A 56,785-nucleotide genomic window follows, 5' to 3' on the forward strand; every position below is an offset into this window, starting at 1 on the left:
CCGCCACCTCGGCGGCCGTCCTCACGCTGGCCGGCTGCGCGCAGTCCTCCGCCGGCCAGAGCTCGGGCGGGGCCGCCGCCGACGCGCCCGCAGCCTCCGCGGCGCCCGCGCCCGCCCCGTTCGACGGCGACCCCGTCGAGGTCGCCCTCGTCCGGCAGAGCGGCGCCGGCGACTACTTCACCGCCTGGGGCTCGGGCGCGCAGAAGCAGGCCGAGGCCGTGAACATCGAGCTGACCGTCACCGACGCCCGCAACGACAACGCCAAGCACGCGTCCGACCTCGAGCAGGCGATCGCGAGCGCACCGGACGCGATCATCGTGGACCACGGTCAGACCGACACCATCGAGCCGCTCGTGCACCAGGCCGTCGACGCAGGCATCCCGGTGGTCGTCTACGACCTCGCGCTCAACGACCCGACCGGCGTCATCGTGACCTCCCAGTCGGACGAGTCCATGGCCCAGGGGGTGCTGGACCAGCTGATCGAGGACGTCGGCGAGGGCGCCCAGGTCGGCTACGTCAGCGCCACCGGGTTCGCTCCGCTGGACCGCCGGGCCGCCGTCTGGAACCAGGTCGTCGAGGACAACGGGCTGCAGCAGGTCTTCTCGACCGGCAAGGTCACCGAGTCGACCGCGACCGACAACATCCCGCTCGTGGACGCCGCGCTGAAGCAGAACCCCGAGGTGCAGGCGATCTTCGCCCCGTACGACGAGATCACCAAGGGCGCCGTGCAGGCGGTTCTGCAGAACAACCTGCAGGAGCAGGTCAAGGTCTACGGCATCGACATCTCGAACGCGGACATCGAGGTCATGATCACGGAGGGCAGCCCCTGGGTCGCCACCTCGGCGACCGACCCCGCCGCGGTCGGCGCGGCCGTCGTCCGCACCCTCGCGCTCTCCCTCGCCGGGGAGCTCGAGGAGGAGAGCGTCCAGTTCCCCGCCGTGACCATCACCCAGGAGTTCCTCCTCGACGAGGGGATCACGAACGTCACCGAGCTGCGCGAGGCGGAGCCGGACCTGCTCCTCGACGACGTCGTGACGGCCGATTGGCTGCCCGCGGTCTCGTGACCCACGAGCACACCGCACCGCTCGAGGGAGGCGACCGCACGGTCGTCTCCCTCGACGGCGTGTCCGTCAGCTACGGACCGAACCGCGTCCTGACCGGCGTCGACGCGGACATCCGGGCGGGCGAGATCACCGCCCTGCTCGGCACGAACGGCGCCGGCAAGTCGACCCTGATCAAGGCGCTCAGCGGAGCGAACCCTCGGTACGGCGGTACGATCTCGATCGACGGCGAGGTGGTGCGGCTCTCCAGCCCGCAGGCCGCGATCAGGCACGGCGTCGCGACCGTGCACCAGAAGGTCGCGGACGGCATCGTCCCCGGGCTCTCGGTCGCCGACAACCTCCTCCTGACCGACTACGGACGCTCCGGCGGCCGCTTCGTGAGCAGGCGCGAGACGCTGCGCCGGGCACGGGAGGTCCTCGCGGTCCTCGACCTGCCCTGGTCCGACAAGCTGCTGCGCGAGGACGCCGGCCAGCTCGGCATCTCCGACGCCCAGCTCCTGCTGCTCGCCCGGGTCCTCCGCGAGCGCCCCCGCCTCCTGATCCTGGACGAGCCGACGTCCGCGCTCACCGCGCCGGAGGTCGAGCGGCTCTTCCGCGTCCTGGGGCGGCTCCGCGAGGCGGGTCTCGCGATCCTCTACGTGTCGCACCGGTTCGGGGAGATCGAGACGCTCGCCGACCGCGTCCTCGTCCTCCGCGATGGCGTCCTCGAGCTCGACGTCCGCCGCCCCTTCGACTGGCACGTGATCCTCGAGCGCATGCTCGGCAGGGCCACCGAGCTCAGCGTGGCCCTCAGCGACGTGCGCCGTGGCGGGACGACCTCGCTCGCCGTGCGCGGTGCGCGCCTCCAGCCGGACGCCGACCCGGTCGACCTCGACATCCGGGCCGGCGAGGTCCTCGGCGTGCTCGGCCTGATCGGCGCGGGCAAGACCGAGCTCGCGGAGACCCTCGCGGGGGTGCGCCCGGCGGGCGACGCGCGCATGGAGCTCGACGGCAGCCCGTACCGGCCGGCGCACCCGGACGCCGCCATCCGCGCCGGGGTCGTGCTCGTGCCCGAGGACCGGCAGGCCCAGGGCATCGTGCCCGGCTGGAGCGTCGTCCACAACGTGACCCTGCCGTTCCTCCGCGCGGCGTCGAACGGGCTCGGGATGCTGTCCGGCGGACGCGAGCGCGAGCGGGGGCAGTCGGTCGTCGCCGGATTCGGCGTCGTGACGCGAGACCTCTCGACGCCGATCGACGACCTGTCCGGCGGCAACCAGCAGAAGGTCGTCGTCGGCCGCTGGCTCAGCGCCGACCCCCGGGTCGCGCTCCTCGACGAGCCCTTCCGGGGCGTCGACCTCGACGCCCGGCGCGAGATCGGCGCCACCCTCCGCCGCCTCGCCCGTGACTGCAGGGCCGGCGTCCTCCTCTCGTCCGACGTCGACGAGGTCCTCGAGCTCGCGGACCGCATCGTCGTCCTCGTCGAGGGCCGCATAGTCCTCGACGCCTACGCCGACACCGTCGGGCGCGACACCGTCGTGGCGTCGCTGCTCGGCGCCACCAACCGGAACGGGGTACCCGCGTGAGCACATCCAGCATGTCGGCCCGCGTTACGACCGCGGTCTCCGCGGGCGTCGCCCGGTGGGGCTTCATCGCCGTCACCGTCCTCCTCATCGCCTTCTTCGCGACCACGGAGCCCAGCTTCCGCACGCTCGACAACGCCCTCGGGATGCTCAAGTTCATCGCCCCCACGGCGATCGCAGGCCTCGGCGTCGCGCTCGCGATGACCGTGGGCGGGATCGACCTCTCGGTCGGGGCGAGTGCGGGGTTCGCGGTCTCGATCGCCGCCTGGACGATGGTCATCGGCAACCAGGTGGGCGGCGTCGCGATCGCGACGGTGCTCCTGGGCGGGGCGATCATCGGCGCCGTGAACGCCCTGCTCGTCGTCGTCGCGAAGATCCCCGACCTGCTGGCCACGCTCACGACGATGTTCGTCGTCGTCGGCCTGAAGCTCATCCTCGTCAACGGCCAGTCGATCTCGTCCCGGATGACCCTGCCGGACGGGTCCACAGCACCCGGCGTCTTCACCGCCGACTTCCTCTGGCTCGACCGCGGGCGCATCGGGCCCATCCCCGTCCCGGTGATCCTGTTCCTCGTGCTCACCGCGCTGCTCTGGTTCGTGCTCGAGCACACCCGCTGGGGCCGGGCGCTGTACGCGGTCGGAGCGAACCCGGAGGCCGCGCGTCTGGCCGGCATCCGCGTCCGCACCTACCGCGCCGCCGCCTACATCGGGTGCGGGCTCCTCGCCTCGATCGCCGGGCTCTTGCTCGCGGCGCGGATCGGGCAGGGCGACGTCAGCGCGGGCAACTCCCTGCTCCTCGATGCCGTCGCCGTCGCGCTGGTCGGCGTCTCGGTGCTCGGCGCCGGCAAGCCGAACGCGTGGGGCACCGCGCTCGGCGCCGTCCTCGTCGCGGTCATGATCACCGGGTTCACCATGCTCGGACTCCCGTACTATGCACAGGACTTCGGCAAGGGAATCGTCCTGCTCGTCGCGCTCCTCTTCAGTTTCACGTTCAGCCGCCGGCGGGTCGCCGTCACGGCAGGAAGCACCGCCTCGCAATGACCGACTTCACGCTCCTGACCCCCGACACGGTCCCCGGCTACCTCGCCTCGAGCCCCGCCCTGCAGCAGGTCGTCGACCCGGACGCGCTCGACTCGGTCGCCGAGATCGGCGACGGCAACATGAACCTCGTGTTCGTCGTCCGCGACCGGAACGGCCGCGGCGTCGTCCTCAAGCAATCGCTGCCGCACGCGCGCTCCGACCCCGGCTGGCCCATCACGCGGGACCGGTCCCGCCGCGAGGCGGTGCTGCTCTCCGAGCACTTCCGCTTCGACGCCGAGCACGTGCCCGCCGTCTACTCCTACGACGCCGACAACCACGTGCTCGCGATCGAGGACCTCAGCGACCACCAGGTGTGGCGCCGCGAGCTCATCGCCGGCCGCGTCCACGACTACGCCGCCGAGGCCCTGGGGCGGTACGTCGCCCGGGTCGGCTTCGGGACGAGCGTGTTCGGCATGCCGGTCGTCGAGAAGCGGCAGCTCGTCGCGGCCACGGTCAACGCCGAGCTCACCGAGATCACCGAGGACCTCGTCTTCACCGAGCCGTACATCGAGCACGAGCACAACAGCGTGCTGCCCGCCAACGAGCCGGACGTGCTCGCGCTGCGCTCCGACCGCGCCCTGATCCGCGAGATCGGCAAGGCCAAGATCGCGTTCATCGACAACACGCAGGCGCTGCTGCACGGCGACCTGCACACCGGATCGGTGTTCGTGCGCGCGGAGGGCCAGTCGGTCCGCGCGTTCGACCCGGAGTTCGGCGCGTACGGGCCGATCGGCTTCGACCTCGGCGCCGTCTGGGCGAACCTGGTGCTCGCGGCCGCGCGGGCCGAGGCGCTCGGCGAGCCGCGCCGCGCCGACCAGATCCTGCGCCTTCCGGTGGTCCTGCTCGACGCGTTCGAGGAGGAGTACCGGCGCCTGTGGCCGTCCCGCGTGGACCCCCGGGTGTATCCGGACGAGGTGCTCGAGGACGTGCTCGCCGGCATCCGCCTCGACTCCGCGGTCTACGCGGCCGCGAAGGCGATCCGGCGCATCGTCGGCTTCGCCAAGGTCGCGGACATCGAAACCCTGGAGCCCGAGGCGCGCGAGGGCGCGGCGCGCGGCGTGCTGCGCGCCGGCCGGGCCCTCGCGGTGGAGCGCCACGACGACCCGTCGCCGGTCGCCCTCAACCTCCGGGTCGCCGAGATCCTCGCGGAGACGGCGCGCCGCTAGGCGGAAGCGCCGCTGGTCGAGGAGTCGAGCCGGGGCGCGCTCCTCGACCAGCAGCTCGAGTCAGCGGGCGCGCGTGCGCACCGTGAAGCGGAGGAGCCACTCCGTGATCTCGGTGTGGCGGCGGGCCGCCGCCACGTCCTCGCCCCACGCGTACATCCCGTGCGAGGCGACGATGATCGCCGGCACCTCGGCGATGCCGCCGGCGGGTCGCCTGTAGACCGCCTCGAAGCGGTCGCCGAGCTCGACCATGTCCTGGCTGTTCTGCACGACCGGGATGACAACGCGCTCCCCGTGGGCGGAATGCCCGATGCCCTTGAGCATCTCCATGTCCGAGATCGCCACGCCCTCCGGCCAGTGGAAGCCGGCCTCCACCGCCGCCATCGCGTGAACGTGGACGGCGGCTCCGGCGCCCGTCACGGCCGCGATCCGCGCGTGCAGCCCCGCCTCGGCCGACGGGATGAGCCCGCGCGTGTCGCCCGGGAGGAGGTCGCCCTTCCCGTCGACGAGGACGACGTGCTCGGGCGCCAGCTCGCTCTTGTCGAAGCCGGATGCCGTCACGGCCAGGCGGAGCGGGTCGCGGTCGAGGGTAAGGGACAGGTTCCCGGAGGTCCCACGCATCCAGCCCATGCTCGCGAAGCGGGCGGATTCGGCGGCGAGGACCGCTCCCGCCTCGCGCAGTCGGCGCTCGTCGATCACGGGGCCGTCACCTCCACCTCGTCGAAGGACGACACGACGGGGACGTCGCCGTGGTCGGCACCGTGCCAGGGCTCGCCCGGACGGCTGAACGCGACCACCTGCCAGCCCGCGGCGCGGGCAGCAGTGACCTCCTCGGGGTGGTCGGTGAAGAATACGAGCTCCTCCGGCGACCGGCCCAGCTCGGCCGCGATCTTCTCGTAGGACGCCGCCTCCTTCTTCGGCCCGGCGTTGACCGTGTCGAAGTAGGCGATGACGAGCGGGGTGAGGTCCCCGGCGGGGGAGTGCTCGAACCAGGGCCGCTGCGAGGTGACGGAGCCGGACGAGAAGCAGGCGATCTGGGTGCCGGCGGCGTGCCAGGCGCGGAGCTTGGGGATGACGTCGTCGAAGAAGTGCGAGGAGATCTCGCCCCGCCGGAAGCCCTCCGCCCAGATCTGGCCCTGCAGGGTCTTGAGGGGCGTGGACTTCACGTCCTTGTCCATGAAGCCGTGCAGTGCGGCGACGATCGTCTCGTCGTCCGCGTCCTCCGGCAGCCCGGCCTCCTCGATCGTCTGCCGCCGCGCCTGCTGGACGGCGGGGTCGTCGGCGTGCTCGCGCAGCCAGGGCAGCAGCCGGGGACGTGCGTAGTCGTACAGGTCGCCGAGGATGAAGCCGGCCGCGCTGGTGGTGCCTTCGAGGTCCACGACGAGGACTCTGGCGGGAATCGAGAGGGTCATGCTTCCACCCTAGGGAGGGCGGCGACGTCCCCGGCGACGCGGTCGGGCGTCGTGAAGTGGTCCGCCACCCGCTCGGGATCGAACGCGCCGCGCGTCGTGACGACCCGCGTGACGAAACGCGCGGGGGTGAGATCGAAGGCCGGGTACCAGGCGTCGGTCACGAGCGGGCTCGCGGTGCGCCGGCCCAGGGTGGACAGCACCTCGCGCGGATCGCGCTCCTCGATCACGATGTCCGCGCCGGTGGGAGCGGTCGGGTCGGGGGCGTGCACCAGCGCGTAGAACGGGACTTCGAAGGCGGAGGCGGCCACCGCGAGGCCGAGCGTGCCGACCTTGTTGACGACGGATCCGTCCAGGCTGACGCGGTCCGCCGCGGTGACGAGCGCGTCGATCGGGCCGATCGAGGAGCCGGTCGCGAGGGCGGCGGCCCCCATCCCGTCCGTGATGAGCGTCACCTGCTCGCCGAGCTCGCGGAGTGAGTGCGCCGTGAGGCGGGCGCCCTGGAGGTAGGGACGCGTCTCGGTCGCGACCCACTCGTACCGACGGCCGGCCTCGCGAGCGGCGTCGATCAGGCCGAAGAGGTAGGAGTCCATCCAGCAGTGGGTGAGGATGCGCGCGCCGTCCGGCAGCAGCTCCACCGTCGACCGTCCGAGCGCGACGCTCGCGGCGCGGTAGTGCTCCGTGGTCCCCCTCGCCGCGGCGACGGCCCGGTCGACGAGCTCCTCGGTCGTCGTCGCTCCGTCGACGGCCTCCCGCACGCGCGCGACCGCCTCCCGGGGGTGCGCGTTCGTCGGGCGGGCATCGGCCAGCAGCCGGCCCGCGTCCTCGAGCGCGGCACGGGCGGCCTCGAGTGGAAGCCCGGCGGCCTGCCGGGCGGCGAGCTCGAGTCCCGCGCTCGTCGCGTACAGGGGCCCTGAGCTCTGCGTCACCATGTCGCGGATGGCCTCCGCGACCTCCGCGGCGGTTCCCGCCCGCACCCACTCGATCCGGTCCGGGAACACCCGGCGATCGAGGATGAGCACGGCGTCGTCCGTCACGCGGACCGAGTCGTCGAGCGTGGCTGCGCTGCTGTCCGTCACGTGTGTCCTCCCGTCCCATCCTGACAGGGACGGCGGACGCGAGGCTCACCGGGGGCGCCGCTGCTTCCCGGCGGACGTCAGACGAAGCGGTCGGCCGAGAGCTCCGGGATGTTGGCGTAGTCGCTCTGATTCCAGAGCGCCTGCCGCCGGGACTCCTCGTACCGGGACTGGATGTAGGCCTCGAGCTGCTCCCGCTCCACGCGCCAGTGGCCGTTGCCGCCGACCTTGATCGCCGGCAGCTCCCCGCTGCGGACCAGCGCGTACGCCTGGCTGAGTGAGATGTTGAGCACGTCCGCCGTGTCGGCGAGCGTGAGGAAACGCCCGATGGAGTCCGGCGCGGTGTTCATGAACACATGATCCCCCTGCTTCTCCTCGCCCGCGCCGGCCGTGTGGATAACTCCCGGCGACGGCCGCGCCGCCCCGTCAGCATGGTCGCCGATCGAGGAGGACGAGATGACGCTGCGGCCCGTGCACCGCCACCGCGGAAGGCTGGACGTCCGCTTCCTGATCGGCGCGGTCCTCGTCGTCGGGTCGATCGCCGGGGTCTGGTCCGTGGTGGCCGCGGCGGAGCGGACGGAGCAGGTGTACGCGGCGGCCACCGCGCTCGCCGTGGGCGACCGGCTCACCGAGGACCGTCTCGTGCTGGCCCCCGTGCAGCTCGGGGGCGCCGGTCGGCACTACCTGACACCCGCCGACCTTCCCGAGGGCGGCCTCGTCGTCATGCGGGCCGTCGACGAGGGCGAGCTGGTGCCCGAGTCCGCCGTCGGATCCGAGGCGGGCCTCCGGCTCGCGTCGGTCGTCGTCCCGCTCGGCGGCGAGCCCGCCCGCGGCGTCGAGGCGGGCGCCCTCGTCGACGTCTGGGCGGCCCCCGAGGGGGAGGACGGCGTCTACGGGCCGCCGGCGGTGCTCGTGCCGGGGGCCGAGGTCGCGCGGACGCTGGCGAGCGACGGCCTGCTCACCTCCGGATCGGGCGCCGTCGAGATCCTCGTCCCCAAGGATCGGGTGGCCCGCCTGCTGCAGGCGCTCGCGAACGGCGACGCCCTCTCCCTCGTCCCGGTCACCTCGCCTCCGGGGGACCGATGAGGCTCATCCTGGCCCTCGATGCGGCCACCGAGGACCGGCTCATCGGCGCCGTCCTCGCCGCCGGCCACGAGATCGTGGCGCGACCGGCAGGCGGGGTCGAGCTGGTCACCGCGCTGCGCGCCCTCAGCGCCGATGCGGCGCTCGTCGCCGCCTCCCCACGGACGTTGAGCTCCGGCGTCGTCGCCGCCGCGGACGCTGCCGGGATACGCCTCGTGGCGCTCGCGGCGGGACCGGAGGAGCAGGCGGTCGCCCGCTCGGTCGCGCTCCGGGAGGTCCTCGACGCATCGGCGGCGTGGGAGGACATCGGGGCGGTCCTCGCCGGCCGCCCCGCCCGGCGTGCCGCGGAGCCCGAGCGTCCGGCGGCGCGCGGACGGGTGGTGGCCGTGTGGGGCCCGGCCGGCGCCCCCGGCCGCACCACCACCGCCATCACGCTCGCCGCCGAGCTCGCCCTCGCCGGGTGCCGGGTCGTCCTCGCGGACGCGGACACCTACGGGGCGGCGATCGCGCCGGCTCTCGGTCTGCTGGACGAGGCGCCGGGGTTCGCCGCGGCGTGCCGCCTCGCGGGCAACGGCGCGCTCGTCGCGGCCGAGCTGGAGCGCGTCGCCGAGCCCTATCGGATCGGGGCTGCATCCATCTCCGTCCTCACGGGGCTCGCTCGGGCGAGCCGCTGGCCGGAGCTGTCGGCCGAGCGGGTGAAGGGCACGCTGTCCGCCTGCCGGGGTTTCGCGGACGTGATCGTGGTGGACACGGGCTTCAACCTGGAGAGCGACGAGGAGATCGTGAGCGACATGTTCGCGCCGCGCCGCAACGCGGCGACCATCGCGGCCCTGAAGGAGGCGGACCTCGTCGTGGCGGTGGGGGCGGCGGACCCCGTGGGGCTGGCCCGGTTCCTGCGCGCCCACGCCGACCTCGTCGAGCTGATCGGACCCGATCCGATCCGGACGGTGGTCACGAAGGTCCGCGCCTCCGCGGTGGGAGTGACGCCCGGGTCGCAGATCGCGTCGACGCTGCTCCGCTTCGGCGGCATCACCGATCCGACCCTCGTTCCCCACGACCAGGCCGGGTACGACGCCGCGCTGCTCACCGGGCGGACGCTCCAGGAGGCGGCCCCACGGTCCCCGGCGCTCGCCGCGCTCCGGGGATTCGCGGTGCGCGAGCTGCTGCCACCGGCGCCCGGACGGCGCCGTCGTCGGCGCGGGCTGTGGGCGGCGCTGCGGGGCGAATCGGCCGCTCGGCCGCTCGGTGCCGCCTGATCCTGTCGGAATTCGGGCCTTCGAAAGCCGCTTTCCTGGTCAAATTCCCGCAATGCGGAAATCGTTCTCGCGCATTTCTTCTGGTGTTTCCCCCGAATAAGGGTGTTGCTCTTTTCCTGCCTTTCTCCTGATCATGAGCACGGATCAGGAAGGGATGTCACCGTGGACACTTCAGCCGACAGCCCCGCACACGTGGCCCGACTCGAGTTCGAGCAGCGCAGGGCGATGATGCGCGACCTGGTCTTCGGCCTCGCGCTCGATCCGATCGAGCGACAGCCCCAGAGGCCGGACCTTCCGAGGGATTGACGTCCGGAACACCGCGAGGGTCGCGCCGTCCCCGCGCCACGCCGGGAGAATGAAGGGGTGACGAAGACCGCGCTCGCCCTGCTCAACCGGCCCTCGCTGGCCGCCCCGCCGCACCGGGAGGGCGCCGAGCCGTTCGTCCTGGTCGACTCCGGGCAGCCGCACGTGCGCGTCCTCGACCTCGGCGTCACGCGGGGCGACGGAGTCTTCGAGACGATCAGCATCGGCGCCGGACGCCCGCAGGCGCTGCGCGCGCACCTCGTGCGCTTCGCTCGGTCCGCCGCCGCCCTGGAGCTGTCGGAGCCGGACCTCGACGCCTGGGAGGCCGCCGTCCGCGCGGCCGCGGCGGCGATCGATCCCGTCCCGGAGGCGTTCGTCAAGACGATCCTCACCCGCGGCGTGGAAGGGGAGGGCCGGCCGACCGGCTGGGCCTACGCCGCGCCTGCCGACGACTTCACCGCGGCCCGCCGGGACGGCATCCGTGTCGTGCTGCTCGACCGCGGCTACCGCCACGACGTGGCGCAGACCTCGCCGTGGCTCCTGCAGGGCGCGAAGACCCTCTCGTACGCAGTCAACCGGGCGGTCCTGCGCGAGGCGCGGCGGCGCGACGCCGACGACGTCGTCTTCGTGAGCTCGGACGGCTACCTGCTCGAGGGATCGACGTCGAGCCTGCTGCTGCGGGTCGGCGACCGCCTGGTCACGCCCGGCGTCGACCTCGGCATCCTCGCCGGGACCACCCAGGGCGACATCTTCGCCTTCGCCGCCCAGCGCGGGCTCGCCACGGAGTACGCCCTCCTGCGTCCCGAGGACCTGCAGGCCGCGGACGGCGCCTGGCTGGTCTCGAGCGTCCGCCACGCCGCCCCCATCCGGCGGGTCGACGGCGTCGACCGCCCCGTCGACTCGGAGTTCACGAGCGCCCTCAACTCCTACCTCGTCTCCCGCACCGAGTAATCACGGCGCTCGACGGGCATCCCGAGCTGTCGGCCGCGACTCCGCCACGGCATCTCCTCGCCGGGGCCTCGCCCTCAACAGGCATCCGCGGCGTGGACAGGCTGCCCCGCGGCGTGTCCTGCTGTCGGCGGAGATCCTGCCTGTTGAGGGCCAGCCGGGAGCCGGTTCGGCCGCCCGTACCACAGCGGGCGGACGCCGGATGACCGGCACCGGGCCCTCAGCCGCCCGTCCTAAGCTGGTGCCGTGCCCACGCTGAGCGAGCTCGTCGTCGCGTCCGGACGCTCCACCGCCGCGGACGTCGAGTGGCTGCACCTCCTGGTCGGGGACTGGCAGCTGCTCGCCGATCTGGCGTTCGCGGACATCGTCCTCTGGGTCCCCACCGACGACAACTCGTTCGTCGCCGTGGCGCACGCGCGGCCGTCGAGCTCGGCGACGCTCTTCTACCGCGACTTCGTCGGGCAGCGCATCAAGTCGGAGTGGCGGGCCCTCGTGACCGAGGCCTTCGAGACCGCGCGCATCGTGGACTCGTCGGCGCCGGACTGGTTCGAGGAGACGCCGACCCGCGTGCGGGCGGTGCCCGTGCAGCGTCGCATCTCGCCGAGCGCGCTCGAGGTCACGAACGTGCCGGTCGCCGTCCTCACCCGGCACACGAACCTCAGCGAGGCCCGGACGCCGAGCCGGCAGGAGCTCACGTTCAACGCGTGCGCCGACGAGCTGTTCCGGATGATCGCCGCCGGCGACTTCCCGGACCTCGGCGCCCCCACGGGCCCCCGTCGCGGCGCCCCGCGGGCTTCCGACGGCCTCATCCGCCTCGACGTCGACGGCGTCACCACCTTCGCCAGCCCGAACGCGCTGTCCGCGTTCAACCGCATGGGGTTCACGGGGGAGCTCGAGGGCGAGTCGCTCGCGGAGGTCACGGCGGCCCTCGTGCAGGCTCAGCACACCGTGGACGAGAGCCTTCCGCTCGTCGTCACCGGTCGTGCTCCCTGGCGCACCGACATCGAGTCCCGCGGCGTCACCGTGTCGCTGCGCGCCATCCCCATTCGGGACCACGGTGAGCGCAAGGGCGCCATCGTCCTCAGCCGCGACGTCACCGAGCTCCGCCACCAGGAGCAGGAGCTCATCACCAAGGACGCGACGATCCGGGAGATCCATCACCGGGTCAAGAACAACCTGCAGACCGTGGCCTCGCTGCTGCGCATTCAGGCGCGGCGGTCGCGGACGGACGAGGCGCGCGACGCCCTGATCCAGGCGATGCGCCGTGTGGCGGCGATCGCGGTCGTGCACGACACCCTGTCCGAGGGTCTCAACCAGAACGTGGACTTCGACGCCGTCTTCGAGCGGGTGCTGCTCCTCGTCGCGGAGGTCGCGTCCACGCACAACACGCGGGTGCACCCGCAGAAGTCGGGCACGTTCGGCGTGCTGCCGAGCACCTACGCCACGCCGCTCGCCCTGGCGCTGACCGAGCTCGTCACGAACGCGGTCGAGCACGGGCTCGCGGGGCGCGAGGGGACGGTCGAGATCCTGGCGAACCGGCGCAAGGCGAAGCTGACGGTGGTCGTCCGCGACAACGGGGGAGGCCTGCCCGAGGGGAAGGTCGGCTCCGGCCTCGGCACTCAGATCGTGCGCACCCTCATCCAGGGCGAGCTCGGCGGTGTCATCGACTGGCACACGATGGTGGGCAGCGGCACGGAGGTCACCATCGAGATCCCCCTCCGCTGGATGCAGACCACCTGACCTCGCTTCCGGAACGGAGCGAGGGGAAGCGGCTCCGGCGGGAGGCCGGGGCCGGTCGCGCAGGCCTCACCCCGAGGGCGTCACTGAGCGGTTCGGACGTGCGTCCGGATGGCTCGTCGCGGATGCTGGGGGGCCGATGGAGAGACGCCGGTCAGGCCGGCGGGGAGATCAGGAGGCGCGACGGGCGCGGGCGGCGCGGCGCTTGAGCGCGCGGCGCTCGTCCTCGCTGAGGCCGCCCCACACGCCGTAGTCCTGCCCGTTCTCGAGCGCGTACTGGAGGCACTGCTCGCTGACCGTGCACCGCGCGCAGACCGCCTTCGCCTTGTCGATCTGGTCGACGGCGGGCCCGGTGTTCCCCACGGGGAAGAACAGCTCCGGGTCGGCGGTGAGGCAGGCGGCCTTGTCACGCCAGTCCATGCGTGGTGCTCCTTTGGGTGTTGCGGTGAGGACGGTCGAGTGACCGGGAATCGAGTCAGGTCGAAGAGAGACGCCATCGGCGACGGTACGTTCGAAGTCCGTCTGATCCGGGCCGCCCACACCGCTGTGAGCCCTTGAAAACGACCTCAGTTATGGTGGCATACGGGCCTAGCCCGATCAATAGCCATGTATGGGATGTCGCTGTGAGTGAACAGGTCGGTGCCGCGCCGCGGCCCAAGCTGCCGCCCCTGCTCGCGCTGCTCGCCGGAGTCGTGCTCGTCGAGGCGATCGCGATGGTCGCGGTCGCGGCGATCCTCCTGATCGACGTCCTGACTCAGCCGGCAGCGTCCCTCGGGGGCGGGATCGCGCTGGTCGTGCTGGCGGTGCTCGCCGCCGTCTGGCTGGCGGCCATGGTCCTCGGGACGCTCCGCCGGCGCACCTGGGTGCGGGGCGCGATCTTCACCTGGCAGCTGATCCAGCTCGCCGTCGCGGTCGGAGCGTTCCAGGGAACGTTCGCCCGCCAGGACATCGGCTGGCTCCTGCTCATCCCGTCGGTCGCCGCGATCGCGCTGCTGTTCACCCCGTCGGTGATGAACTCGACGCGACGCGCGTCCTGATCCGCTCCCGTCGCGGCGTCGGGGGACGCCGCCTCAGCCGATGCCCAGCTTCTTGCGCAGCGAGGCGACGTGGCCGGTCGCCTTAACGTTGTAGAGCGGAAGCTCCACGAAGCCCGTCTCGTTGAGGACGAAGGTCGAGCGGATCACGCCCTCGACGGTCTTGCCGTACATCGACTTCTCGCCGTAGGCCCGGTACGCGTTGTGCACGGCGAGGTCGGGGTCGCTGAGGAGCGGGAAGTTCAGGTTCTCCTGCTCCTTGAACTCCTTGTTCTTGCCCGGCTCGTCCTTCGAGATCCCGAGCACCTGGTAGCCGGCGGACTGCAGGGAGTTGAGGCTGTCCCGGAAGTCGCACGCCTCGGTGGTGCAGCCCGGGGTCATGGCGGCGGGGTAGAAGTACAGGATGACCTTCTGGCCCTGGAAGTTCGTGAGCGAGACCGGCGACCCGTTCTCGTCCTGAAGGGTGAAGTCGGGGGCGGTGTCGCCCTTCTCGAGACGGTCGGCTCCGGTCGCCATGCTGGCTCCTCCTGTCCTGCCCTGCTGTGCGCCCCCTCAGCCTAGCCAGGGGCCCTGCGTCGACGGCGCGGGGTCTCCGTGCGTGCTAGGCTTGACGCTCGGTTCGGGTTCCGAGCCGTTCGCGCCTCTAGCTCAATTGGCAGAGCAACTGACTCTTAATCAGTGGGTTCCGGGTTCAAGTCCCGGGGGGCGTACCAAAAGTCCTGATTGAAGTGCTCTTTCAGATCCGGAAAGGATCTCGAAATTGTACTGCTGGTCATTTATTGGCCACTTATTCGCGCCGAACTCGGTCTTGACGGCCGTGAGCGGACAGCGGATCGGCCTGTCTGGGCGTCTCTCGGGGCGCCTCGCGCACCTAGTCGGTATGCGAGATGACACCACCATCGAAGGCCTGGAGAGGATGCTCTCCACCAGCGAGCTCGCCGAGTACCTCGGCGTCGCGCCGCAGGCGATCTACGACCTGCGCACCTCGGGACGCGGCCCGCGCGCCGTCCACGTCGGGCGCGAGCTGCGCTACCGCGTTTCCGAGATCGAGGCGTGGATCGAGCGGCTCTCGGACCCCGTGCGCGGCGACGAGGTCGGACATGTCCGGTAGGCCGCGCACGGACATCGGCACATTCGGCGACATTCGGACGACACGTTTCCCATCGGGACAGACCCAGGCTGTCACGCGCTTCCGGGACTGGGACGGACGGCTCCGCCGCATCACCGCGACAGGCTCCACGAAGGCGCAAGCCATCGCCGCCCTGAAGCGAAAGGCTGCCGATCGAGACCGCGCCCGCGACGCAGGGCAGGCCGTCACGGCGGACACTCCCTTTCCCGTGCTCGCCCAGTTGTGGCTCGAGGAGATGCAGATCGACCCGAATCTTTCCGACGGAACCAAGGAGGTCTACGAGCGCCGCGTCCGCAATCTCCTGCTGCCCGCCCTCGAGCACTTCACCCTGCGCGAGATCACCGTCGCCCGCCTCGAACGGTTCCTCAAGGCGCAGGCCGCGAAGTCCTACGCCACAGCCAAGCAGTCGAAGGTCATGCTGAATCTGCTCATGCGGTTCGCGATGCGCCACGAGGCCATCCGGCACAATCCGATGGCGGGCACGACGCCCCTCCGCAAGCCGGCGACCCCGCCCAAGGCCCTCACTCTCGGGGAGCTACAGGCGATCCGCCACACTGCGGCCACTCGGCGCAGCGGCGATGGCGTGCGCGGGCCGAAGCCGGACGGACAGCTCGGCGACATCATCGAGGTCATGCTCGGCAGCTCGGCGCGGATCGGCGAGGCGCTCGCGCTGCGTCGCTGCGACGTCGACATGACGGCCAGCCCGCCGACCGTGCGCATCAGCGGCACCGTGGTCGTGCGCCGCCGCAAGGGCGTCTTCCGGCAGGCCACGCCGAAGACGAACCAGTCCAACCGCACTGTCGCAATCCCTCAGTTCGCGGCGCAGGTCATTCGGAGGCGACTCGCGATCATTTCGGACGCAGATCCGGAGCAGTTGCTGTTCTTCTCTCGCACCGGAAGCCCACTCACGCCCTACAACGTGCGCCGAACCTTCCGGCGAGTGCTGGAAGAGGCCGGCCTCGGTGGGCGCCACATCACGCCGCACTCATTCCGCCGGACGGTGGCGACGCTAATCAGTCAGGAGGCAAGCGACGAGGCCGCCGCAGCGATGCTCGGTCACGGCGGCCCGCAGATCACCCGCCAGCACTACATCGAGCGTAAGCAGGTGGCGAACCCAGTGACCGCTGACATCCTGGAGAAGCTGGCGCCGTACGACGACGTCGATGTGCCTTGACGGTGCTCTGGCGGGTCTCGACGGACCGAGATTGAGCGGTGGTGCCACGGCGGCACCACCGCCTTCTCTTGGCCGTCGCCGTGAAGAGGTGAGATCGAAGGGCCAGTCGTCACCCGCTGAGCGACGCAGTCCCACTGAGTAGGTGTGCAGGACGTCCGCGGGGGAACGCCGGCCGTCGCCGGAGTGTGGAAAAGAGCGATCAACAGCCGGCTGTCTAGGCCGGCCCGAGCTTAGACGACTCTTGACCGCCCCCCCCGCCGGAAGAGGACTCACGGTGCACGGCAACCGTCCCCAGCCGCGCGCCCCCTCGCCAGCCGTTGCAGAAGGGCCGAGGCGGTTTCCCTTGCGCGCGCCCTACGGCCCCTGGCCCGCCGAACAAGCTGCCACGCCTCTTGCAGATCGAGCGGCGCGCCCGGCGCCCCGGTCGCCCACGGCATCATTCCAACCGGACTGTGTTTCCGTGACGGCGTCGATGCTCCCGATCTCCGGCCGGGGGCTCCGCAACCGACATCGGAGCCGTTCAATTCCGTAAGCAACGCCTCCTCCCGGCAAGTGCCCAGCGCCCCCACGGCCGCACGTCAGGCATTCCGCCGGCCTAACCGGACGCTCATGACCTCGGAAGCCACATCCGTCAGTCGCACGTCGCGGACAGGGGTGAGGACACCGCGGCACGACCCGGTGCCACGGCGCAGCGCTCCTCTGCACTCGCTCGCGCCTTGAGTGTCGCGCCGCATCCTCTGCGACATCAGCGATGATGCTTGTGGAGGTCGTGGTGGGTAGGCAGAGGCGGATGGCTGCTGAGCAGCGTGTTGCTCGCATTCGCTTGCTGAGTGACGAACTCGACCGCCTACGGCTTAGCGCACTAGATCGGACCCGATCACTCGATACCAAGGCGGCTTTCGTAGTGGTAGCCGCGGGGGTCGTCGCGACTGCTGCCTTCGATGGCTTGACCGGCTCCAAGATGTGGTTGATCAACATTGTCCCAGTGCTATTTACTGTGGCGACGGTCATAGTTGCGGCCGTAGCGCTTTGGCCGGTCAAACTTGAGTCCGCATCCGGTCGGGATGTCGTTGACGAGTGGGTCGATGCTCAGATGACGCCCGACGAGCTCGAGGACAACCTACTTGAGGTCAAGGCGGTCGAAATCGAGTATCGCGATGCAAAGAACGAAGCTAAGGCCCGGGCCACCAAATGGGCGTTTAGTCTGCTTGTGGCTAGCCTTGTCACCGCTCTGGTTACCGCCGCGGTTAGCGCGGCGATCTCGAATGGAGGTCTGCTCAATGGCAAAACCGTCATCACCACCCCCGCCGCCACCCCCACCGAAGCGTCCTGACGTGAGCATGGTGGTCAAGCCCCTCACGCACAGTGCCATTCCGCCAAAGGAGAATCGGGGCTAGCCGTGACCGAGAAGGATCCCAAGCCGAAGCCTCCACCTCCTCCATCGCGGCCCGATGTGAAGAAGGTCTTCAAGCGCCTCAACGAGGGTGGCAACAAGGGCGGAACTTCGGGCGGTACTGTTCGCGGCTAACTGTCGCCAAGGACGCCGACACATTGCGCGGCATCTGATTTTGAAGCGCCCGCGCGGTAGCAGCTGTCCTTCGAACTGATGTGGATGTGCCGCCATCCAAGCCTTGATCCGTGTGGGGGTGCTACCTGTCGTTATCTCTGCGGTGTGCGCCATGACGTGGTTCGACGTCTTGCCTGAGCGCTGCCTAGCCGGACTGCCGAAGCCCGGAGCGGCGTCTGAGCCCCCTCCGTTGGTCGCCTCGCCGCTGTTAGTGCGAGGACGAGCGATCCGACGTCACGCTCCTACGAACCCCCTCGAAGCATGATCGTGCTCCGATTGTGGCCCGTCGTCATCCAAGACCTCGAAGTCAAGAGCGTTCTGTCCCCACGATTCGGGAGTCCGTTCGTAGCGGACGTTTCGGCTCTGTGGGGATCCGTCTCCTACGATTCTGACGAGCTTTTCCTTCCGCAGCACACGAAGCCAATGGATGACCACTTGCTTGCCGAGCCCTGTGCGGTCGTCAATCTCTGCGCGAGACAAGCTTCCAGTGCCAAGCGCCTCCAACACGAGTTGTCGGCGATCGCGGGGAGCGAGGCGCCGTGAGCGCTCGATTTCTGCGATTCGTGTTCGACTGGAAAGGCGGTATTCGGTCCATCGACCTGATCCGAGCGGAGTGATGAGTTCACGCCGTACAAGGTCTTGCAACTCCGCGGTCGCAACTCTTGAGTCCACTCCAGTGGCGGATCGATAGCGCGCATTGTCCAGGCGGTCGCCGGTCCGCAACACCGCTAGGCCAATGCATTGCGAATCAGTGAGGCCCTGCTCGTTCAACCGACTGAGCCAACTTATGGTCTCGTCATCCAGAAGTGAGGCGTTGGGGAACGTCACCATGAAGGAGGAGATTCGGTCCTCGAAGCGAGGGATGGTCATTCCGGCCGCTCGCAGTGCCTCGAGCATGGTGCGGATGCCAGAACCGCGGTTCTCGCACACGGCTCGATCCTCCCCGGGAAGCGTTACATCCTCAAGAATCTTGAGGAGGAACGAGTTCCGGGAGGAGGAGGTTCCGTCCTCAGTCAAGTCAGCAATGGTTACCGGTCCGAACAAGCCTCCGGGGTTGCGTACCGTCAGACGGTCGGGGTACATCTCAATCTGGACCTGGGTTCCTCGGGATGGAGCCGATAGGTCTCGGTGAACCAGAGCATTCACCAGCGCTTCTCGTAGAGCCGCCTCTGGGTAGTCCCAAACGTCGGTCCTCCCCACGCCGGCCACAACAGAGCGACGTTTCATGTTCCTACGTAGAGCAGCGAGGGCATCCCTCGCCATGACCGGTATCGGGCCTTCTAGCGTCACGTTGTCCAGGAAGCGAACGCCCGACGATGTATCCGGCCCCCTCTCGGTGGGATAAACAACAAAAGTCATGCCAAGTTGGGGGTAGAAGCGCTGGGGGTGGCGGCCCATCGCGAGGAGGCCACCGAGTGACACTCGTTCCTGTCCGTCCTCGCCTGCGACCAAAACGTTGAGTTGGCGAAGGATGCCTAGGTCATCCAAACCTGAGAATGCGTAGGGGCGACTCCGCCGTACTCGACTGACCAAGCTCTTGACGAGCGCTTCGTCCAAGTCTCCGAAGGAGGAACCCGGGACTGCTTCAATGTCTTCGAGCGGTTGCCCCCTGCTTGCTAGCAGCATCTGGACCTCGTAGGTGGAGAGGAGTTGATCTCCGTCGCTGACTCGTATGTAGCTGCCCTTGTTCATCCCGCGCGACTTGACGTAGCTCGGCTTCTGGCCCGGGCTGATTTCCGGCACCTCCGCCACGACTAGCCAGACGTCTTCGAACTTCATTTGCTGAAGCACCGGACGGATCGCTGGCTCCATGTCAGTTGCGCACATGGATGCGAGGTCGCTCGCCATCTTGGCGGGGTCATCGACGCCCGTCGCGGCGAAACCCGTTCCCTCATCGAGTCCGAGGATGACGGTTCCGCCGGCGGTGTTGGAGAATGCGGAGAGCGTCTCGCGCAGTGACGAGGGCAGGCCGCCCGCGGCGCGCTTCACCTCGACCCGGGTCAGGTCGCCCCCGACCTCGCGGAGGTTCTGTACCACCTCAGCCAACTCTGATTCCAGCATGAGACAAGTCTCCAACGTCGTCGCGGATCGAACCGAAGATCATCATGTGAATCTTCATGATGATCATCATGTGAATCATCATGTGAATCTCGCAGTGGACGGCAGGTCGCGCACCGAGTGTTCAAAACTTCGGGACGTGGTCGCAGCGCCGGAGGCTCGTCCAGAGTGTCCCACCTCCGCCACCGCCTGAGCGATGAATACGCCTCCGTGCGTGAGGACTGAACGGAGTCCCTCGATCGAATGGTCACTGGGGTGCGCCCACGACCCTGGTCGTCGAGACTTAGCCCTCCAACTGTGTGTAGTGATGTGAGCTATCACGTCGGGTGTGGGGCCCACCGGTGTTGCGGCGCCGATACGAGCGGTGTCGGCCGAGGCCGCGGCCACATGGTGCTGTGGAGTCAGGGCGCGCATCCGGGGCCACGAGGGGGGACAGTTCGCGCATGCTCGCTAGGCGTGCCGCGCCTGTACGCCTCTTCATCGCTCTCGTCGACACGCGCCGTCCCTTTAGTCTCGATGTGGGCGTGCTGGAGCACGCGCTTACATCTGGTGTCCGCAGTCGGGGCGGGGGCGCTGGTCATTTATTGGCCATTTATTGCCTCGCGATCAGACCAAACTGGCCGAGACGCGACTAGACTCGGCTCACATCGCTAGGAAAGAGGATCCGAAGAAGCCCAGGTCGGACGAGTCTTTTCGAGACACGCGTCTCGAAGTGCCGCTCAAAGGTAGGCCGCGAAAACGGTCAAAACCCATTCAGTGGGTTCCGGGTTCAAGTCCCGGGGGGCGTACCACAACTCCTGCCGCCGAGCGGCGCATCCCGTGTTTCGCGGTGACAGCTCAGCCGGCCTTCCGTTCGGCGCGGCACCATGACCGCCGAGCGCGCCGAGGCGTCAGCATCGGCGCTTCCGGCGTCCTCGCCACCGTCTGACGTTCCGCGATCGGGGTCTCATGTTCACCGGCCTCAGCGCTTTCCCGCTCACCCCTCTGAGGCACGACATCGTCGACGAGAGCGCCTACGCCGGCCTGGTGGCGCGACTGGCGGAGGCCGGCGTGGACTCGATCGGCGCGCTTGGCTCGACCGGGTCCTACGCCTACCTCGACCGGGACGAGCGTCGGCAGGCCGTCCGCGTCGCGGTGGAGAACGCGGGTGTGGTGCCCGTCATCGTCGGCATCGGGGCCACCCGCACGTCGCACGTGCAGGCATTCGCCGAGGATGCGCAGCACGCAGGCGCCGCCGCGGTGCTCCTCGCGCCGCTGTCTTACCAGCCTCTGACCGAGGACGAGGTCTTCGGGCTGTACGAGGACGTCACCGCGGGGCTCTCGGTTCCGCTGGTGGTGTACGACAACCCGAGCACCACCCGGTTCACCTTCTCCGACGATCTGTACGCGAGCGTCGCGAAGCTGCCCCACGTCGCGTCCATCAAGATCCCCGGCGTACCCGACGCCCCGGACGCCGCCCGGGCCAGGGTCGACGAGCTCCGCGGCCGACTCCCGGACGGCGTGACCATCGGAGTCTCCGGCGACGCCCTCGGCGCGATCGGCATGAACGCCGGCAGCGACGCCTGGTACTCGGTCATCGGCGGCGTCCTCCCCATGGAGGCGCTCGCGATCACCCGCGCAGCTCGGGCGGGCGATGCCGCTGCCGCCATCGCCGCATCGGACCGGCTGCAGCCGATCTGGGACCTGTTCGACGGGCACGGCGGCAGCCTTCGAGTGGCCGCCGCGATCGCCGAACACCTCGGTCTGGTCGCGCATTCCAGCCTTCCGCGGCCGATCCGCGGACTCGGCGAAGCGCAGCGGACCGACGTGGGACGCGTCGTCGACGGACTGCTGTCGCAGCGGTAGCCGCGCCAGCCGCCGGCCGTGCGCGGCCCGCGCTCGAACTCCCCGGGCCCGCAGGGCGATCCGGGCCGTCTCAGGCCCGCCGGCGGAACGGCGCCAGTGTGGCGCGCACCAGGTCTGCAGCGCCCCAGTCGTCGTCGAACTGCGCGATGACCGCGAGGTGCTGGCGGAGCTGGAGGATCGGCATACGCTCGCGCCAGTCGCGGTCGAGCGAGGTCAGGTCCGCGTAGAGGTCGAAGAACGCGTGAGCCTCCGGCGGCGGAACCGTCGTCCACAGGTGCGCCAGATCCACCTCGGCCCACATGTAGGAGACCGCCGGATCGATGAGCGCGGGCCGTCCGTCGGCTGTCGCCAGCACGTTCTGAGTCCACAGGTCGCCGTGCGTCAGGCAGGGGGGCTTGTCCGGGAGCAGCTCCGGCAGCCGGTCGCACAGTCGCTCCAGCGCCGACCGGTCCGCTGGGTCGAGCGCCGCTTCGACCCGAGGTTCTCCGAGCCAGCGCAGCAGGCGGTGCCGAGCGAAGAATTCGAACCCGTCGTCCTCCCAGCGGTTGACCTGCCGGCGGCGGCCCAGCCAGTTGTCCCGATGCCAGCCGAACCGGGGATGCGAGGTGCTCGTATGCAGGCGGGCGAGTGCGTGGGCCAGCTCCTCCCAGAAGGCCTCGGACGCCGGCCGGGGCTGCAGCACCGAGAGCACCAGCACGTCGCGGCCGGCCACCAGCACCTCCGGCGTCACGGCGCCCCCGAGGGTGCGCAGCGCGACGAGGCCCTCCGCCTCGGCCTCGAACGCGTCGTCCGACGGCGGCTCGGCGAACCCCTTCACGAACACCGACGTGCCGTCGGCGCGGCGAGCGAATCCTGCAGTCGCAGCCAGTCCGCCGGCGGCCGGTTCGATCGAGACGACGTCGGTGATGCCCGCCGCAGACAGCCGCTCGGACAGCCACGAGGCCGGGTCCTTCATGCGATAGCTCCTGACTCCACCTTCGCCGATCGTGCCGGACCCCCCTTCGCGCCGTTGCGAACCGAACGCCCTGAACGCAGCATCGAGCTATAGGTGCCGCTCCCGCTGCCGTCTCTCGGTCAGACGCTGTCGTTGCCACTCCTCCACGTCGGACAGCCAGTACAGCGGGGCCGAGGGCCCGACCCGGGGGTCGTCGGGAGCACGGCCGTCGCGCAGGGCCTCGACGTACGCGCGATCCTGGGTGATCCGTGCTCGAAGCTGCTGGGCCCCGCCGACGGACCCGTGACCGGGGATGACCGCGACGACGTCGTCAGCCACGCTGTCGAACAACAGCAGCGCCTCGAGGTAGTCCTCGATCGGGTCGGCCGCCTCCAGATCGAGGAACGGCATCAGGATGTCGGAGAGCATGTCGCCGGCGACGAGCACGCCGCTCTCCTCGAGGAGCAGCGCGGCGTGGCCCGGCGCGTGCGCCCTGTGCTCGAGGATCCGGATCCGCGGACCGTCCCACGGGATGTGCCCGGCTCCGGCGGGGAGACCGGTCACGAGACCGAGGAGATCCATCGGAATCTTGTCGGCGTACTCGGGCGGCAAGCCTGGGGCTATGCGCTCCTGCCAGTCCGCCTGGGACAGCAGATCTCGCACGGCGGCCGCGCAGCCGGCAGTTCCGTAGCGCGGCGCGTCGCCGAGGAGCGGGTGCCAGAGGACGTGGTCCCAGTCGGGATGGGTCGAGAAGCCGGCCACGATGGGCTGGCCCAGCCCGCCGATCTCCTCCGCGAGGGCCGCCATCTCGTCGCTCGTGATTCCGGGGTCGATGAGCAGCACACCGGACCGGCCCTGGACGATGACGGCGTTGCTCTGGAGGAACTCGCTCTCGTGGACGAGCACGCCCTCCGCGACCTGCTTCAGCATCGAACGCCTTCCGCTAATGACTCCTCTAATGATCCCGTTGGGAACACGGATTGCACTTCGTCCCCCCGAAAGAGGCGTCGAAGTACCGAAAGAGGCGTCGAAGTAAGGGAGCGCCGGGAACTAGCTCGGAGTGTGCCCTCGGCAGGAGGAGTCCCCTCACCTTCTATCTCGCCGGCAAGTGAATTGGTGGCGATGATGGCGTCGCTCGCCTGGTACCTCGTGACGGCACAAGCGGGCTCCGAGGCGGCCTTGGCGCTGCCCCTCGTGGCGGTCCAGCAGGATGGTGCGGCGGCATGCATCCGTTGCCGATGCCGGTAGAGGCGAGGAGGCTTTCGGCATGACGGAGGTCGCCCCCTGCCCGAACCCGGTGAGCATCGCGGATGCTCGAGCCCTCGTCGGCATCCTGGCGAGGCTCGAAGCTGTGATCTGGGCCGGCGGCATCGGAGCAGCGGAGGCCGAGCAGTTCCGCCTGCGGCTCGAGAAGGACGGGCTCGTGACTGCCGGGAGCAGCGACGTGGAACTGCGACAGGCGCTCGGGAACCTCAATCAGCGTCTGCGGTACGCGATCGGCGAGTATCCCGGGCCGCCTCCTGCCGAGCCTGCTCGACGGTGAGCGCACGGCACGCGATTAGTGTCCGCGTCGTCCGGCGTCATCACCTTGCGTGTTCGCGCCGGATGCGGCGGCCGAGTGGGCGTCAGCACGGTCACCGCGGCGCCTCTTGGACCCACGTTTCCCGAGTTCCGCTTCAGGGTGGCGCGGGAATCAGGAATCAGGTTCGACTCCCCGGCCCCCTCGATCCAGGTCAGAGGTACTCGATGTCCCGGGCGGTGCGCTCGATCTGCTCCTGGGAGAGGTCGTCGATGCTCTCCGTCGCGGGCGAGGTGAGGAGCGAGCGCATGGATTCCCGCATGTGCTCGATCGCGGCGCTGTTGTCCGGCTCCGGCAGCGAGCTGGAGGCCGACTCCGCGAGCAGCGGCGCGCCCGTGTCGAGCAGGAGCTGGATCTCCTCGTCGTCGCCGTCGGATCCGATCGCGTGCAGCTTCACCGAGTCGCCGAGCTTCGCGCTCGCGAGGGCTGCTGTGTACGTCACGAGCAGCTCGGCCGCCTCATCTCCGATGAGGAAGGACTTGTTGGCATACGTGACGTGCTTCATGGGACGAGCAAAGCCGACACGGCTCGGAAGGGATACCCCATTGACGCAGGCGCGATCACCCTCGTTTTTCCGTGATGACCGCGCTCGTCGCGATCAGATGGGGTTCGCCGTGTCGTCCTCGTTCTCGTCGACCGGGAGATCCATGGGTGGCCTGCCCGTGAGCGCCACCCCCGGCGCGTCGATGGAGGGCGTGCCCGTCCCGCCCGCGCCCGACTGGGTCGGGACGGCGTCCGAGGCGCTCACGTCGTCGTTCAGGTGATCCGAGATGCGGTCCGACATGCGTGGAGACTACGCCTCTCAGGCGAACTCCTTCCCAAGGAGAGGAATGCCGGCACGCGGAAGCGGCTTGTACGCATTCGGGCGGCCGCAGCGGCCGCCGCACGAACAACAGGGAGAGCGATGCGCATCAAGGTCCTCGGCGGCACGGGTTACGCGGGAAGTCACATCGTCCGGGAAGCCGTGGCTCGCGGACATCAGGTGACCTCCTACAGCAGGAGCCTGCCCGAGGCCCCGGTCGAAGGTGCCGTGTACCGCACCGGCAACGTCCTCGACGATGCGTTCCTCACCGAGGCGGTCGCCGACACCGACGCCGTCTTCGAGGCGCTGTCCCCGCGCGGTGAGCTCGAGGGGAAGCTGGAGGGGGTTCGCGACCGTCTCATCCCGCTCGCCGCGAAGGCCGGCGTGCGTCTCGGGATCCTCGCGGGAGCGTCCTCCCTGCACGTCGCGCCCGGAGGCCCGCGGCTTCTCGATGTGCGTCCGCCGGCTCCGGAGATCCGGGGCGAGGTCATGACCGGCGTCACGCTGCTCGAGACGCTGCGCGACAGTCCCGAGGAGCTCGACTGGTTCGCCGTCAGCCCCGCCGCGTCCTTCGGCGCGTGGGTCCCGGGCGAGGCCACCGGCGCGTACCGGGTCAGCCAGGACGTCCTGCTCGTCGACGAGAACGGCGACTCGAAGATCTCCGGAGCGGACCTGGCGCTCGCCGTGGTGGACGAGCTCGAGGCGCCGGCTCACCGCCGCCGGCGCTTCCACGTCGCCTACTGACGCGCAGGGCGCTCGACGGCGGCGGCTCCGCGGAGGCGCTCGCACCACAGGTACACCGCCGCGTACAGGGCGAGTGACAGGACGATGGTGGCGACGAACGCCGGCGCCATCGGCCGATCCGCGAGGAGCGCGCCGCCGGACAGGACGAGGGCGAGGGCCATCGCGGCCAGGCTCACGAGCTGCGCCTGCAGCATCCACCGGAACGCGCTCCACCTGGCGTCCACCAGGAGCCACACGTTGACGACGCCGGGCAGCGTCAGCACGGCGCCGACGACGCGCGCGGTGAGCGGCGTGAGCTCCCATCCCCACAGCGGGATCAGCAGCGCGGGCGCCGAGAACAGGGCCAGGCCGGTGCCGAGAGCGGCGACGCCGATCGCCGCGAGCAGGATGCGCGCCGCGAGCGGTACCTGTGCGTCCGGGCGCTCCGGCCGGCCGTCGTCCTCGCGCCAGTTCGCGAGGAGCGCGGTGAGCGTCAGCGCCGGGGTGACCAGGTACAGCGTCGCCCAGGTGATGAACGAGATGTGACCGAAGTGGAAGCGGTCCCAGTGCACGAGCGTCGCGACGCCGAGCAGCGTCGCGAAGACGACGACGGCCGGGAAGCCGTACTTCACGCGGTGCCACCGGTCCTGCACGACGACCTGAGCGAAGTACCAGATCCCCCCGACGTACGCGGAGCCGAGAGCCATAGCCGTGAGGGGCGGGTTGATCGTCCAGGCGAAGAAGGTCTCGGTGTCGGCGGCCAGCAGGTAGAGCACCGCGACCGCCGCGGCGAGGAACGGCAGCACGATCAGGCCGACCCATCGCGTCAAGGGACGGATGCGGTCCGGTCCCTCGCGCCGCCAGGCCGGCAGGAGTGGGGTCCTCGGCGGGGCATCCGTGGTCATGCGCTCCTCGCCTCCCTCGTCTCGGTCACCGAGGCCGCGACCTCCCTCGCCAGGGCGATCGCCTCCTCCACCGGCATCCGCCGGCCGCGATCGGCTCCGCGCTCGAAGAGGACGCGGTTCTCGCCCGCGCTCGCGAGCTGAAGGAGGTCGGCGGCGTCCTCGGACAGGTCGGACACCCCGAGACGCTCCCGCAGCCCCTCGGCGGCCGCGGCGAGGGCACCGGCCCGCTCCGGGTCGCCGATCGTCGACGCGATGCCGAAGAAGCCCTCCAGGCTGGCTGCCGTGCCCTGCTCGTGCGACATCCGCATCGAGGTCGTGAGCACCTCGCCGAACAGCGAGGCGGCCTTCCCGGTGTCCCCGGCCACCAGGTGAGCCCACGCCAGATTGTTGCGGGCCATCGTTTCGAGGAGGTAGTCCTGCAGCTCGTCGGCGAGGCGGAGCGCGGCCGTGAACAGCTCGACGGCCCGAGCCGTCTCGCGCTGGGCGAGCAGGACGCCGCCGTAGGTCGTGAGCGCGAGACTCTCTCCCCAGCGGTTGCCGGTGCGGCGGGCCAGTCTCAGCGCCCGATCGAGTGTGGCGACTGCGCTGTCCAGGTCCCGCTCCGGCCCCGCCGTGTACGCGAGCGCGAGGGAGACGAGGGAGGTGCCGGCCTCGGACGCGAAGCCGCCCCGCTCGAGGACCTCCGCGCTCTGCGCGAGCTCGGCGATCACGTCGGCGCTCGCCTCCCGCCAAAAGAAGACGGCATCGGCGATGCCGATCGCGATGGCCCGCGTGCGCTCGGGCAGCGGCCCCTCCGTGTCGAGGAGCTCGTTCATCCACCCCCGCGCCTCGGTGAGCAGTCCGTCGATCCACCAGTAGGGGAGGAGCGACGAGGTGAATTCGGCCACGTCGTCGAAGCGGCGCCGGTCGAGCAGGTGCCGGGCCGTGGCCCTCAGGTTGTCGCGAAGCTCGGCGAGAGCGGCGGCGCGCTCTCCCTGGGACGCGCCGAGGAGAGCGGGCCCCGCGTCGAGCGCGACCCGGAGAAAGCACTCGGCGTGCCGGTCCCGCATCTCGTCGAGGAGACCCTCGGCGTGGAGCTGCTCGAGCGCGTACTCCCGCACCGTGGCGAGCAGGAGGAAGTAGGTCGTGCCCCCGCGGTCGCGCTGCCGCACGAGGCTCGCGTCGACCAGCGCCTCCAGGAGGGGGAGCACCCCGGCCGGGTCGTCCGACAGCGCCTCCGCGGACTCGAGCAGGAACGGCCCGGCGAACACGCCGAGCCGCCACAGCAGCTCCCGCTCCTCATCGCGCAGGAGCCGCGTACTCCACTCGATCGTGCTGCGCACGGCCTGCTGACGCGGCGGCAGGTCGCGGCGGCCCCCGGCGAGGAGGGCGAGCTGATGGTCGAGCCGCTCCAGGAGGGACTCGGGGGAGAGCACGCGGAGGCGCGCCGCGGCCAGCTCGAGCGCGAGCGGCACCCCCTCCAGCCGCGAGGCGATGCCCTCGACGGCGTCGATGTTCCCCGCCGTGAGCTCGAAGTCGGGCCGGACCGCTCGTGCGCGATCGACGAGCAGGGCGACCGAGGCGGCCGGCGGCTCCGATCGCGGCCATCCCCGGCGCGGTTTCGGCAGCTGCAGGGGCGCCACCTCCAGGCTGTACTCGCCTCCGACGCGAAGGAGGGTCCTGCTCGTCACGAGGACCGTGACACCCGGGGCCGCCTCCAGGAGACCGGAGACGAACGGCGCCGCGTCGAGAACCTGCTCGAAGTTGTCGAGCACGAGGAGGAGCTCGCGCCTGCGCAGAGCGAGCGCCGCCGCGTCGGACGCGGACAGCTCCTTCGTCTCCCGCAGTCCGAGGGCCTGGGCCACCGCGTCGGGCACGCGGGCGGCGTCCTCGACGGCGGCGAGCTGGACGAAGACCGCGCCGTCCGGGAACTCGGGCGCCAGCTGACGCGCCGCCTCGATCGCCAGCCGCGTCTTCCCGATCCCTCCCGGCCCGGTCACTGTGAGGAGGCGGACCTCCTCGGTGCGCAGCCGTTCGAGGACCGCCTGGACATCCCCCTCCCGGCCGAACAGCCGGGTGAGGGGCGAGGGCAGGGAGGACACGGGCTCCGGGGCCTCGGGCGGCGGGATCGCTCGCGGAGCCGATCCCGGCTCGGGCTCGAGCGGGCGGCTCTGGTCGAACCGCTCGGCGAGGAGGACGGCAAGGTCGGCGACCACGAGCTCACCGAGCTCCTCGGCGTCGCTGAAGGACGTGAACGAGGCCCGGTCGTCACTGCGGATCCGGTCGAGCAGCTCGAGAAGGCGCGACTCCCGGCCTCCGGCGCTCTCCTTGATGTACACGAGCCGCGGCATGCCGGGCGGCACGAGGTTGTACTCGTCCTCGAGCCCCGACACCGTCTCGCCGGGAGCGACCCAGCCGTACTTCTCCCAGTACAGCCCCACGAAGACGTCGCTCTGCTCGAGGTAGGCGCGGTAGAGCTCGCGGGGCGGATGCGGACGGGCGCCCAGCTCGAACATCACCGGCGCGGCGGCGAGCCGCTCGATCGCCCGGCGCACCGCTTTCCGCTCGGGCGCCAGCTCCTTGAGGGTCGAGCTCACGAACACCCGCAGCCGCTGGTCGGGAGTCCTGATCCCGGCCCGCGTACCGACCGCGAGGGTCGTCATGGCCGTGCCGCCTCCGCCGGCACCGCCGCCGCGACATCCCACGCGAGGGCGATCGCGTCCTCCAGGGGCATCTCCCGCCCGCGGACCCTGGCCCGCTCGAACGCCGCGGCGTCGTCGCCGTTCCCCGCGCGGCGGATGTGCTCGATCACCTTGCCGTGGAAGATCGCGTCCGCCTTGTCCGGGACGCCGATCCGCTCCCGGAGCGCCTCGGCCGCCCCCGCGAGCACTCCCGCCCGCTCGGTCTCGCCGCGGGCGCCCGCCACCCCGAGGAAGCCTTCGAGACCCCAGGCCACTCCCTGGACGTGGTCCATGCCGATCGAGTGCCGCATCGCCCTGCCGAAATAGCCCGCCGCCTCCTCCAATGAGCCGTCGGTCACGGCCATCCAGCCGAGGTGATGGAGGGCGAGGGTCCTCGCGAGGTCGTCCTGCTGCTCGTCGGCGATCCGGAGCGACTCGGTGAACCGCTCGACGGCGCGTGAGACGTCCCCCCGCGCCAGCTCGAGCATCCCGGCCGAGATCAGGAGGACGCTCTCGCCCCAGAGGTAGCCGGACTCCTCGAAGAGCCGCCGCCCGCGCTCGTAGGCGGCCATCCCCCGTTCGATGTCGGGGACCGGCAGGGCCGCGTACGCCATCGTGAGGGACATGAGCGGGATGCCGGCCTCCGCCGGGGAGCCGAGGCGCTCGAAGATGTCGGCGCTCTCGCTGAGGCCGGCCATGATCTCCGGCGTCGGCTCCCCCCAGAAGAAGGTCGCGTTGGTGAAGCACAGCGAGACGGCCCTCGGCCGGTCGGGGACGTCCCCGGCTGCGAGCACCTCGGACATCCAGGAGCGCGCTTCTCCGAGCATGCCGCCGATCCACCAGTACGGCCAGAGGGACCAGGCGAGCTCCGCCGCGCCCTCCCAGTCGCGGCTGTCGAGGAGGTGCCGCTCGGCCGTCCGCAGGTTGTCCCGCTCGTCGGTCAGGCGGTTGGCGCAGTCGCCCTGTCTCGGCCCGATGAGATCGAGTGCCGCGCGGGCGGCCATGACGCGGTAGTAGTCGGCGTGGCGCCGGCGCATCTCGTCGAGCAGGCCCCGCGCCTCGAGCTGCTCGACCGCGTACTCCCGGACCGTGGCGAGGAGCAGGAACCAGCTCCGGCCGTTCCGGTCCTGCTGCCGGACCAGGCTGCTGTCGACGAGCGCCTCGAGGGGACCGAGGACGTCGGCGCCCGGCTCGGCGAGGCTCTCCACGGCCTCGAGCGAGAACCGCCCGGAGAACACGCCGAGGCGCCAGAGGAGGTCCCGCTCGGCCTCGCCCAGCAGGCGCGTGCTCCACTCGATCGTGTTCCGCACCGCCTGCTGACGGGGCGGCAGGTCGCGCTGCCCGCCGACGAGCAGCGCCAGGCTGCGGTCCAGGCGCTCGAGGAGCGACGCGGGCGAGAGCAGGCGCAGCCGTGCGGCGGCGAGCTCGATGGCGAGCGGCACCCCCTCCAGCCGGAGCGCGATCGCCTCGACCGCCTCGATGTTCTCGGGCGTGAGCTCGAAGTCGGGCTTGACCGCCCGCGCGCGCTCGACGAGCAGGGCGACGGCGGGGGAGGGGGGCTCGTCGCGGCGCCAGGGCGACGTCCGCGCGGCGGGCAGCTCCAGCGGGTTGACCTCGGCGCTCTGCTCACCGGAGACCCGGAGCAGGGCGCGGCTCGTGACGAGGATCTTGAGTCCGGTCGTCGCGGCGAGCAGGTTCGTGACGAGCGGGCCGGCATCGAGGACCTGCTCGAAGTTGTCGAGGACGAGGAGCGTGCGGCGACCGTGCAGCACGGTCGCGAGGGTGGTCTCGAGCGGCGCGTTCCCGGTGTCCCGCACCCCGAGCACCTGGGCGATAGCACTCGGCACCTGCGCCGCCGTGGTGACCGGCGCGAGCGGGACGAAGGCGACGCCGTCGGGGAACTCGGAGGCGGCCCGCCGGGCGACCTCGATCGAGAGCCGGGTCTTGCCGATCCCGCCAGGCCCCACGAGCGTGAGCAGCCGCGTGTGCGGCCGGGCCAGACGGCGGCTGATCTGGTCGATGTCGTGCTCCCGGCCGAACAGCTGCGTCAGCGGGGACGGCAGCGAAGGCGTCGCTGCGCCGGCCTCCTCCTGGGCCTCGGGCTCGACGGGCTCGGCCTCGGGCGCGGCGTCGCGGCTCTCGTCGAAGCGTTCGGCGAGGAGGACGGCGAGGTCGGCGACGAGGAGGTCGCCGAGCTCGGCGGCGGACGTGAAGTACTTGAAGGAGGCACTGTCGTCGTTGCGGACGCGGTTCAGCAGGTCGTCGAGGCGCGGCTCGCGCGATCCCGCGGTCTCCTTGATGTAGATGAGCCGCGGCATGGTCGGCAGGGCCAGGTTGTACTCGTCCTCGAGGCCCGACACCGTCTCGCCCGGGGCGACCCAGCCGTACTTCTCCCAGTAGAGGCCGACGAAGATGTCGCTCTGCTCCAGATAGGCCCGGTAGAGCTCGCGGGGCGGATGCGGACGCGCCCCGAGCTCGAACATGACCGGCGCGGCGGCGAGCCGCTCGATCGCGGTCCGGACGACCTTCCGCTCCGGGGCGAGCTCCTTGAGCGTCGAGCTCACGAACACCCGGAGCCGCTGATCGGGGGTGCGGATCGCGGGACTCACGAGGCGACCCTGCTGTCGGCGATCTCGCGGGCGACGGCGACCGCCTCATCGCGGGATGCTCTGCGGCCGGCCTCGAAGCCCCGGTCGACGAGTTCGCCTGCACCGCCGGCCCGCAGCTGGTCGAGCATCCGAGCGTGGAAGGTGAAGTCGGCCGGATTGAACTGGCCGACCCGTTCGCGCCGCGACCGTGCAGCGCCGGCGAGGAAGCCGGCGCGCTCGGGGTCGCCGCTGAGCGCGGCGATGCCGACGAACGCCTCGAGTCCGTACGCGATGCCCTCGTCGTGGTCGAGCCGCACGGAGATCTCCAGCCCACGGCTGATCACCTTCCGCGCCTCCTCGGCGTGACCGAGCAGCAGGTGCGCCCATCCGGTGTCGTGCAGCGCCACCGCGAGCGCGAGGTCGTCCTGCTGCTGCTCCGCGAGCCGGAGTGCGGCCTCGAAGTGCGGCAGGCCGCCCTCGACGTTGCCGAGCACGAGTTGGAGGCGCCCGAGGACGATCTGCGCAAACCCCTCCCCCCAGGCGCCCCAGGCGCCGCCGACCTGCTGGAAGAGCCGGATGCTGCGCTGCAGTGCTTCGGTGGCTCCGGGCAGGTCGGGTGGCAGCTGCGTGACGAGCGCGAGCCCGACCGAGTTGAGCGTCAGCGCCTCGCCGGCCGGCAGCCCGGACTTCCGGAAGAGGTCCGCGCTCTCGGCCAGGATGGGCACGATGCTCTCGGTCGGTGCCTGCCAGTAGCGGATCGCACCCGTGAAGTAGAGCGCGATCGCGCGGGTCCGATCCGGCACGCGGTCGCCGCTGCCCAGGAGGGCGTCCATCCAGCCGCGGACCTCGCCCAGCTGGCCCCCGATCCACCAGTAGAGGTAGAGCGCCCAGGAGAAGTCCGCGAGGGTCTCCCACTCCCCGGCCTCCGCCAGATTGTGGGCGACCGCGCGGAGGTTGTCGCGCTCCTCGGAGAGGAGGGCGACGAGCTCCCGCTGCTGCGGGCCGAGCAGCCGCGGGCCCGCCCGCCGGCTCCAGGCGACGTAGTGGCGGGCGTGCAGCCGCTGAAGCTCGCGCAGCAGCCCCTGGACTTCGAGCTGCTCGAGCGCGTACTCCCGCACGGTGGCGAGCAGCAGGAAGTAGGTGCGGCCGCTCCGGTCCTGCTGTCGGACGAGGCTGCTGTCGACGAGGGTCTCCAGCAGCGTGAGCACATCGGATCCCGGCTCGGCCACGGCCTCGACCGCCTCGAGCGAGAAACGCCCCGCGAAGACCCCGAGGCGCCAGAGGAGGTTCCGCTCGGGGATCCCGAGCAGCCGGGTGCTCCACTCGATCGTGCTCCGCACCGCCTGCTGCCGCGGCGGCAGGTTCCGCTGGCCGCCGACGAGCAGCGCGAGCTGACGGTCGAGCCGCTCGAGCAGCGACGCCGGCGAGAGCAGCCGGATCCGTGCCGCCGCGAGCTCGATCGCGAGGGGCACGCCCTCGAGCCGGACGCTGATCTTCTCGACCGCGTCGATGTTGTCGGCGGTGAGGTCGAAGTCCGGCTTCACAGCCCTCGCCCGCTGCACGAAGAGCGCGACCGACGCCGCGAGCGGCGCCTCCGGCCGCCAGGGCCCGACGCGGGGCGCGGGCAGCTCGAGCGGGCTCACGTCCACGCTGTGCTCGCCGAGGAGCCGGAGAAGCGTGCGGCTGGTCACGAGGATCTTGGTCTCGGGCGCGCCCTCGAGCAGCGCGGCCACGAGCGGGGCCGCGTCGAGGACGTGCTCGAAGTTGTCGAGGATGAGCAGGGCGTGCCGGTCGCGCAGCGCGGTGACGAGCTTGTCCTCGAGGGGCAGGTCGCCGGTGTCGCGCACGGCCAGGACCTGCGCGATCGCGGTGGCGACGTGAGCGGCGCTGTCGACCGGTGCGAGGGGCACGAACGCGACGCCGTCGGGGAACTCGTCGGCCATCCGCCGCCCGATCTCGATGGCGAGCCGGGTCTTGCCGATCCCGCCGGAACCGTTGAGGGTCACGAGCCGGACCGCCGGATCCCGGAGCATCCCGCCGATCTCCTCGAGCTCCCGGTCGCGGCCCACCAGCTGAGTCAGCGTCACGGGGAGGGCGTCGCTCGGCTCCGCAGCCGGCGCGGGGGGCTCCTCCGCCTCCGGCGCCCGTGGCGCGGGAGCGGCCCGGCTCTCGTCGAAGCGCTCGGCGAGGAGGATCGCGAGGTCGGCGACGAGGAGGTCGCCGAGCTCGGCCGGGCCGCTGAAGTACTTGAAGGACGCCATGTCGTCGCTGCGGATGCGGTCGAGCAGCTGGGTGAGGCGGGGCTCGCGCGTGCCGCCGGTGTCCTTGATGTAGATGAGCTTCGGCATGCTCGGTGGAGCGAGGTTGTACTCGTCCTCGAGGCCCGAGACCTTCTCGTCCGGCGCGACCCAGCCGTACTTCTCCCAGTAGAGACCGACGAAGATGTCGCTCTGCTCCAGGTAGGCCCGGTACAGCGCTCGCGGCGGATGCGGACGGGCTCCGAGCTCGAACATCACCGGGGCCGCGGCCAGCCGCTCGATGGCGGCGCGGGCCACCTTGCGCTCGGCGGCGAGCTCTTTCAGGGTCGAGCTGACGAAGACCCTCAGCCGCTGGTCGGGGGTCCGGATCACGGCGCGCGGAGTCAGGAAGGGCGCGGCCATGATCGAGCGCCCTCCGTCGGGACCCGTCCGTCGTCCATCTGCCCTCCTGATCGGCAGGGTGGCGTAAACCTGCGAGTACAGTAGCCGCGTCCCGCGGGGGCGCGCACCTGCCGAAGGCCCGCGCCTGCGGGGGCGTCGCCTCAGCTGCCGGGAGCGGCGGCGGGGGCAGGGGCTCCGACGAGCGCGAGCGCGACGTCGACGGCCTCCTGCGGCGACATCCGCCGTCCCCGCTCGTAGTTCCGCTCGAAGAGGGCGGCGTCCGAGCCGGCGCGGATCTCCTTCACGAACTTGTACGCGAAGGCGTAGTCGGTGGGGTTGAACATGCCGGCCCGCTCGCGGAGCGCGCGTGCCGCTCCGGTGAGCAGGCCCGCGCGCTCGATGTCGCCGCGGACGGCCGCGACCCCGATGAAGCCCTCGAGACCGAGCGCCATGAACTCGTCGTGGTGGAGACCGACCGAGACCTGGAGCCCCCGCTGCATCGAGGTCATGGCGGTGTCCAGGTTCCCGAGGAGCAGGTGCCCCATGCCGACGTGGTGCAGCGCGAGGGTGAGCGCGAGGGAGTCCTGCTGCTGCTCGGCGAGATCCAGGGCCCGCTCGAAGTGCCTCAGCGCACTCGCGACGTCCTGGCGGAGCAGCTCGATCCGGCCGAAGGCGATGTGGGCGAGGCCCGCGCCCCAGAGGTGGCCCGAGTCCTCGAGCAGGTCGAGGCTGCGATTCAGCGAGTCCACGGCCGCCGGGAGATCGGGATGCGGACCGGTCACGTAGGCGAGGCCCAGCGAGATGAGGGCGAGCCCCTCGTCGGCCTCGGCCTTCATGCCCCTGAACAGCTCGACGCTCTCCTCGAGTCCTGGGACCACGGCAGCGGCGGACTCCTGCCAGTAGCCGATGGCACCCGTGTAGTAGAGGGCGATCGCGCGGGCGCGGCCCGACACCTGCTCCTCCGCGGCGAGCATCTCCTCCATCCACCCGCGGACCTCGCCGAGGAGCCCGCCGATCCACCAGTAGGGCAGGAGCGCCCAGGCGAACTCAGCGGTCGTCCTCCAGTCCCGCACGTCGAGGAGGTGCCGGACTGCGGCGCGGAGGTTGTCGCGCTCCTCGTGGAGGGCCGCCACGCGCTCGCGCTGCTGCCGGCCGATGAGGTCCTTGCCCATGCGGCGGCCCCAGTCCACGAAGTACCGCATGTGCCGGTTCCGGAACTTCTCCAGCAGCCCCTGCTCCTCGAGCTGCTCGAGGGCGTACTCGCGGACCGTGGCGAGGAGCTGGAAGTAGGTCCGGCCGCCCCGATCCTGCTGACGCAGCAGGCTCGTGTCGACGAGCGCCTCCAGCAGGGAGAGCACCTCGCCGGACACGTCGGTCACGGCCTCCGCGGCTTCCAGGGAGAAGCGGCCGGCGAACCCGCCGAGCTGCCAGAGCAGGTTGCGCTCGCGAGGCCCGAGGAGCCGGGTGCTCCACTCGATCGTGCTGCGCACGGCCTGCTGACGCGCCGGCAGGTTGCGCTGGCCGCCGACGAGGAGCGCGAGCTGGCTGTCGAGCCGCTCGAGCAGCGCGGCCGGGGAGAGCAGGCGGATCCGGGCGGCCGCCAGCTCGATGGCGAGCGGGACGCCCTCGAGGCGGAAGCTGATGCCCTCGACCGCGTCGATGTTCTCGGGCGTCAGCTCGAAGTCCGGCTTGACCGAGCGCGCCCGCTCGACGAACAGCGCCACGGATGCCGGGACGTCGGCCTGCTCGGACCAGGGCGCCGTGCGCGGAGCGGGCAGCTCGAGCGGTGCGACGTCGAAGCTGTGCTCGCCCGAGAGCCGGAGCAGCGCCCGGCTCGTGACCAGGATCTTGACGGAGTGGGCGCCCTCGAGGATCGCGGTGATCAGCGAGGCGGCCGGCAGCACGTGCTCGAAGTTGTCGAGCACGAGGAGGGCGCGCCTGTCGCGGAACGCGGTGCCGAGCTTCTGCTCGAGCGGAAGATCGCCGGTGTCGCGGACCCCGAGCACCTGGGCGATGGCGCTCGGGACCTGTGCGGGATTGTCGACCGGCGCGAGCGGGACGAACAGGACGCCGTCCGGGAAGTCCGGCTCGAGCCGCCGGGCCACCTCGATCGCGAGCCGCGTCTTCCCGATGCCACCCGGACCGGTGAGGGTGATGAGGCGGACACCGGGGGAGCGCAGCCGGTGCACGAGGGCCGAGCACTCCTCCTCCCGGCCGAAGATCTGGGTGAGCGGCATCGGCAGCGCGCTCACCGGACGCGGCGGGGGAGCAGGCGGCGGCACGTCCTCGGCCGGGGGAACGGGCGGAGGTGCCGGGGTCGGCCTGCTCTCGTCGAAGCGCTCGGCGAGGAGCGTGGCGAGATCCATGACCAGCAGGTCGGCGAGCTCGGAGGCGTCGGAGAAGGTCTTGAACGACGCCCGGTCGTCCGCCTTGATCCGGTCGAGCAGGGCCTCGAGACGCGGCTCGCGGGTGCCGGTCGTCTCCTTGATGTAGATCAGGCGGGGCATCGTGGGCGGGGCGAGGTTGTACTCGTCCTCGAGCCCCGACACCTTCTCGTCGGGAGCGACCCAGCCGTACTTCTCCCAGTACAGGCCGACGAAGATGTCGCTCTGCTCGAGGTAGGCGCGGTAGAGCGCGCGCGGCGGATGCGGCCTCGCGCCGAGCTCGAACATCACCGGAGCGGCGGCGATGCGCTCGATCGCAGCGCGGGCCACCTTCCGCTCCGGAGCGAGCTCCTTCAGGGTGGAGCTGACGAAGACCCTCAGCCTCTGGTCGGGGGTCCGGATGCGGTAGCGCGGCGTCGTCAGGGCAGGGCGGTCCATCGCGGGGCGCCTCTCCGGGTCGCGGCGCGTCGTCGAGCTTCCATCGGCAATCCCGTTCCGTGATCGGGGCCTGCGAGTACAGTATCCGCGTCGTCACCGATGCGCACCTGTCCCTTCAGGAGGCAGCATGACCGTGAACCGAGCCGGCCGGCCGGTGATCCTCGTCTCGGTCGCCGCGCAGGGCACGCGTGACGACGTCGCCCGGCAGCTCGAGCGGCGGTACGCGGCCGACTACCGGATCCTCGCCGTGCCGGCGGACCATGCATCCGCCGCCCTGGACCGCCTCGCCGAGGCGGGCGGCTCCCTGGCGCTGCTGCTCGCGGACGATGCGGAGCCGGGCGGCTCCGAGCGGTCCCTGTTCGCGAAGGCGCGGCGGCTGTTCCCGGACGTGCGCAGGGGCCGGGTCATCGAGCGCGGGGCGTGGGCGGACCTCGCGGTGACGCGTAGCATCCTGCAGGCCATGAGCGAAGGGCTCATCGACTACTACGTCCTGCGTCCGGGCCCGCCGCCCGACGAGTCGTTCCATCGCTCGGTGATCGAGTTCCTCATCGACTGGTGGCGCGCGTCCGGGGGGCGGCAGGACGTCGTGATCGTGGCCGACGACCAGCAGCCGCGGACGCACGAGCTGCGCAGCGTGTTCGCGCGCAACGGCGTCTTCTCGCGGCACCTGCTGCCCGACTCGGACGAGGGGCGCCACGTGCTCGCGGAGCGGGGGGAGCAGTACCGCGGGGCGCCGCTCGTCGTGCTCGGCGACGGTCGGGTGCTGACCGACCCGACGAACGCGGAGGTGCTCGCGGCGTACGGGCTCACGACCCAGCTTCCGCAGGAGCAGCCGGTCGACCTCGCCATCGTGGGCGCCGGTCCCGGCGGCCTGGCCGCCGCGGTGTACGGAGCGTCGGAGGGTCTGCGCACCGTCGTGCTCGAGCGGGAGGCGATCGGGGGCCAGGCGGGATCGAGCTCGCTCATCCGCAACTACCTCGGCTTCTCCCGAGGGGTCTCGGGGGCCGAGCTGGCGCAGCGGGCGTTCCAGCAGGCCTGGGTGTTCGGAGCGCACTTCGCGCACGCACGCGAGGTGACGGGCATGTCCGTCGACGGGCTCTTCCGGCTGCAGGTGGCGCCGGGGGAGGAGCTGGTGGCCCGCGCGGTCGTGCTGGCCACGGGCGTCTCCTACCGCCGCCTCGAGCTCGGCGAGCTGTCCCGGTACGTCGGATCCTCCGTCTTCTACGGCGCCTCGGCGGTCGAGGCCCGCGCCCAGACCGGCCGGACGGTGCACGTGATCGGCGGCGGCAACTCGGCGGGACAGGCCGCCCTGCACCTCGCGCGCTACGCGCGGGACGTGTCGATCATCGTGCGCGGTGAAGGCCTCGCCGAGAGCATGTCGGCGTACCTCATCGGCGAGCTCGCGGCGGCGGGGGTGCACGTCCTCACGCAGCGCAAGCTCGTCGGCGGCGGCAGCTCGAGCGGATCCGGACGGATGGACCACATCGTCCTCCGGCACCGGGTCACCGGCGAGGAGGAGACCCGGCCGAGCGACGCCGTGTTCATCACGATCGGCGCGGCGCCGCACACCGGCTGGCTCAACCCGGCGGTGCTCCGCGACAAGTGGGGGTTCGTGCTCACCGGCACGGACGTCGCCGAGTCGGGCGCATGGCCCCTCGAGCGGAATCCGGGGCCGTTCGAGTCGTCCGTGCCGGGCTTCTTCGCGATCGGCGATGTCCGGCGCGGCTCGGTCAAGCGCGTGGCGAATGCCGTGGGCGAGGGGTCGGCCGTCCTGTCCGCCGTGCACGCCTACCTCGCCGAAGAGGCCGCTGCCGAGGCGCACGCGCGCTCCTGACTGGCATCGGCGCCTGCGCCCTAACCGCCTCCGGTGAGCAGGCGGCCCGTCAGCAGTCCTGCCGCGGCGGCCGCCGCGCACAGGAGCAGCATCCCCACCGAGGCCAGCGCGGCCGCCGGAAACCGCCGCAGATGGGCGAGCCGGACTGCCTCCACGGCGGCTGTGCTGAACGTCGTGAATCCGCCCAGGAATCCCGCTCCCGCGACGTCGCGCCAGGACTCGGGGACGGCGCCTCCAGCGGCGAGTCCGGCGAGGAGGCCGAGCAGGAGAGAGCCGCTGACGTTCACCACCAGAGTGCCGATCGGATAGCGCACGGGCAGCAGGGCACGGAGTGCGGTGTCGAGCACGAACCGGCCGACCGCGCCCAGTGCTCCAGCGACGCCGACGACCAGAACCGTGAGCATCAGCGCGGCCTCCGTGCGGATGCCATGCCGGCTGCGGCCGCGGCGAGGCCGAGCACGAGGGTCGCCGTCGAGTACAGCAGGGACGTCGCAACGGAATCCGCCGCGACCGTCTCCAGGGCGAGGGCGCTGTAGGTCGTGAATCCTCCGAGGAGCCCGGTGCCGAGGAGAAGCCGGAGGGCTTCCGCCCCGCTGGGCGCGGCGGGCAGTCGTCCGAGCACCTCGACGAGGAGCCCCAGGAGGAAGGCCCCGGTCACGTTGATGAGGAGGGTGACGACCGCGGCGCCGGGCGTCGGCAGCAGCTCGGTGAGAAGGTATCGCGCCGTCGTGCCGGCTGCTCCGCCGAGAGCGACGAGTCCGATCGCCCTGGCGCTGATCGCCGGCGGTTCGGGCACGAGGCGGGGAGGCACGAGTGCTCCCTCCGGGCCGGTCCTCCTCAGTCTGGCAGAGCGGCCGAGGCGGCACCGGTCCGCCGGCTGCGCGCGAGCACGCCGCTGCCGATCAGCACGGACGCGTAGGCGAGCAGGGCGACGCCGGCGAGAGGAGCGAGCCAGGCGCCGTGGCTTCCCACGGCGATGCTGACCCAGCCGAGGAGAGGGATGCTGTACCAGACGACGCCCTTCACCTGTTCCTGGCGGACGGGAGCCGGATCGGGCGCGGTGTTGTCGTCGCCCTGGGTGATGAACTCGAAGGTGCCGTCCGAGACCGAGTGCACCTCGACGACGCGGTGCGAGACGACGGCGGGATCCCCGGGAACGATCTGATACGTCACGATGTCGCCCAGCTGAATCTGCTCCATCGGCACGGGCCTCACGACGACCAGCGTCCCCGTCGGAAGGGTCGGCGACATCGAGCCCGTCAGGACAGCGAGGGGCGTGGCACCGGTCAGGGCGGGCACGCCGACGCTGACGAGAGCCAGCGCGGCGACGAGCGCCAGGAGGCCCCAGGCCAGTCCCGTCCGGAGGGAGCCGACGATGTCGCGTCTATCGGTCATCGACCTTGCGCTTTCGCTTGAGTAGGAGGAGGGGGACGAGCACTGCCGCGACGGACGCGGCGAGGATGCCGGATACGGGAGCAGAACCGCCGGGAAGGTCGGTGGCAGGGGGCGTGGCCTGGCTCGTCGCCGTCCCATCGGTCGTGTCCGCCGATCCGTCGCCGGCGACGGCGGTGATCCCGGCGCTGTTCGCGTCCCCGGGGCCGGCGGCCGAGGTCGGCTCCTCGGCCGGGGTGACGGGAGCGCTTCCGACGAGGTCGATCAGGGTGCCCCGGCCGCAGTCCGCGGGCGGTGCCCCTGCCACAGCCTCGCTGAGCACGAATGCGAGCTGCATGCTCAACTCCTCACCCTGGGCGTCCTCCGCTGCGCTCTCGGTCATCCCGAGAGTCAGGTCGATCGCCTCGACGCCGCCCGGCTCGAGCACCGTGCCGGACAGCACCAGAGCGCACGTGTCCGCGGCCTGCAGGGCGAGGGTTCCGGCGTGTTCGCCGGCGCGCGCGCCGAGCTGCAGGGAATCGACGAGCGCTCCGGAGCTCGCGCTGACGGACGCGAGCCGGACGGTGAGGACCGCGACATGCGGGGAGTCGTTGCGCGCCCAGACGGTGGCGTCGAGGGACGTGCCGGGGACGAGCAGCTGACCGGGGGGAAAGAGGGGGACGGCGAGAGCCTGCGCGAAGCTGCGGCCGTCGAGGCTGAGCAGCAGCCGGTGCTCCTCGTCCGCAGCCGCGGCGGGCGAAGCCGGGACCGCCACCAGCATGACGAGCAGGGCGAGGGCCGCGCCGCCGAGTCTTCCGACGGCGCTCACGACTTCGCCAGCCGGAACAGCTGGCCGGGCTCGCCGGGGAGGCAGGTCCACTGCTGCAGATCCACGCCGCTGGCGGCGCGCGAGTCGAGGCACATGCCGCTGTGGCGCGCGGTGAAGGTGTAGGTGCCGTCGCGCAGCGGGACCGGCTTCCACTGCTGGTTGCCGCCGCCGCTCCAGTCGCGGAGCTCGACCAGTGCGCCGTCGAGGAGACTGCTTCCCGCCACGGACCACTCGCCTGCCGTGCGGACGATGATCCGGTAGTAGCCGTCGGAGGTGGCCTGGAAGCGGAACGTCTCGTTCTGCATGCTGCTCGTCCCGCAGGTCAGGAGCTTGAGCCCGCTGCTGACCGCGGCGCATCGGCTGCCGTCCGCAGTCGAGATCCGGTACCAGGTGTTGGCGGCTACAGGAGGCACGACCACGGTGGTCTCCGCGGATGAGGCAGACACGTTGCCGGTGGCGTCGCGCGCCACCACTCGGTAGACGTAGGTCGAGCCGAGGGTGAAGCTCATGTCGGTGTAGAAGCGGTTGCCCGACGATCCGATCAGCACGTTGTCGCGATACACGTCGTACGCCACGACTCCGACGTCGTCGCTCGACGCCGCCCAGCTGAGCGCGATGGACGAGCCGTCGTTTACGTCGACGGAGGGGGTTCCCGGGGTGCTGGGCGGCGTGATGTCGCGCACCGACACCACGCGCGTCCAGGTGTCCGTGCGACCCGAGTTGTCCGTCACCGTCAGCACGATCGTGTAGGTGCCTGTCGCCTTGTACACGTGGGTGGGCGCGACGCCGCTGCTCTTGTCCCCGTTGCCCCAGTTCCAGGAGTAGGACGTGATCGTGCCCCTGTAGTCGCTCGACGCGGACGCGTCGTGAGCGGTCTGCAGGCCGTTGATCGTCGTCGTGAAGTAGGCGGCGGGTGCGGTGCTGACGATCGACCAGTGGCGCTTGATCTGAACCGGGGTGAGCGCCGTCGAGTAGACGGCGACCTCGTCGATCGCGGCCGCGACGTAGCCGCTGCTCGGGTAGTTCGGCCAGAAGCCGATGTCGTCGCCCCCGACGCGCCAGAAGCCGGTGCCGGCCTCGGCGGATGTGACGGGGTTGGTGGCCACAAGCTGACCGTCGACGTAGACCGCGATCCCGTCGCTGCCCTGGGTCGCCACGGCGTGGTGCCACTGACCGTTGTTGTAGGACTGCGTCGACGTGGCCGTATGGGCCCCGTCCGACCACACCCCGAAGTTGATGCGGCCGTCGTTCGACAGGTAGAGGTGACGGTCGTATTTGACGGACGAGCCGGTCGCGCTGTCGCCGAAGCCGATCAGCTTTCCTCCGCGCGTCGACGTCGTCTTGAACCACAGCTCGACCGAGTAGACGGTGGGTGCGGCGGTGGCCTGGGCCGAGCTCACGAGGCCGTCCGCGCCGTTGAACGATGCCGCGGTGTTGCGCGTCGACGGCACGGCGCCGGAGGCGCCCTTGGTCACGCCGCCGGAGTAGGTTCCGTTGTGTCCGCCCCGACCCGAGTCGACAGCGGTCGTCTCGCCGGACTCGCCCAGTCGCCAGAAGAGGGTGGGGGAGTCGTCGTAGACGGCAGCGCCGTAGGGGTCCCCGACGCCGACGGGGTAAGCCCCGCGGCCGGAGAGGTTCCAGTGGTTCTTCACGGCGTCGCGGTGAAGCGGGTTCGCGTAGGTGGCGACGTCGTCGACGGTCCCGTCGAACCAGCTGTCGCCGGCCCAGGACGTGTCGCTACCGATCCGCCAGTAGCCCGAGTAGATCTGTGCCGTGGTCACGCCCGCGTTGGAGGCGACGCGCGTGCCGTCGACGAAGAGCTCGAGTCCGCTCGGCCCGAGCTGTCCCACCAGGTGGTGCCATGACCCGTCGTTCAGTGCGGCAGGGCTGCTGACGACGCGCTGACCCCCCGAGTTGACACCGAAGTGGACGCGTCCGGTGGTGTCCATGTAGAGGTGACGCCCCGTGGTACTGGACGAACCGGTGCTGCTGCTTCCGAATCCCACGATCTTGCCGCCGGTCGTCGTGGTGGTCTTGATCCACGCCTCGACGGCGAGGGTGTTGTCCGGAGTCTCGGCCACCCGTGTGCCGGCGGTTCCGGCCGCGTCGCCCGAGAAGTCCGTCGCCTTGTTGGGATCGTCGACGAGTGCGCCGGCCTGGCCGCGAGCGAGGCCGGATCCGGCATACGCGTCCGCGGTGCCGACCCAGTCGTAGAGGATTGCGCCGCTCGTCTCGCCGAGACGCCAGTAGTGGTCCGCGCCGTCCGCCCGAACGGCGTCGGTGTAGTCGTTGCCGCTCGCGCGGTCGGCGATGACGTTCTGAGTGGCCGAGGCCGTGACGGTTCTCGCCCATCCGCCGTTCAGCCCGGTGGAGGTGAGCGTGAAGGTCGGAGCGACGGCGGCGGTGGTGATCAGGCTCGTCGACGGGATGCGCGTGCGGAAGCACCAGGTGGCGCTTCCGCCGGCGGCGACGGTGCCGTTGAGGACGGGGACGGAGCTCCACGTCGAAGTCGTGGCCGAGCTCGGCGCGCTGGTGGGTGTGCAGTCGTTCGAGGAGGCGACCACCCACCGTGTCACCTGAGTGGCGCTGGCGAGGGGTGCAGAGCTCGTGGGGCTGAGGGTCACCGAGGCGGTGTACCTCGCGGACACGTCGCCCGCGTTGGCGACCCGCACCCAGCTGGTCGTGTCCAGCGCGTCGCTCGAGTACGTGTGAGTGAGGCCGGTGAAGCCGGTGAGGGTGACGTCGAGGAATCCGGAGGTAATGGAGGGCGGCTTCGTCGTGTCAACGGAGCCGGTCCACAGAGCAGTGGTTCCCCCGGCGGTGCTGAGGGCCAAGGTGAGCACGCCTGCGGCAGCGGCGGAAGCGCGCAGAGGCACCCGCGCCTTTCGGCCGGCGGCGACGACCCGGGCAGGGCGCCGAGCGCGAAGCGCGCGCATGGCAGCGATCGGATTCATCTGGCGTCCTCCCCCCTAGGCAGACGGTCGTTTCCACACAAAAGCCTGCCCCGACCAGGGGTCGGGGCAGGCTCCCCAATTAGGGGGTCTGAGCGAGCGTGAAGGTGATCTGGCTGAGGTCGAGCGTGGAGCCCTGTCCCTGGGTGCCCGTCACGGTGCTCGGGAAGACCACCGTGAGCTTCACGTTGACGGTCGAAAGGCCCGACGTGAACTTGAGGGTGCTGCCGTCCACAGTGGCGGTAGACGAGGTCACCTCGAGCGTCTCAGTCGTGTAGTCGGCGAGCGGGCCGGCGGCAGCGAGCCCGGTGTGCGTGAGATTGGCCTTGAGGCCGTCGCCGACTGCGTCGATCGAGAGCGTCTGCGTGTAGACGAGCGTGGTGCCTGGGATGATGCGGTAGGTGCTCGGCGTGATGGTGTCACCGGCCAGCGTCTTCCAGACACCGTTGTTGTTTGCGGTGAGGGTCAGGTGACCTGCGGTGATCGAGGGAGCGGTGAGGCTGTCGCTGGTGTTCCAGAGAGCGAACGTGCCTGCTCCTCCGAGGAGAAGAGCGATGCCGGCGGCGCCGGCGATGGAGCCCTTGACGAGCTTGTTCATGATGGCTTCCTTCGTTACGGGTGGCTGGCGGCTTGCGCCGGGTCTTGGTAAGTGGACGGCCATCAGGACCTTGCTGGTCCCTCAGGGCTTTTGTCCCCCGAGAAGAGACTGCCGTGTCCGCACTAGGGGGGACAAGAGGGGCACATATCCCAGTCTGGGTGGCACTAGAAGGGGTTACGCGCCAGCCGCCTGACGAACTGAATTCCCTGATCAAATCGGTTATCGACCGTTGGAGGACAACCTTGTCCTCCATATGGCGGGCTTGTGCCCCGGCGTCGACGCAGTTGACTCGTGCGCTTGTACCCGTAGTACAGACCGGTATGTCCTCACTGTTGAGGACCGCGGCGATGAGCGTGGCGAAGGCCCCCCGGAACGAAGAAACGCCCGGGTCCCGCAGGGGGACCCGGGCGCTCCGGGGACTCTGGAGGCGCGTCAGCGCGGAACGTCTCCGCGCCATCCGCCTTCCTCGACGCCGCGGCTCTCGATGAACTCCTTGAAGTTCTTGAGGTCGTTCTTGATCGCGCGCTCGTCGAAGCCGAGTGCATCGCCGACCTTCTCGACGAAGCCTTCAGGCTTCCAGTCGAGCTGGACCGTGACGCGCGACGTGGTGTCGCTCAGCTTGTGGAAGGTGACGACGCCGGCGTGCTCGTCCTTGCCGCCGATGGCGTTCCAGGCGACACGCTCGTCCGGGTGCTGCTCGGTGATGACGGTGTCGAACTCCCGCTCGACTCCGCCGATCTTCACCCGCCAGTGGTTGTGCGTGTCGTCGATCTGGGTGATCTCCTGCACGTAGTGCAGGAACTTCGGGAACGACTCGAACTGCGTCCACTGGTTGTACGCGGTGCTGACGGGGACGTCGACATCAACGCTTTCGATGACCTGAGCCATGGGCTTCCTTTCGGCTGCGGGCTGGGTGATCCCCACGCTACGCCGGTCCCTCGTGGGGTCGGCAACCGCCCAGGCTCCTACCAGCCAGGGTTGACAGTCCCTGCTCGCGGGGCTAAATCGGGCGCTACTCGCCCTCCGGGCGCTCCTGCGCGAGCGGCGAGTCCCAGTCCTCGTCGAGCAGCTCCTCACGGGAGTCGAGCGGCGCCTCCGGATCGGCGACGGGCTCCGCGATAGGCCGCTCCTCATCGGGCTCCGCGACCTCCGGGGCGATCTGGTACTCCTCGACCTTGTCCTCGACGGGCACCGGGTCGAAGGGGTCGTCGGCTGTTCCGCTCATTCGAGTCCTCCTCGGTGGTCGCGGTCTCCCACGCTATTCCGGACCTCCTGCGGTCGCCAGGCCCGGCGTGCCCCCGGGAAGGATGTGCGACCCTGGAAGGAACGCTCCGGACAGCGTCGTCTGCTTCCCCGCCACAGCAACTTCCGTGAGGTTCCTCTCTTGACGCCGTCCGATCTTCTCGAGCCCCTGCTCGGCAACGCCATCGCCCGCTCCTCCGTCTACCTCCTGCTCGCGGTGACCGCCGCGCTGGCGCTCACGGCCGCCGCGGGCGCCGGGCTTCGCTGGGTCTCCCGCCGGCGGTCCTGGCCGGAGCAGGACGTGGCCGCGCTCCGGCGTCCGCTTCGCGTGCTGGCCGTGCTGGTCGCGATCTGGGTGGCAGTCGAGCTCGCGCTGCCGCGCGCCAGTCCCGGCGTCGACGCGGTGACCCACGGCTTCCTGATCGCCACGATCGCGACGGCAGCATGGGCGGTGTGCCGCGTCCTGATCCTCGTCGTCGACCTCGCGCTGGCGCGCTACCGCACCGACATCGCGGACAATCGCTGGGCTCGCCAGGTGCGCACGCAGGTGCTCATCCTGCGGCGACTCGCGATCGTGCTCACGATCATCGTGGCCGGCGCGGCGATCCTGCTGACCTTCCCGGAGGCGCAGGCCGCGGGCGCCAGCGTTCTCGCGTCCGCCGGTCTCGTCTCGATCATCGCGGGTCTCGCCGCACAGTCCGCGCTCTCGAACGTGTTCGCGGGCATGCAGATCGCCTTCAGCGGCCTGATCCGCGTCGACGATGTCGTGGTGGTGGAGAAGGAGTGGGGTCGGATCGAGGAGATCACGCTCACCTACGTCGTCGTGCACCTCTGGGACGACCGCCGCCTCATGCTGCCGTCGACCTACTTCACCGCCACCCCGTTCGAGAACTGGACGCGCAGCACGTCGGAACTGCTCGGCGCGGTCGAGTTCGACCTCGACTGGCGGGTGAGCCCCGCGGAGATGCGCGACGAGATGCACCGTGTGCTCGAGCGCACGAATCTGTGGGACGGCCGGGTGGCCGTGCTGCAGGTGACCGACGCCGTGGGCGGGCTCGTCCGCGTGCGCATCCTGGTCACCGCGGTCGACGCCCCGACCCTCTTCGATCTCCGCTGCTACCTCCGCGAGGAGCTGGTGGGATGGCTGCAGGAGCGGAGCCCCCAGTCGATCCCGCGCAACCGCGTGCAGCTGGTCGAGGCGGAGTCCGGCGCCCGCTTCCGCGGTCGTGGCGGCAGCGACACGTCCGAGGACCGGTCGCTCTTCGCGGGCGACGACGCCGGGTCGGTGCAGCGCGCCAGTCAGTTCACGGGGCCCATCTCGACGCTGTCCACGCGGGAGGCGGAGGACGCGCACGCTCGCTGACCGATGGGCGTCCGCGCGTAGGGACCAGGGCATGCCGCCTCGCCGGTTGATCCGCGCGCGCCGGTGTGGGTACGTTCTCACCTGTCGACCGCGCCTGGCGGCCCGGGGCGAGCCGTCGGCTTGCCGTTCCGGGCGGCCCCGCTTCAACGGAGGAGCTCCCGTGTCCCGCGCCATCCACGACGAACCTCCTCCGGCAGCCCGAAGGGCAGGGGAGACCGACGTCCTCGTCTACGGCGCGACGTCGGCCGGCGTGTGCGCGGCGGTCGCCGCGGCCGAGGCGGGCAGCAGCGTCCTGCTGCTCGAGCCGGGCCGCCACCTCGGCGGGATGACGTCGGGCGGCCTCGGCTACACGGACGTCGGCGACCTGCGCGTCCTCGCCGGGATGGCGGCGCGCTTCCGAGATGCCATCGCCCGGCACTACGGCGTCGCGCCGGGCGCCTACGCCGGGCCGGAGCCGCACGTCGCCGAGCAGATCTTCCGCGAGTGGCTGGAGCGGGCCGGGGTCGATGTGGTGTTCGACGCGCGCATCGCCTCCGCTGAGACCGCGTCCGGCAGGATCGAATCGGTGACGACCGGCGCCGGCGAGCGATTCGCGGCGGGTGTCTACATCGACGCGACCTACGAGGGGGACCTGCTCGCCCTCGCCGGCGTCCCGGCCTCGGTCGGGCGGGAGCATGCCGACCTGCACGGCGAGCGGTTCGCGGGGCGGCAGGAGGTCGTCCCCGGGATGCACGCCTTTCCCCCCTGGATCTCACCGTTCGCCGGCGACGAGTCGGGGCTCGAGGAGGGACCCCTGCTGCCGCAGCTCAAGCCCGGGCCTCTGGCTCGCGTCGGCGCCGGCGACGGAGGCGTCATGTCCTACGGATACCGCCTGTGCCTCACCACGGCCGAGGACCGGATCCCGATCGAGCGCCGCGACGGATACGACGAGGCGTACTGGGAGCTCGGGCGGCGACTCTTCCGCCACTGGGGGCGCGGGGGCGGGGCGCCGCCTGCCGGCCGGATGATCGGCCTGGAACAGAACCTCCCCGGCGGCAAGTGCGACGCGAACTCGCTCGGTCCCTTCTCGCTCAGCGTCCTCGACGGATCCGCCTGGGAGTACCCGCTCGCCGGGCCGGAGCGCCGCGAGGAGCTGCGACTGCACCACCTGCACCACGCGGTCGACTTCCTGTGGTTCCTGTCCACCGACCCTGCCGTGCCTCCGCACATCAGGACGGAGCTGTCCCGTTGGGGGCTGCCCGCGGACGAGTTCGCCGACACGGAGCACCTTCCTCACCAGCTCTACGTCCGCGAGGCGCGGAGGATGCGCGGCGAGCACGTGCTGACCGAGCACGACCTCGTGGAGGGGCGCATCCCCGGCGACACGGTCGCGCTCGGCTCGTACCACCTGGACATCCGCGAGGTGCAGCGCACGTGGCGGTGGGTGTACGAGCACCCGCGGCCGATCGGCATGGTGGTCACCGAGGGCTACCTGTCGGTCCCGGTGCCCCCGTACGGCATCCCGTACCGCAGCATCACGCCTCGCCGCGAGGACTGCCGCAACCTGCTCGTGCCGGTCTGCGTCTCGGCGTCCCACGTCGCCTTCTCGTCGGTCCGCATGGAGCCGCAGTACCAGATGCTGGGCCACGCCGCCGGGCTCGCGGCCGCCATGGCCGCGGATTCCGGCGGAGACGTCCAGGACGTCGACGTGCCCGCGCTGCGCGACCGGCTCGCGTCGGCCGGTCAGATCCTCGCGCTCTGACGGCTCCCGCCGAGCATGGAACGGCAACCGGGGCGACGAACGGCAGCAGTGCACGGTTGCCGTTCGTCGCCCGCGTTGCCGATCCCGGTCAACGAGGCGGGCCGTGCGTCAGGCGAGGCGGGCGAGGACGCTGCGCGCGTACTCCACGAGCGTCGCGCGGAGGACGTCGTGGGGGGCGCCCGCGACCGCGTCCAGGTCGGCGAGCAGGCGCGCCCGGCGCTCGCCGCCGACCGGACGACCCTCGGCGAGGAGCTCGGTGGCCGCCAGGGCGATCGCCGCCTCCCGTCCCGCGGCCTCCAGCCACGGTCGCAGCTCGTCGAGCAGCGGGCCGTGCTGGTCCTCGACCGCGGCGGGCAGTGCCGCGAGCTCGGCAAGCGCCTCCTCGAGCCGCGTCAGTGCGGCGTGGTCCCCCTCCAGCGCAGCCGGGATGGCGGCGGACAGGTGCGGAGCCCGGTCCAGGCTGGGCGGCCACGCGCTCGTCACGGCGAGCAGAGGACGGAGCGCGGAGGCCAGCGAGCCCGCCACCGCACGCACCGCTCGCGCCGCCGACTGCTCGGGGTCGTACGCGGACGGGTTCCATGCCCAGTCCGCGACCGTCGCGAGCGCGAACTGGGAGGCCGACGCCTGGATCATCGGATTGGCGCTGACGCCGACGAGGCGCGACCCCTCGAGGTCCTTCGGCCGGCCGAGCAGCGGACCGAGGAACAGTCGGGCGGCGTCGAAGTCGTTGACGGGGAAGTTGTCCCAGAGCAGCAGATCCCGGTCGAACGCCGCCGCTGCAGCGTCGACCTCCTCCCGTGTGATCGAGCCCACGACGACGTCCGATCCCGTCCACCAGACGAGCGCGTCGGCGGGCAGGGTCTCCGCGAGCCGCGACCGGTAGGGCGACTGCTCCAGCCCGGCGTACTCGGTGGGCACCATGACCAGCCGATCCCCGCCTCGAGGGGCGAGGAACCGGTCCTGGAACTCGGCGCACACGCGGCCGTGGGCGGCGCCGGACGCCCCGTCTCCGCCGCCGAACACCTCGCGGTCCTCCTGATGCTGCAGCTCCGCCGGGATGTCGTCGAAGAGCAGGGCGAAGGATCGGACGCCGATGCTCCACAGCTGCTCGGCCTTCGCGAACAGCAGGTCCCGCTCGACGGGGGACGAGTAGACCATCGAGAGTCCGGGGGCGATCGTGTAGGTGAAGCGCACGCGGCTCTCCTCCGCCGCACGGACGAGCTCCGCGAGCCGGGCCAGGTCGACATCCGGATACGGCTCGCGCCAGCGCTCGCGGTGGTAGGGGTCGTCCTTCGGGGCGTACGCGAAGCTGTTCAGCTTGTTGCGGGCGCAGAACCGGAGGTGCTCGAGCCGGTCCGCGTGGCTCCACGGCTCCCCGTAGAAGCCCTCGATGGTGCCGCGCCAGGGCAGCGCCGGCTCGTCGCGGATGGACAGGGGCGGCAGCGTGGCGGAGGCGGCGCGCAGGGCGGCGAGGGTCGTGCGAGCCCGGAAGAGCCCCTCCTCGTCGGCCGCGGCCAGGAGAGCCTCGCCCCCGTTCCCGGCTGCGCGGATGCGGAGGGCATAGCCCTCCGAGCGCAGCCCGTCGGGGTCGAGGTCGGCGAGGGCGCTCCACGCCGGATGTCCACGATGCGAAGCCTCCTGCACCGCTCCTATGCGGAGCGCGGAACCCGCGTCGATCCGCGCGGACACGGGGACGGGGGAGAGGGAGTCGAGGGCCGAGGACTGGTCGGAGAGCGCAGGCGGGGGCGCTGAAGTACCCACGTGGGAACGATACCAGTTAGGCTTCCGGCATGCCTCCGGCCAGCGTCGCAACGGTGGATCCTGCCGCGCTCGACCCTCTCCCGGTGCCGTCCCGCTTCGAGCCCTCACCGCCTCTCGAACCGGTCGAAGAAGGGCTGCGCATCGCCGAGCACGGACGGTGGCTCACCGTCTCGGGGCGCTGGTATTCGCTGAACCTGCCCCTCGGCGCCGAGTGGGTGAACCGGTCCCCGTACGCCGTGCTCCTCTCCGAGGACGGGAACAACTGGACGGACATCAGCCTCCTCGCGTCGGCCGATCGGATCGGCGAGCCGGATGAGACCCTCGGGCTCGGCGCAGTGGAGCTCCGCGACCGGAGCGACGACGCCGTGACGCTCGTGGTGCCCGCTCGCTCCAGCGCGTGGGACACGAGGGAGGTGCGGCTGCGCTGCACGCCCGAGACGATCGAGCTGTCGGTCGCCGTCCGCGGCTCCGGCGCGCTCGACGACGTGACGCTCTTCGGCGGGCGCGGCGTGCTCGCGAGCGGGGCATCCGGCGAGTTCCGGTCGGCGATCGGCTTCCGCAGCGTCTTCGTGCCGGTGCCGACCGAGCCCGTCGCGTTCGTGCGCCCGGCACGTGCGGCGGCGTCGCTCGGCGTGGTCGGGGATGCGGATCCGGGCCGGCTCCACGGCATCTTCTCGCCGCCGCCGCTCGCGCTCGGCCTCGGCCGCCGCGACGCCGACGGGCCGACCGACGTGCCGGGCGGAGGCTGGCTGGGCCTCTCGGTGCGCGCGCCCGTCGAGGACCTCACCTTCACCACCCTGCGCTACGAGCCCCTCGACGCGGGGTTCTGGCTCCGTCTGGCCTACGAGGGCCACACACCGGTCGAGGGCGGGTGGACGTCGCCGACGCTCGTGCTCCGTCCCGCCGCCGATGCGTGGGCGGTCCTCGACGACCACCGCGCGGACCTCGTCGACGCGGGGTTCGCGCCCGGTCTCCCTGCGAGCGGACCGGGGTGGTGGGCCGAGCCGATGTTCTGCGGCTGGGGCGCGCAGTGCGCCCGGAGCGCCCACGCCCTGCACGGCACCCCCGACCCGACGGCTCCGACCGGGCCCGAGACCCCGGTCGAGGAGGCGACGGTCGTGCTCCTCGCCCCGCAGCTGGCCCGCGAGAGCGCCTACGACGACTTCCTCCGGATCCTCCGCGCGAACGATCTCGAGCCCGGCACCATCGTGATCGACGACCGCTGGCAGGCGGAGTACGGCACGGCCACGCCGGACCTCGAGCACTGGCCGGACCTCAAGGGGTGGATCGCCGCCCGCCACGCGGAGGGCCGCAAGGTGCTCCTCTGGTGGAAGGCGTGGGACCCGAGCGGCCTTCCCGCCGAGGAGTGCGTCCGCGACCGGACGGGCCGCGCTGTCGCCGTCGACCCCGGCAACGCGGCGTACCTCGCCCGCCTGGAGCGCATCGTCGGCGAGCTGCTCGGTCCCGCGGGCCTCGACGCCGACGGATTCAAGATCGACTTCACGCAGCGCACCCCGTCCGGCCGCACCCTCACCGGCACGCCCGGCGTCTGGGGCGTCACGGCGCTGCACCGCCTGCTGGAGACGCTGTACCGGGCCGCGAAGGCGGCCAAGCCGGACGCCCTCGTCGTGACCCACGCCATCCATCCGTCCTTCGGGGACGTGAGCGACATGGTCCGCCTCAACGACGTGCTGCGCTACGACGTGTCGGGACGGCTCACGCCCGTCGCCGACCAGGTCGCCGTGCGGCACGCCATCGCGCGGCGGACCCTTCCGGGGCACCTCGTCGACACGGACCAGTGGCCGATGCCGAACCGGGACGAGTGGCTCCGCTACGCGCGCGTGCAGCACCGGCTGGGGGTGCCCGCGCTCTACTACGCCGAGGCGATCGACCGGTCGGGCGAGCCGATCCGGACCGAGCACCTCGAGGTCGTCGCCGACACCTGGCGGGAGTACCGCGAGCGCATCGCCGCAAGGGGGCCCGGGGAGAGATGAGCGACGTGCCCGACGTGATCGAGGAGCTGGAGCGTCCGAGGGCGGGGTCCGTCGTGGAGGAGGTGGCGCGGGGCGTCTATCGCGTGCGCGACACCTGCAACGTCTACGTCATCGCGAGCGAGGGGCCCGGCGAGCGGACCGGCGTGGCCGTCGACTTCGGATCGGGCGCCGTGCTCGACCTCCTCGGGGAGATGGGGATCACGAGGATCACGGACGTCCTCATGACCCACCACCACCGCGACCAGGGACAGGGACTGCCGCGCGCCGTCGAGCTCGGGATCCCCATCCACGTCCCGCCGGTCGAGGTCGACCTGTTCGCCGCGGTCGACGAGCTCTGGCGCACGCGGCAGCTCGACAACGACTACAACGTGCGCCAGGACCGCTTCTCGCTCCTCGAGCCCGTCCCGGTCGCGTCGACCGTGCCGGAGTACCGGGCGGGGGAGTACGGCGGAGTGCGGCTCCGGGTCATCCCGACGCCCGGGCACACCATCGGCTCGGTCTCCTACCTGCTCGAGCGGGACGGCCGGCGCATCGCGTTCACCGGCGACTTCATCTACGCGCCGGGCAAGGTGTGGTCCCTGGCCGCGACGCAGTGGTCGTACACCGCGCACGAGGGCCCGGCGATGGTCGTGCTCACGTCGCACCTGCTGCGGGACGAGCGCCTGGACCTGCTCCTGCCCTCGCACGGCTCGCCCATGGACGATCCCGAGCACGCCCTGCGGCTCCTCGCCGACCGGATGCAGTACCTCGTGGATTCGCGCCGCTGGCACCACTGGGACCTCGAGCAGCGCCTCCGCCATCCCTTCCAGCCGCTCACCGACCACCTCCTCTACAACGCGTCGGCGCTCGCCTACTCCTACGTGCTGCTCTCCCGCACCGGGGAGGCGCTCGTCATCGACTACGGCTACGACATGACGACAGGTCTCCCGACGGGCACCGACCGCGCCGCGCGCCGGCCCTGGCTCGCCTCGCTGCCCGCGCTCAAGCGGGACTTCGGGGTCCGGCGGATCTCCGTGGCGCTGCCCACGCACTACCACGACGACCACGTCGCGGGGCTGCCGCTGCTGCGCGAGGTCGAGGGCACGGAGATCTGGACGCCCGAGAACGTCGCGCCGATCCTCGACGACCCCTGGAAGTACGACCTGCCCTGCCAGTGGTTCGAGCCGATCCGGTCCGACCGCGTCCTGAAGCTGGGCGAGCCCTTCCGGTGGAACGAGTACACGATCACGCCCCACGACCAGCCGGGTCACACCCTGTTCCAGGCGGCGTACGAGCTCGAGGTCGACGGCGTGCGGGTGATGTTCACCGGCGACCAGCAGGAGAACCTCGGCATCCCCGGCGAGCGCCACGAGATCCTCAACTACCAGTACCGGAACCGGTTCCGCATCGAGGACTATCGGAAGAGCGCGCGCCTCTACAAGCGCGTGCGCCCCGGGCTGTTCGCGACCGGCCACTGGCCGCCCCGGTGGGTGGAGCCCGGGTATCTCGAGTACCTCGGCTACGCGGGCGACGACCTCGTCGAGATGCACGAGGCCCTCCTGCCGCTCGACGAGCTCGACCTCGGCGCGGACGGGGTGCTGGCGCGGATCGTGCCCTACCGGGCGCGCGTGGCGCCCCGCGGGGAGCTCACGATGACGGTCACGGTGCGCAACCCGCACCGCGAGCCCGCCGAGGCCGTGGTCCGTCCCGTCGTGCCCGGCGGCTGGGCCGTGCTGGAGGCGCCGGCGCCGATCCTGCTCGACGAGGGCGAGGAGCGCGAGCTCCCGCTCCGGCTCGCGGCGGGACCCGAAATCCGCAGGCGCGCGCGGGTGGCGGTAGATGTCACAATTGGGCCACTCCGCCTCGGGCAGCACGCCGAGGCGATCGTGGACGTGGAATAGAGGCCCCGAGATGCGGCACGGCAGCGCGGATCTCGTGCCGCCCGCCCGCCGCGCGACCATCAAGGAGGTCGCCGAGGCGGCGGGCGTATCGCGGTCGACCGCGTCCCGGGCGCTGACGGGCAACGGCTACGTCGCCGAGAGCGTCAAGCAGCGGGTCCGTCAGGCCGCCGCCGACCTCGGGTACGTCGTGGACGCGATGGCGCGGAGCCTGAAGCAGCAGTCGACGAAGTCCATCGGAGTCCTCGTCTCGGACCTGCGCAACGAGTTCTACGCCCACCTTGCCGCCGGAGCGAGCCGGCAGGCGACTCGCCTCGGCTACACCACGATGCTGATCGACGACCAGGGCGAGGCCGAGGACGAGGTCGCCGCGGCGGAGGCGTTCGTCGCGCTCCGGGTGGCGGGCGTCGTCGCGACGCCGATCTCCGCCGCCGCCACAAGCTTCCTCCTGCGGCAGAGGATCCCGGTCATCGAGGTCGACCGGCGGTTCAGCGACGGCGCGTGCGACGCGGTGGTCGTGGACAACCGGGGATCGGCCCGGGCGATCACGAGGCACCTCGCGGAGCTCGGCCACCGCAGGATCGCGCTGCTCATCGACGAGGACGACTGGACGACCGGCCGCGAGCGGCGTGAGGGCTATCTCGACGCCCTGGGCGCGGCGGGCATCTCCCACGACCGCGGCCTGGTGGTGCCGGCTGGATGGGACGTCGAGGCGGCGAAGGAGGCGGCGCGCGACCTGCTGGCCTCCGCCGACCGCCCGACGGCGATCTTCGCCGCGAACAACGTGCTCGCGGAGGGGGCGTGGCGGGCCGCGACCGAGCTCGGGCTCCGTATCCCGGACGAGCTGAGCCTCGCCGCCTTCGACGACGCGCCCTGGATGAGCATGGTCACGCCCGGCGTCACAGCTGTCGCCCAGGACGCCGCGGCGATGGGACGGGCGGCCGTCCAGACGCTGTTCGAGCGCATCGCCGACCCCGCCGCCGGGACTCGCACGATCGTCCTCTCGGCCACACTCAGGATCCGCGGATCGACGGCGGCGGCGCCGGTCGGCCAGGAGCGCGACCTGCCCGTCGGCTGAAACACGTCCCGGGGGCGGGTCGGTTGCTTCTGCGCCCGTTGCGCTCGTATATTTGTGGGAACGATGCCATAGGTTCCGAGTACGGAGGACTGCATGGAAGCAGCGAGGCACGCTGTCCTCGGCCTGGACATCGGCGGCACCAAGCTCGCCGTGGGTGTCGTCACGCCGGACGGTCGCGTGTCGGGGTTCCTCGCCGAGCCGACGCGCCGCGAGGACGGCCACAAGGTGACGATCCCGCGGCTGTTCGCTCTCGGCCGGGAGGCCGTCCGCATCGCGCGAGCGGAGGGCGTCCTGGGACCCGGTGAGGACATCGCCGCCGCCGGCATCTCCTGCGGCGGCCCGCTGGACGCCGTGACCGGGGTCCTCCTCGGTCCGCTGCACCTGCCCGGCTGGATCGACGTCCCGATCGTGGACCTCGCCGCCGCCGAGTTCCGCGTCCCCGTCGTGCTCGACAACGACGCGACAGCGGCGGCGTACGGCGAGTACCGGTTCGGAGCCGGCCGGGGCACGAGCACGATGGTCTACCTCACCATCTCGACGGGCGTCGGCGGCGGCGCCGTCATCGACGGCCGGCTGCACCGCGGGGCCGCCGGCAACGGCGGCGAGTACGGCCACATCGCCGTCCGCCCGGGCGGTCGTCCGGGCTTCGGGAACCGGGCCGGCACCCTCGAGGCGTACTGCTCGGGCACGGCGATCGCCGCCCGGGCCACGGAGGCCGTCGCCGCTCTCGACGGCACCGGCCGCACCAGCGTCCTGTCCGCGCTGTCCGTCATCCGGGCCGAGGACGTGGCGGCCGCCGCCCGCGACGGCGACGAGGTGGCGCGCGAGATCTGGAACGAGACGATCGAGCTGCTCGCCGTCGCGGTGACCGATCTCGTCAACATCCTGGAGCCCGACCTCGTCGTGCTCGGCGGCGGCGTGACCCGCTCCGGGGCGCTGCTGCTCGACCCGCTCCGCGAGCAGGTCCTCGCGCAGGCGATGCCCCCGGCCGCTGCGGCGGTCCGCATCGAGCT

General features: G+C 71.3%; 48 protein-coding genes and 1 tRNA gene (2 of these 49 running past the window's edge). 24 read left to right on the forward strand and 25 right to left on the reverse strand.

Features of this window, described 5'->3' with window-relative positions:
- The 4 genes in view from J3P30_RS08770 to mtnK are tightly spaced (each overlapping or abutting the next) and all read left to right on the forward strand, a layout consistent with a single transcriptional unit that may run on beyond the window.
- A protein-coding gene (locus J3P30_RS08770) for a substrate-binding domain-containing protein (RefSeq protein ID WP_210480670.1) crosses the window boundary here: on the forward strand, positions 1–1,064 show its 3' portion. Its footprint begins 28 nt before the window's first position; the window shows 1,064 of its 1,092 coding nt (coding positions 29–1,092); its start codon lies off the left edge, out of view; it ends in the stop codon at positions 1,062–1,064.
- Positions 1,061–2,623 carry a sugar ABC transporter ATP-binding protein gene (locus J3P30_RS08775; RefSeq protein ID WP_210480671.1) on the forward strand — a complete coding sequence of 521 codons (1,563 nt, stop codon included), beginning with the start codon at positions 1,061–1,063 and terminating at the stop codon, positions 2,621–2,623. The genes J3P30_RS08770 and J3P30_RS08775 overlap by 4 nt, the downstream gene beginning before the upstream one ends.
- Positions 2,620–3,660 carry an ABC transporter permease gene (locus J3P30_RS08780; protein ID WP_210480672.1) on the forward strand — a complete coding sequence of 347 codons (1,041 nt, stop codon included), beginning with the start codon at positions 2,620–2,622 and terminating at the stop codon, positions 3,658–3,660. The genes J3P30_RS08775 and J3P30_RS08780 overlap by 4 nt, the downstream gene beginning before the upstream one ends.
- Positions 3,657–4,865 (forward strand): S-methyl-5-thioribose kinase, encoded by a 1,209-nt coding sequence (mtnK, locus tag J3P30_RS08785; RefSeq protein ID WP_210480673.1) that lies wholly within the window; start codon positions 3,657–3,659, stop codon positions 4,863–4,865. The genes J3P30_RS08780 and mtnK overlap by 4 nt, the downstream gene beginning before the upstream one ends.
- Positions 4,866–4,925: 60 nt before the next feature.
- On the opposite strand, the gene mtnB is transcribed toward mtnK, so the two are convergent.
- From mtnB to J3P30_RS08805, 4 genes are all read right to left on the reverse strand, one after another.
- Positions 4,926–5,561, reverse strand: a complete 636-nt coding sequence (gene mtnB / locus J3P30_RS08790; protein WP_307807446.1) for a methylthioribulose 1-phosphate dehydratase — start codon at positions 5,559–5,561, stop codon at positions 4,926–4,928.
- Positions 5,558–6,274, reverse strand: coding sequence for an acireductone synthase (mtnC, locus tag J3P30_RS08795; protein WP_210480674.1), 717 nt, complete (start codon positions 6,272–6,274; stop codon positions 5,558–5,560). Before mtnC ends, mtnB begins: the two co-directional genes overlap by 4 nt.
- Positions 6,271–7,350 carry a hypothetical protein gene (locus tag J3P30_RS08800; protein ID WP_210480675.1) on the reverse strand — a complete coding sequence of 360 codons (1,080 nt, stop codon included), beginning with the start codon at positions 7,348–7,350 and terminating at the stop codon, positions 6,271–6,273. Before J3P30_RS08800 ends, mtnC begins: the two co-directional genes overlap by 4 nt.
- A 77-nt stretch (positions 7,351–7,427) precedes the next feature.
- The gene (locus J3P30_RS08805; RefSeq protein WP_210480676.1) at positions 7,428–7,697 is read right to left on the reverse strand and encodes a helix-turn-helix domain-containing protein; all 270 of its coding nucleotides are present in this window, start codon (positions 7,695–7,697) and stop codon (positions 7,428–7,430) included.
- Positions 7,698–7,803: 106 nt separating this feature from the next.
- On the opposite strand from J3P30_RS08805, the gene J3P30_RS08810 reads away from it, so the two are divergent.
- From J3P30_RS08810 to J3P30_RS08830, 5 genes are all read left to right on the forward strand, one after another.
- Positions 7,804–8,433: a hypothetical protein gene (locus J3P30_RS08810; RefSeq protein WP_210480677.1), complete on the forward strand. Its 630-nt coding sequence runs from the start codon at positions 7,804–7,806 to the stop codon at positions 8,431–8,433.
- A complete protein-coding gene (locus tag J3P30_RS08815; protein WP_210480678.1) occupies positions 8,430–9,686 on the forward strand; it encodes a regulator in 1,257 nt (418 codons plus the stop codon). The genes J3P30_RS08810 and J3P30_RS08815 overlap by 4 nt, the downstream gene beginning before the upstream one ends.
- 162 nt (positions 9,687–9,848) lie before the next feature.
- Positions 9,849–9,992, forward strand: coding sequence for a hypothetical protein (locus J3P30_RS08820; protein WP_210480679.1), 144 nt, complete (start codon positions 9,849–9,851; stop codon positions 9,990–9,992).
- Positions 9,993–10,049: 57 nt separating this feature from the next.
- Positions 10,050–10,940: an aminotransferase class IV gene (locus J3P30_RS08825; RefSeq protein ID WP_210480680.1), complete on the forward strand. Its 891-nt coding sequence runs from the start codon at positions 10,050–10,052 to the stop codon at positions 10,938–10,940.
- A 243-nt stretch (positions 10,941–11,183) separates the two neighbouring features.
- Positions 11,184–12,677, forward strand: a complete 1,494-nt coding sequence (locus tag J3P30_RS08830) for a sensor histidine kinase (protein ID WP_210480681.1) — start codon at positions 11,184–11,186, stop codon at positions 12,675–12,677.
- A gap of 168 nt (positions 12,678–12,845) precedes the next feature.
- Here the strand turns inward: J3P30_RS08830 and J3P30_RS08835 are convergent, their stop codons facing one another.
- A complete protein-coding gene (locus tag J3P30_RS08835) occupies positions 12,846–13,094 on the reverse strand; it encodes a WhiB family transcriptional regulator (protein WP_210480682.1) in 249 nt (82 codons plus the stop codon).
- Between the two features lie 203 nt (positions 13,095–13,297).
- Between J3P30_RS08835 and J3P30_RS08840 the strand changes: the two genes are divergently transcribed.
- On the forward strand, positions 13,298–13,711 hold the full coding sequence (locus J3P30_RS08840) for a hypothetical protein (RefSeq protein WP_307807447.1): 414 nt from the start codon (positions 13,298–13,300) through the stop codon (positions 13,709–13,711).
- Between the two features lie 33 nt (positions 13,712–13,744).
- On the opposite strand, the gene bcp is transcribed toward J3P30_RS08840, so the two are convergent.
- Complete coding sequence (gene bcp / locus J3P30_RS08845; RefSeq protein ID WP_210480683.1) at positions 13,745–14,224, reverse strand: thioredoxin-dependent thiol peroxidase; 480 nt, start codon at positions 14,222–14,224, stop codon at positions 13,745–13,747.
- A gap of 121 nt (positions 14,225–14,345) precedes the next feature.
- On the opposite strand from bcp, the gene J3P30_RS08850 reads away from it, so the two are divergent.
- The 4 genes from J3P30_RS08850 to J3P30_RS08865 all read left to right on the forward strand — a co-directional run bounded on the left by J3P30_RS08850 (position 14,346) and on the right by J3P30_RS08865 (position 17,344).
- Positions 14,346–14,421 (forward strand) — tRNA-Lys (locus J3P30_RS08850).
- A gap of 203 nt (positions 14,422–14,624) precedes the next feature.
- Positions 14,625–14,819 carry an AlpA family transcriptional regulator gene (locus J3P30_RS08855; protein ID WP_210480684.1) on the forward strand — a complete coding sequence of 65 codons (195 nt, stop codon included), beginning with the start codon at positions 14,625–14,627 and terminating at the stop codon, positions 14,817–14,819.
- Complete coding sequence (locus J3P30_RS08860; RefSeq protein ID WP_210480685.1) at positions 14,809–16,011, forward strand: site-specific integrase; 1,203 nt, start codon at positions 14,809–14,811, stop codon at positions 16,009–16,011. Before J3P30_RS08855 ends, J3P30_RS08860 begins: the two co-directional genes overlap by 11 nt.
- 790 nt (positions 16,012–16,801) lie before the next feature.
- The gene (locus J3P30_RS08865; RefSeq protein ID WP_210480686.1) at positions 16,802–17,344 is read left to right on the forward strand and encodes a hypothetical protein; all 543 of its coding nucleotides are present in this window, start codon (positions 16,802–16,804) and stop codon (positions 17,342–17,344) included.
- Positions 17,345–17,812: 468 nt separating this feature from the next.
- Here J3P30_RS08865 and J3P30_RS08870 read toward each other — a convergent pair whose 3' ends face one another.
- The gene (locus J3P30_RS08870; protein ID WP_210480687.1) at positions 17,813–19,639 is read right to left on the reverse strand and encodes an ATP-binding protein; all 1,827 of its coding nucleotides are present in this window, start codon (positions 19,637–19,639) and stop codon (positions 17,813–17,815) included.
- A 945-nt stretch (positions 19,640–20,584) separates the two neighbouring features.
- Here J3P30_RS08870 and J3P30_RS08875 point away from each other — a divergent pair.
- Positions 20,585–21,481, forward strand: a complete 897-nt coding sequence (locus J3P30_RS08875) for a dihydrodipicolinate synthase family protein (protein ID WP_210480688.1) — start codon at positions 20,585–20,587, stop codon at positions 21,479–21,481.
- Between the two features lie 70 nt (positions 21,482–21,551).
- Here J3P30_RS08875 and J3P30_RS08880 read toward each other — a convergent pair whose 3' ends face one another.
- Complete coding sequence (locus J3P30_RS08880) at positions 21,552–22,436, reverse strand: fructosamine kinase family protein (RefSeq protein ID WP_210480689.1); 885 nt, start codon at positions 22,434–22,436, stop codon at positions 21,552–21,554.
- 87 nt (positions 22,437–22,523) lie between these two features.
- Positions 22,524–23,345: an MBL fold metallo-hydrolase gene (locus J3P30_RS08885; RefSeq protein WP_210480690.1), complete on the reverse strand. Its 822-nt coding sequence runs from the start codon at positions 23,343–23,345 to the stop codon at positions 22,524–22,526.
- A 337-nt stretch (positions 23,346–23,682) separates the two neighbouring features.
- Between J3P30_RS08885 and J3P30_RS08890 the strand changes: the two genes are divergently transcribed.
- The gene (locus J3P30_RS08890; RefSeq protein WP_210480691.1) at positions 23,683–23,958 is read left to right on the forward strand and encodes a hypothetical protein; all 276 of its coding nucleotides are present in this window, start codon (positions 23,683–23,685) and stop codon (positions 23,956–23,958) included.
- Between the two features lie 190 nt (positions 23,959–24,148).
- Here the strand turns inward: J3P30_RS08890 and J3P30_RS08895 are convergent, their stop codons facing one another.
- Both J3P30_RS08895 and J3P30_RS08900 read right to left on the reverse strand, forming a co-directional pair.
- Entirely contained in the window at positions 24,149–24,499 is a 351-nt protein-coding gene (locus tag J3P30_RS08895; RefSeq protein ID WP_210480692.1) for a hypothetical protein, read from the reverse strand.
- 93 nt (positions 24,500–24,592) lie between these two features.
- Positions 24,593–24,778, reverse strand: coding sequence for a hypothetical protein (locus J3P30_RS08900; RefSeq protein WP_210480693.1), 186 nt, complete (start codon positions 24,776–24,778; stop codon positions 24,593–24,595).
- A gap of 120 nt (positions 24,779–24,898) precedes the next feature.
- Between J3P30_RS08900 and J3P30_RS08905 the strand changes: the two genes are divergently transcribed.
- The gene (locus J3P30_RS08905) at positions 24,899–25,540 is read left to right on the forward strand and encodes an NAD(P)-dependent oxidoreductase (RefSeq protein ID WP_210480694.1); all 642 of its coding nucleotides are present in this window, start codon (positions 24,899–24,901) and stop codon (positions 25,538–25,540) included.
- Here J3P30_RS08905 and J3P30_RS08910 read toward each other — a convergent pair.
- The 5 genes from J3P30_RS08910 to J3P30_RS08930 all read right to left on the reverse strand — a co-directional run bounded on the left by J3P30_RS08910 (position 25,534) and on the right by J3P30_RS08930 (position 37,133).
- Complete coding sequence (locus tag J3P30_RS08910; protein ID WP_210480695.1) at positions 25,534–26,424, reverse strand: hypothetical protein; 891 nt, start codon at positions 26,422–26,424, stop codon at positions 25,534–25,536. The genes J3P30_RS08905 and J3P30_RS08910 overlap by 7 nt on opposite strands.
- Positions 26,421–29,066, reverse strand: a complete 2,646-nt coding sequence (locus tag J3P30_RS08915) for a DUF4062 domain-containing protein (protein WP_210480696.1) — start codon at positions 29,064–29,066, stop codon at positions 26,421–26,423. Before J3P30_RS08915 ends, J3P30_RS08910 begins: the two co-directional genes overlap by 4 nt.
- The gene (locus tag J3P30_RS08920) at positions 29,063–31,693 is read right to left on the reverse strand and encodes a DUF4062 domain-containing protein (RefSeq protein WP_210480697.1); all 2,631 of its coding nucleotides are present in this window, start codon (positions 31,691–31,693) and stop codon (positions 29,063–29,065) included. The genes J3P30_RS08915 and J3P30_RS08920 overlap by 4 nt, the downstream gene beginning before the upstream one ends.
- Positions 31,690–34,332 (reverse strand): DUF4062 domain-containing protein, encoded by a 2,643-nt coding sequence (locus tag J3P30_RS08925; protein WP_210480698.1) that lies wholly within the window; start codon positions 34,330–34,332, stop codon positions 31,690–31,692. The genes J3P30_RS08920 and J3P30_RS08925 overlap by 4 nt, the downstream gene beginning before the upstream one ends.
- A 140-nt stretch (positions 34,333–34,472) precedes the next feature.
- Positions 34,473–37,133, reverse strand: coding sequence for a DUF4062 domain-containing protein (locus J3P30_RS08930; RefSeq protein ID WP_210480699.1), 2,661 nt, complete (start codon positions 37,131–37,133; stop codon positions 34,473–34,475).
- Positions 37,134–37,260: 127 nt separating this feature from the next.
- Between J3P30_RS08930 and J3P30_RS08935 the strand changes: the two genes are divergently transcribed.
- Positions 37,261–38,967: an FAD-dependent oxidoreductase gene (locus tag J3P30_RS08935; protein WP_210480700.1), complete on the forward strand. Its 1,707-nt coding sequence runs from the start codon at positions 37,261–37,263 to the stop codon at positions 38,965–38,967.
- A 20-nt stretch (positions 38,968–38,987) separates the two neighbouring features.
- Here J3P30_RS08935 and J3P30_RS08940 read toward each other — a convergent pair whose 3' ends face one another.
- The 8 genes from J3P30_RS08940 to J3P30_RS08975 all read right to left on the reverse strand — a co-directional run bounded on the left by J3P30_RS08940 (position 38,988) and on the right by J3P30_RS08975 (position 45,941).
- Entirely contained in the window at positions 38,988–39,371 is a 384-nt protein-coding gene (locus J3P30_RS08940; protein WP_210480701.1) for a CrcB family protein, read from the reverse strand.
- Entirely contained in the window at positions 39,371–39,778 is a 408-nt protein-coding gene (locus tag J3P30_RS08945; RefSeq protein WP_307807448.1) for a CrcB family protein, read from the reverse strand. The genes J3P30_RS08940 and J3P30_RS08945 overlap by 1 nt, the downstream gene beginning before the upstream one ends.
- 26 nt (positions 39,779–39,804) lie before the next feature.
- Positions 39,805–40,362: a signal peptidase I gene (locus J3P30_RS08950; RefSeq protein WP_210480702.1), complete on the reverse strand. Its 558-nt coding sequence runs from the start codon at positions 40,360–40,362 to the stop codon at positions 39,805–39,807.
- A complete protein-coding gene (locus tag J3P30_RS08955; RefSeq protein ID WP_210480703.1) occupies positions 40,352–41,167 on the reverse strand; it encodes a hypothetical protein in 816 nt (271 codons plus the stop codon). Before J3P30_RS08955 ends, J3P30_RS08950 begins: the two co-directional genes overlap by 11 nt.
- A complete protein-coding gene (locus J3P30_RS08960; protein ID WP_210480704.1) occupies positions 41,164–44,121 on the reverse strand; it encodes a LamG-like jellyroll fold domain-containing protein in 2,958 nt (985 codons plus the stop codon). The genes J3P30_RS08955 and J3P30_RS08960 overlap by 4 nt, the downstream gene beginning before the upstream one ends.
- 79 nt (positions 44,122–44,200) lie before the next feature.
- A complete protein-coding gene (locus J3P30_RS08965) occupies positions 44,201–44,716 on the reverse strand; it encodes an alternate-type signal peptide domain-containing protein (protein WP_210480705.1) in 516 nt (171 codons plus the stop codon).
- A gap of 432 nt (positions 44,717–45,148) precedes the next feature.
- The gene (locus tag J3P30_RS08970; protein ID WP_210480706.1) at positions 45,149–45,604 is read right to left on the reverse strand and encodes an SRPBCC family protein; all 456 of its coding nucleotides are present in this window, start codon (positions 45,602–45,604) and stop codon (positions 45,149–45,151) included.
- Between the two features lie 124 nt (positions 45,605–45,728).
- Positions 45,729–45,941 (reverse strand): hypothetical protein, encoded by a 213-nt coding sequence (locus J3P30_RS08975; RefSeq protein ID WP_210480707.1) that lies wholly within the window; start codon positions 45,939–45,941, stop codon positions 45,729–45,731.
- A gap of 159 nt (positions 45,942–46,100) precedes the next feature.
- Here J3P30_RS08975 and J3P30_RS08980 point away from each other — a divergent pair, with 159 nt between their 5' ends.
- The gene (locus J3P30_RS08980; protein ID WP_246852741.1) at positions 46,101–47,321 is read left to right on the forward strand and encodes a mechanosensitive ion channel family protein; all 1,221 of its coding nucleotides are present in this window, start codon (positions 46,101–46,103) and stop codon (positions 47,319–47,321) included.
- A 160-nt stretch (positions 47,322–47,481) separates the two neighbouring features.
- Positions 47,482–49,062, forward strand: coding sequence for an FAD-dependent oxidoreductase (locus J3P30_RS08985; protein WP_307807449.1), 1,581 nt, complete (start codon positions 47,482–47,484; stop codon positions 49,060–49,062).
- Between the two features lie 108 nt (positions 49,063–49,170).
- Here the strand turns inward: J3P30_RS08985 and J3P30_RS08990 are convergent, their stop codons facing one another.
- The gene (locus J3P30_RS08990; RefSeq protein ID WP_210480709.1) at positions 49,171–50,823 is read right to left on the reverse strand and encodes a protein O-GlcNAcase; all 1,653 of its coding nucleotides are present in this window, start codon (positions 50,821–50,823) and stop codon (positions 49,171–49,173) included.
- Between the two features lie 29 nt (positions 50,824–50,852).
- Here J3P30_RS08990 and J3P30_RS08995 point away from each other — a divergent pair, with 29 nt between their 5' ends.
- The 4 genes from J3P30_RS08995 to J3P30_RS09010 all read left to right on the forward strand — a co-directional run.
- The gene (locus J3P30_RS08995; RefSeq protein ID WP_210480710.1) at positions 50,853–52,817 is read left to right on the forward strand and encodes a hypothetical protein; all 1,965 of its coding nucleotides are present in this window, start codon (positions 50,853–50,855) and stop codon (positions 52,815–52,817) included.
- Positions 52,814–54,697 (forward strand): MBL fold metallo-hydrolase, encoded by a 1,884-nt coding sequence (locus J3P30_RS09000; RefSeq protein WP_210480711.1) that lies wholly within the window; start codon positions 52,814–52,816, stop codon positions 54,695–54,697. The genes J3P30_RS08995 and J3P30_RS09000 overlap by 4 nt, the downstream gene beginning before the upstream one ends.
- Before the next feature lie 10 nt (positions 54,698–54,707).
- The gene (locus tag J3P30_RS09005; protein WP_210480712.1) at positions 54,708–55,772 is read left to right on the forward strand and encodes a LacI family DNA-binding transcriptional regulator; all 1,065 of its coding nucleotides are present in this window, start codon (positions 54,708–54,710) and stop codon (positions 55,770–55,772) included.
- Positions 55,773–55,865: 93 nt separating this feature from the next.
- Positions 55,866–56,785: the 5' portion of an ROK family protein gene (locus J3P30_RS09010; protein WP_210480713.1), read on the forward strand. Its footprint extends 106 nt past the window's final position; 920 of the gene's 1,026 nt are visible here — the first part of the coding sequence; its start codon is at positions 55,866–55,868; its stop codon lies off the right edge, out of view.

It is taken from the genome of Naasia sp. SYSU D00948, assembly GCF_017916515.1.
Taxonomy (GTDB): Bacteria; Actinomycetota; Actinomycetes; order Actinomycetales; family Microbacteriaceae; genus Naasia.

Coding starts and splice junctions, on each gene's coding strand:
- J3P30_RS08925 (WP_210480698.1), bottom strand. CDS start 34,332: ATGGCCGCGCCCTTCCTGACTCCGCGCGCCGTGATCCGGACCCCCGAC.
- J3P30_RS08890 (WP_210480691.1), top strand. CDS start 23,683: ATGACGGAGGTCGCCCCCTGCCCGAACCCGGTGAGCATCGCGGATGCT.
- J3P30_RS08960 (WP_210480704.1), bottom strand. CDS start 44,121: ATGAATCCGATCGCTGCCATGCGCGCGCTTCGCGCTCGGCGCCCTGCC.
- bcp (WP_210480683.1), bottom strand. CDS start 14,224: ATGGCGACCGGAGCCGACCGTCTCGAGAAGGGCGACACCGCCCCCGAC.
- J3P30_RS08880 (WP_210480689.1), bottom strand. CDS start 22,436: ATGAAGGACCCGGCCTCGTGGCTGTCCGAGCGGCTGTCTGCGGCGGGC.
- J3P30_RS08905 (WP_210480694.1), top strand. CDS start 24,899: ATGCGCATCAAGGTCCTCGGCGGCACGGGTTACGCGGGAAGTCACATC.
- J3P30_RS08875 (WP_210480688.1), top strand. CDS start 20,585: ATGTTCACCGGCCTCAGCGCTTTCCCGCTCACCCCTCTGAGGCACGAC.
- J3P30_RS08950 (WP_210480702.1), bottom strand. CDS start 40,362: ATGACCGATAGACGCGACATCGTCGGCTCCCTCCGGACGGGACTGGCC.
- J3P30_RS08870 (WP_210480687.1), bottom strand. CDS start 19,639: ATGCTGGAATCAGAGTTGGCTGAGGTGGTACAGAACCTCCGCGAGGTC.
- J3P30_RS08900 (WP_210480693.1), bottom strand. CDS start 24,778: ATGTCGGACCGCATCTCGGATCACCTGAACGACGACGTGAGCGCCTCG.
- J3P30_RS08860 (WP_210480685.1), top strand. CDS start 14,809: ATGTCCGGTAGGCCGCGCACGGACATCGGCACATTCGGCGACATTCGG.
- J3P30_RS08865 (WP_210480686.1), top strand. CDS start 16,802: ATGGCTGCTGAGCAGCGTGTTGCTCGCATTCGCTTGCTGAGTGACGAA.
- J3P30_RS08935 (WP_210480700.1), top strand. CDS start 37,261: ATGACCGTGAACCGAGCCGGCCGGCCGGTGATCCTCGTCTCGGTCGCC.
- J3P30_RS08810 (WP_210480677.1), top strand. CDS start 7,804: ATGACGCTGCGGCCCGTGCACCGCCACCGCGGAAGGCTGGACGTCCGC.
- J3P30_RS08915 (WP_210480696.1), bottom strand. CDS start 29,066: ATGACGACCCTCGCGGTCGGTACGCGGGCCGGGATCAGGACTCCCGAC.
- J3P30_RS09005 (WP_210480712.1), top strand. CDS start 54,708: ATGCGGCACGGCAGCGCGGATCTCGTGCCGCCCGCCCGCCGCGCGACC.
- J3P30_RS08910 (WP_210480695.1), bottom strand. CDS start 26,424: ATGACCACGGATGCCCCGCCGAGGACCCCACTCCTGCCGGCCTGGCGG.
- J3P30_RS08805 (WP_210480676.1), bottom strand. CDS start 7,697: ATGAACACCGCGCCGGACTCCATCGGGCGTTTCCTCACGCTCGCCGAC.
- J3P30_RS08815 (WP_210480678.1), top strand. CDS start 8,430: ATGAGGCTCATCCTGGCCCTCGATGCGGCCACCGAGGACCGGCTCATC.
- J3P30_RS08965 (WP_210480705.1), bottom strand. CDS start 44,716: ATGAACAAGCTCGTCAAGGGCTCCATCGCCGGCGCCGCCGGCATCGCT.
- J3P30_RS08930 (WP_210480699.1), bottom strand. CDS start 37,133: ATGGACCGCCCTGCCCTGACGACGCCGCGCTACCGCATCCGGACCCCC.
- J3P30_RS08835 (WP_210480682.1), bottom strand. CDS start 13,094: ATGGACTGGCGTGACAAGGCCGCCTGCCTCACCGCCGACCCGGAGCTG.
- J3P30_RS08885 (WP_210480690.1), bottom strand. CDS start 23,345: ATGCTGAAGCAGGTCGCGGAGGGCGTGCTCGTCCACGAGAGCGAGTTC.
- J3P30_RS09000 (WP_210480711.1), top strand. CDS start 52,814: ATGAGCGACGTGCCCGACGTGATCGAGGAGCTGGAGCGTCCGAGGGCG.
- mtnC (WP_210480674.1), bottom strand. CDS start 6,274: ATGACCCTCTCGATTCCCGCCAGAGTCCTCGTCGTGGACCTCGAAGGC.
- J3P30_RS08895 (WP_210480692.1), bottom strand. CDS start 24,499: ATGAAGCACGTCACGTATGCCAACAAGTCCTTCCTCATCGGAGATGAG.
- J3P30_RS08995 (WP_210480710.1), top strand. CDS start 50,853: ATGCCTCCGGCCAGCGTCGCAACGGTGGATCCTGCCGCGCTCGACCCT.
- J3P30_RS08940 (WP_210480701.1), bottom strand. CDS start 39,371: ATGCTCACGGTTCTGGTCGTCGGCGTCGCTGGAGCACTGGGCGCGGTC.
- mtnK (WP_210480673.1), top strand. CDS start 3,657: ATGACCGACTTCACGCTCCTGACCCCCGACACGGTCCCCGGCTACCTC.
- J3P30_RS08855 (WP_210480684.1), top strand. CDS start 14,625: ATGCTCTCCACCAGCGAGCTCGCCGAGTACCTCGGCGTCGCGCCGCAG.
- J3P30_RS08970 (WP_210480706.1), bottom strand. CDS start 45,604: ATGGCTCAGGTCATCGAAAGCGTTGATGTCGACGTCCCCGTCAGCACC.
- J3P30_RS08975 (WP_210480707.1), bottom strand. CDS start 45,941: ATGAGCGGAACAGCCGACGACCCCTTCGACCCGGTGCCCGTCGAGGAC.